Below are 57671 nucleotides of genomic sequence, written 5' to 3' on the forward strand. Positions count from 1 at the left end.
ACTACTTCGTAAGCATCTATAGAAGACGAACTTAAGAAGCAAACGTAAAGCTCGGTCGTCACTACAGTGGAATGTTTGGACTTCCGGTCGCTGTTGTCCCCAGATTTTCTTTTTATACACCGATTCTAGCGGTTAAAATCTGGCGACAAAGGCGAGCGCTTCGCTCCTACAGTTCCAAACTTCCCCCTTCGTTCCTCTTCGCTTTTCGTTACGTCCTTTTGTTCGGCTTACATACTTAAGCTTTGCTTCGCAAAACCACTATAGCGACTGTGAATCCTGCTTCAATTGATAATAGCGTTTTACGTCCTCAATCATTTGATTGATGTGATCCACCATCGCTTGCTCCGCCTTTTCAGGCGAGCCTTCTGCAATCGCGTCGACGATTCTTTGGTGATCTACGACCAGCTTGCTACCGACAGAATTACGAATGAAAGCTGTGGCAGGCAGTTCACGGCTTCGATCCCATACCAGCTGAACCGCATGCATCAAGATGTCATTGCGCGCAATTAATGCGAGTAAGTGATGGAACTCACGATCTCCTTCATAAGGAATTTGATTCTCGGATAACATTTCAAGCTGCTCTTCTATGGAATTCCGCAAAAGTTCAATATGATCGGGTGTGGCCCGCTGCGCAGCGAGGCTGGCAATTTCGCGCTCAAGCGCCCTTCTGGCGACCAGTACATTAATCATGGCCTTCTGCCCGGACACATTGAGCACTTCCAGTAGACGGGAATTGAGGGTCTCCTGATGAATCCTTTTCTCCAGTTGAGAGAGCCGATTTGCCCCCTTCTCTGTGAGAATGCGCCCTTTTCTTCCCTCTAGCTGAACATAACCTTTCATATCTAATTCCATTAGCTTACGGCCGATTGTTGCCTGACTGAGCTCATACTTCTTGCCTACTGTGTGAACCAGTGTGCTTGCGCCCACAGGCTCCCCCACCAATGAAATTGTAGAGAGCAGTTCATGCTCGAGTTGTAAAGATGTCCATTCAAATGATGACATTCATAACATCCTCTCACTTTATAAACAGTTAATCTCTCACGTCGTTACTCACTGATGATTAACTGATTATAAATCTATTTTATTTATATTTCAACTATTCGCACTAATTTAGTGCGGATTTAATTTGAAAGACCTCAAACTCTAATAGAGATTTTTAATCCCACCAGAAATCCCATTCATTATTTCCCATTAAATAATCCGCATAATGCCCCAGTGTATCGAACCGCTCCAGCACGTATTGGCAAAATATAAAATGCTCCTTGGCCAGTCTCAGTGCTGCTTCATACGTCAGCGGCCGTGTGCCGGCTTGTAGAACCCATTTGTCTTGAGTAACAGCCAGGGGGGTAACATGGTATTGCTCCTGCCAATGCTTAAAAACAGCTGACTGGTATACAGGTAGAGGACATTCATTGTATCCCCCCATCGGAACCCATAGAGGCGCTTCATATCCTGAACCCGCAGGCAATGTCAAAATAATAACGTCATCTGCAGCTTCGATTTTCTCTCTTACCCACTCCGTTGTCAGAACAGAAGTTGCTTCTGTTTCTATCTTTATCTCTTCATCTCTCACAGCCATCTTCTCATTCAGCATTTCATGGCCTTCCCATACTAAAGCATAGGCTGCATAAATATCTTCGAAGCTCTTCCCCTCAAGATTTTTCTGCTCAAGCGGAAGATCTGCATCCACAAGAATAGACTCAGCAATGCGCCGAAATGTATCCACGATAGATAGGCTATGTACTTCTTTCAGCTCTCTATCAACAACTTCTGCAAGAGACTTCTCTTCTTCTTCCAAAATCTCTTCCAGCATCTCTGCGATGTTATAGCTGGGCACAACCAGAATTCGGTGCTTCCCTTCCTGTGTCAGAGGCAGTGATAATTCCTCTACCGCTACAACCTCAATGTCACAGGACGCAAAGGAATCTACCAGTTCTACAATCATATTTTTTCTCCTTCTATTCCATAAAATTTGAAATAAAAACGAAACAGTGCATCATTGGTAATTATACTACACTATTACAATTGGCAAACAACATTATCGCTGCAGTCTAAACAGTTGAACGTGAATGATTAGACATAAATTGTGTATCGACTCTTTGGTCCTGAAAATTAACATTTGACCCAATAAAAAACAGCGGCAGCCTTGGACTAGAAGATATTGTCCTGGGCTACCGCTGTTCTATTATGCAAATATTTATCCGTTAGCGTTCACCTTAGTGAACTTTGCTTACTCTATTGCTGTTTGTTGGATTACTGTTTGTTCTATTTCCGTTAGGTTTACTGCCGTTTGGTTTGCTGTAGCTGGCTCTATCACTGCTGGCTCTACCGCCGCTAGCTTTACCGCCACCCGCTTTATCGTGGCTGGCATTGCCACTCTTTTTAAACCACTCGGATTTAGGCTTGCGCGCCGGGTTCGCCTTGGACTTCGCCGGTTTGTTGGCTGATGCCGAGGCTTTGCCAGATTTAAAGGATTGCGGTGGCACGCTCGTCATCGGATAAGGATGATCTTTCACTTCAGGAATCGACTTCTTGATCAATTTCTCAATATCTCTAAGGAACGGAACTTCATCCATCTCACAGAAAGAAATCGCCATTCCGCTATTCCCTGCTCTGCCCGTGCGACCGATACGGTGAACATACGTTTCAGGAATATTAGGAAGATTGAAGTTAATTACGTGCGAGAGCTCCTCAACATCAATACCTCTTGCCGCGATATCCGTTGCCACCAGCACGCGTGTAGCTCCGCTCTTGAAATTGTTCAATGCTTTTTGACGATCTGTCTGAGACTTGTTGCCATGGATGGCCTGTGCAGTAATATTCACTTTGGACAAATCACGTGTAACACGGTCCGCTCCGCGTTTGGTACGGGTGAATACCAATGCTGAAACAATCGATTTATCCTGTAAAATATGGTTCAACAGGTTCTGTTTCTTACCATTCTCCAGCAAATACACCGATTGCTCAATGCGCTCTGCAGTAGAGGATACCGGGGTAATTTCTACTTTTACTGGATCGACCAGTATCGATTTTACCATTTTAGTGATTTCTGGAGGCATCGTTGCAGAGAAGAATAGCGTCTGTTTCTTACTCGGCATTTTGGAGATAATCCGCTTCACATCATGGATAAAGCCCATATCTAGCATCCGGTCGGCTTCATCAAGCACTAATATTTGCACATATTGCAAGTCAATACGCTTTTGATTGATTAAATCTATAAGTCTACCAGGCGTCGCGATAATAATATCTGCACCTTGGTTCAGCGCCCGCTCCTGCACTTTCTGGGAAACACCACCCACGATAGCAGCACAACGAATGTCGGTGTACCGGCTGTACGCCTTGATGTTGTCCGAAATCTGAATAGCCAGTTCTCTTGTCGGCGTTAAAATCAAGGAACGGATACGGCGTACCTGCTTAGGAGCATTCGGCTTTTCGCATAGTAATTGAATGATCGGCACAGAAAATGCTGCCGTCTTACCTGTTCCTGTTTGCGCGCAACCAAGCAGATCTCTGCCAGCCAGCACGGCTGGAATCGCCTGTTCTTGTATAGGTGTTGGGGAAGTGTAGTTCGCTCTGCTCAAACCCTCTAAGATCGGGGCGATAATATTCAAGTCTTTAAATGTCATTTTGTCTCCTTAATTTACGTACATATATAAATCAAACGTAATTTTCATTTTAAAACGTAACACATAAGGATATCATAAAAAGAATCGTCTGTATATGGTTATTTCAAAGTGTCATTGCATGTCCATATCTTGCCAAGTACTCTTCCTTCTCTTTATAATCCGGCATGATACTCCCCACCCGTCGCCAAAAAGACCGGTCATGATTCATATGCAGCAGATGGCATAGTTCATGGATGATCACATAATCTATCACTTCAAGCGGAGCCATAGCCAGACGGTAGTTGAAAGTGAGTTTTTTATCAAAGCTGCAGCTGCCCCACTTCGTTGTGGACTCGACGATATCAATCGTCTTCGGCTTTACTCTTAACTGTGCCTGATAAATTTGGATTCGTTCCCCTACGATCTTCTTGCAGCTTGAAAAATAGAACTTCTTAAGGTTCATTTTAAGCTCCTCTTCACTTCCCTCACTCGTATCTATAAGTTCATGAAGGTCATATTCTTTTCCCAGATGCAGAAACTTACCTTGTTCTTTATACTCTCTTGGTTTAGGGGCCGCCAAAGCTTTGGCAATCTTCTGTTTCTTCTCCAATATCCATGCCCCGTGTTGTGCCACAGCGCTTTTAATCATTTCTTCGCTTGCCGCTCTGGGCGCTTTAACGGTAACGAGACCAATCGTATCTATCTGGATCTTAAGCTTCTTTCTTTTCCCATACTGCACATGAACCTCTATACTATCGTTGCCTAAATCAACTTTCATATTATCCATCTTTCCTTTATGAATAGAATATTCGAGCAAGCTGCTCTGGTATCTCTAAAAATGTATACCTTCTATTATAAGTGCTATAATAAAAGCATACATGATTGCCACAATCCACGAAAGGGAAGGGGAACATTCATGAATACGAATACGAAGCAACTGGATCGAATTCACTCCGGACGGGGATTTATCGCGGCCTTGGACCAAAGCGGCGGAAGTACGCCGAAAGCGTTACTGCAATATGGTATTCAAGAAGACCGCTATTCGAACGAAGAACAAATGTATGAATTAGTCCATGAGATGAGAACGCGTATTATTAAGAGCCCGGCTTTTGATGCACAGTATATTCTGGGCGCGATCTTATTCGAGAACACGATGGACCGTTTCATTGACGGACAATATACTGCCGATTATCTGTGGGAACAGAAAGGCATCGTACCCTTTTTAAAAATCGATAAAGGACTTGCCGAACCGAAAAACGGAGTTCAGCTTATGAAGCCTATTGCCGGCTTGGACGAGCTTCTGAAGCGGGCAGTCGAACGAAATATCTTTGGAACAAAAATGCGTTCTGTGATTAAGGAAGCAAATCTCGCGGGAATCAAACAAGTCGTTGAACAGCAGTTTGCTATCGCCAATCAAATCCTTGATAGTGGACTGATTCCGATTATCGAACCTGAAGTTGATATCTACAGTGCAGATAAAGAAGCTTCAGAGAAATTGTTAAAAGCAGAACTTGCTTCACACTTATCTACCCTTGGCTCAGACGTTAAGGTTATGCTTAAGCTTTCCATTCCGACAGAAGAGAATTTCTACCGGGATCTTATAGATGATCCACACGTGCTGCGGGTAGTGGCTTTGTCAGGCGGCTACAGCCAATCTGAAGCCAACGAGAGGCTGGCCCATCATCACGGATTGATCGCCAGCTTCTCTCGCGGCTTATCCGAAGGATTAGCTGCTGGGCAGACAAACGAGGAATTCAACTCCCTGCTGTCCAAGTCCATTCATGCTATTTATGAGGCTTCCATTAAGTAAGGCAAAATATAAATATTACACTACCTCAATAAAAAAAACAGCGGCAGCCTTGGACGAAACAAAGCCCTAGACTGTCGCTGTTTTATTGATTTATAGTTTTCTGTTAGTCGAATATAGGAGAATATCGAAATAACTATCAGTATTTCGGATTTTTAGACTTATAAATAAGTTAGCCATGCTGGCTCTGCGCCGTACAGGTCGTCGATCACCTCAACGATCCGCTTCTCGACGGAATCATAAGCCGCTGCGATATTGCCGATCTGGTGGTCGACGTCTATTTGCCGGGTAACTTGATACAGACTCATGTGTTTGGCAGTGGCAGGAAGTTCGAATTCATGTCTCCATAGAGGACCTTCTATGCTGCCTACACACGAGACGTTCGCATCGAATTTGCCGCGGCTGAAGGTGAGCTTCACGAGATGGTTATGCTTGGTTACTTTTGTAATTGTAAAGAGGCCACTGCCGCTGTATTTGGTATTGTAGATGAAGCCGCGTTTTTTAAAAAAGTGGTTGATCGCTTTTTTGACCGATAACGGTTCGGAGGGGAAGTCCTCAATCCTAAGTGGCTTCAGTTGATATGGAAATTGGACTCCGACCAAATCCCCTGCTTCGTAGCATGATTGCACGATCCGCTCGCCTGCAATCATGTTCTCAAAAACAGCTGCAGCCTCCTCCTCAGTAGAGGGAGCGCAAAATACTCGCTCGTGGTAAATCTCTCCGATAGTCTCCAAAAAGCGGCGTTCGCTTTCATTCAGCTCCAGCTGTGGAGCACTATCCGTGATATCTCCAAGCTCCACAATCGCATCCAAAAAGTTCCTTCTTCCTGAGATCCACCAATCGCTCTGAAGCCGAATGCACGGCGAAGGGTAGTCACTCCATCCCGTTAGCCTCGGCGCAAACAACCTGGTATAGAGAACATCTCCCTTAGCGACGAATGGAATCGGTGTCTCTTGGGCTGAATCAGGGTTTCGACTGAGCATCGAAAGACGATCGAACACGAAAGTCGCGTTATTTAATCGATAACGGCGTGGAATCCCGCTTACGATATCAAAAACATCTTGCATCTGAAGCGAAGCGTTGCAACCGTCCGGATTGGCCCCGTCCCAACGTGCGGGGAGATTGGTCAGTCTCTTCTCATGGCCCAGCGATGTCTCGGCCGTATGGCAAAAAGGAACGAGCGTTGGGTTATGCTTTAGCAGCCTGTCGATTCCGGACACACCATGCGTAAAGCCGTCAACGAAAAATTTGATGTCCTGGGGATCAAATGCAGCATCATGGAAAACTTGTCCGATCCGTTCGGTCACGACCAACGGTGTATCCTTTTTGCTCAACCGAAAATCAATTTTTTTATAGAGCTTCACAAGCTCACTCCTCATCTGTATGCTCGATCCTCATCTTATACCATGAAACACCATCCAACGCCGAACTTATCAACAAATGAGACTAAACAATCACTGAAGATACTTCTTCATTTTCAAATACGGAGACAATTTCCATAGTGGAATCAACAGATGACTCATTAGTTCCACCAAAATCACTAAGCATTACCCTAGTTCCAAGAATGTGCATTTCCGCATGAATCACAAATTTTTCAGGTTCTTTCTCAGAGTCATACATAATTGAGTCTATCTCAGACTTAAATGCCTTTTTATATAGTTCGACAGCTTCAGAACAAGCACCATTCAAATATAGTTGTGGTACTAACATATGCCCTCTCCCTACGAATCAAATTTTGTTCGAAAACAGATTGACGACCATATATTACCATGAAAATTCATATTTATAATCATTTATTTAAGCACATTTAAGAACTTTAATCGAACTCTACTACTAGTTGGTTCAATGACGCAACGTGAACATAATACTTCATTTATTTAAAGCAAAAGGCTGTTTTCAGACAGGTATTACCTGTCTGAAAACAGCCTTCTGTAGCTATACTTTATTTCTTTAACTGAAGTGCTCTCAGCAGGATTGTTGCCGCTTCTGCGCGGCTTGTGTTCCCTGTCGGTTTCACTGTACCGTCGGTATATCCGTTAATTAGCCCTTGATCAATCGCTGTCTTAAGCGCAGGAAGCGCCCAAGCGGAAATCTTGGAGCTGTCGGAGAAGCTGATGTCCTTGTCAGCCAAAGCCAGTTTAGCAGCTCGAACAACCATTGCTGCAACTTGCTCACGGGTCACCCACTCATCCGGACCGAAGGTGTCTCCGTTATAACCGTCAACAACGCCAAGTGCTGCCGCTGTTGCAATGGTATCGTGCGCCCAATGCGTCTTAGTGTCAGCAAACTCTTTTCCATTCGTAGCTTGAAGGTTAAGGGTCTTCGCGATCATCGTCACGAATTCGGCTCTTGTAATCTTGTTGTCGGGTCTAAAAGTATCATCCGGGTAACCGGTAAGCCCACCGAGGGATACCAATTCCTTGATGCTGACCTCTGCCCAATGTCCGTGGATATCAGCAAAATCTTTTTCTACCTTCGGAATCGAAGGCTCTGTTTTATCAGATACCAGAACAGCAAATTTCGTGAAATGGGTTACTGTTCCGGACACTGTTCCGTTAGCTTGATCCACTTTCAGGTTGTCCAGTTTCACCCATTTCTTACTCTGCTCATTCAGCCAGTACAAGCCTACAACTGAGTTATTGAAGTTCACCTTCGACGGGTCGAAAGTCAGAGTAATGGTCACCGGTTGGCCAAAATCGCCAGCCTTATTCTTCGTAATCTCATAAACATCGCCCAATAGCTTCAATGTGTCATCGGCGGACAAATTCGAGGATTGAGTTACTTTAGAAACAGTAATCTCGATTCCGCTCTCGATTGATCCGGCTGGCACACTGATCGTTGCTCCATTCAAGGTCAGCACGCCACCATTCACGGCAATGCTCCCCGAATGAACTTGACTATTCGTCCCTCCTGACGGAGTCGAAGGGGTTGGAGTCCCTGGTGTTCCAGGATCTGGCGTTCCGGGACCCGGTGTCCCAGGATCCGGTGTTGTCGGGCCCGTAGGATCTGGAATACTCTCTGCAGCACGGGTCACAGTCACAGTGTATACCTTTTTGAAACCGTTCTGAGCTGTCACTTCGACCGGAATAATGTTGCTTCCAACCTTTAGATCAATAACCCCGCTAGCTTGTCCACTGACCGCCGGAGTACCGTTCACAGTGAACGAAGCCGCACTATCATAGACATTTGCTGTTACCGTAATGCCTGATACTTTGTAATCAACTTGAGTCGCATAACTGGTTACGTCAGGTGCAAAGACCGGATTCAGCGTACCGCTCGACAAGGCCAGACTGCTCAAATCAGCGTTGCTCTTTGCTTCCTCCGCAGCTTTTCTGATCACGTCCACAGTATAAGTCTTGCTGGAGCCATCCTTAGCTGTCACTACAATGGTGAGCTCATTGCTGCCGGCATTCAAATTGATCAAGTCACTGGCTTGACCACTCGTTCCTGGAGTGCCGTTCAGAGTGAATGTAGCAGCACTATCATAGATGCTTGCGGTTACGGTAATGCCCGGTACGTCATTGTCCACCTGTGATGTATAGTGAGTTAAAGCACCGTCGAACACAGGATTCAGGATTCCACTGGACAACTTCAGGTCGCTCAAATCAGCGCTGTTGCTATCCTCTTCCGCTGCTTCCCGAATCACGGTCACGGTATAGGTCTTGGTAGAACCATTACGTGCAGTCACAGTGAAAGGAATGTCATTCTTTCCAACAGACAACTTCAAAGTAAGAGCCGTTTCATTGGCATACGGTTTGCTTTGAGCTGTCAGACTCGCTTTTACATCGCTAGCCTTTGCCGTGATACTCAACGATTCAACCGAATGAGGGACAGTCACGCTGTACTCGGTGATTCCGGCATCGAACGATGGAGACAACGTACCTGTATCTACAGTCAAATTGTCCAGCGTAGAAACATCAATTAATTTTCCGGCCAGCATATCGCCTTGAACAAGTGCAAAGTCTGCTACCACCTGATGCGAATAGTCCTCAGCCGCATTAAGAATAAAATTCTCCAGGTCGTTCCAAACCGGCAAAATATTCGTTACAAAACGCTCTTCAAACTTGTAATTCAGTTCATCGGACACCTTGTCCAGACGAGAATCCGCATAAGCATAAGCCTTGGCTGCGTCAATCAGATATTGCTCTAGTTCATCCTTATTTTTGAATGGCTTATCGGTGTAATCTCCCTTAAACGGCGAGACTTCACGGATCAGGAACGAACGATTCGAAGCTTCGAGTACGCCCAGATAAGCATCGGTATCTACTGCGGTCTTGATATATGCATCTTTAGAGATATAAGCATCCCGCGTTTGTTCTTTTACATCAAGCAAAATATCATCCGTGTTGGTATTACTAGGACCTTCTATCAGCACATTGTAACGTTCTACCCCTATGCTACCAATACCCTGGTGAATACGGCGTACAATATCCTTAATTGTAAAATAGGCATTAAACTGGTCATCGCTAAGGTTTGGGAAATTGCTTCTGACTTGCGTTTTATAATTTTCCCAGTCACCTTTTAATGACGCTACTTCAGCCTCAGTGGCCAGTTCAAACTTATCGGGATTACCGTCGATATTTAATTTCCCATTCAGCGACCGCTTACCCAGCAGCTTTTGCAGCGCCTCGGCATAGGACACTTTGGAGACTTTGTCCATAACACTTTGGGTGTATGCAGTAACATTGCTTCTCGTCAGCTTAGTCGCTTTCTTACTGTTATCGTTATTAATCTCAATCAGTGTATCCTTATAAGTATCCAGGAACGTTTTGGAGACGTCACGGAAATCAGCATCTTGCAAATTCGTGAGACCCGAGCTGTCTTTATCGTATTTTACAACATAAGTACTTGTGACAAAACGGATTAAATCATCATAGAAGCTTCCGATTCCGGCGGAGTCCACGTCGTTCAGACTGAACACCATCAGATCTTTGCTATCATTAAAAGTACCGACATTCTGAATATGTGCATCGCCTTGCGTGTAGGTTAAAATATCCTTGTCTTTCCACCCGGCAATGATCGAAGCAGGAGATGGGATCAGCCCAGACGCAAGATCGGATTTGAACAACGAATGCGTACCGCGCAAGAACGTGTACTCGTTCGCTCCCATCGCGTTACTTCCGTACTTATATTCTTTGGTTACGGCATCATTGAAACTGGTGTTGTCATCTACAATGCTTTGTTCTACTTCCTGCTTGCGTGCCTCATCAGAAAGAACTGGCGAACTGTAACGAAGTAGAGTGATACCTATCGGATCAGAAGCTAACCAGTCACTATCTTGCATAGCCTCCGGCTTCACAATCACCTTAAGTTGTGCAGTATCCAGCACAGGAGTGGTAGCAGTCCCCGAAATGGAGAAGGTAATCGTGTTGTCACTGCTTTGCCCCTCAGCCGCGATTTTCCAGTCTCCAGAAGGAAGTCCTGACACACTGTATGCATCGGAGCTCAGTGTCCCATTGGCCGGAATCCCTGCCGTAAGATTCAACTGGAAGCGGGCGTTCAGATCCTTCGCACCACTCATCTTAATAGAAGATGACGCTGGAACCGCTGCAATTTTGTTGGATGGTGTGAATTTAACTAATGTCGCGGTGTTGTTCTTTTGGTATACGCTTACTGGATTAGTTGGTTTGTTGGATTGGTTCCAAGCTCCAGGATTAATCTCAAAAGTAAGATTGGCATCGCCAACAATGTTTGCCGTGCCATCACCGGTAATCGTAATCTCGATCCCCTCACCGCTAGCACTAGCCGTCGCAGATAATCCTGCAGGAAGTCCGGTTACAGTGAAGTCTTCGGAAGCCCATGGGCCCTGTTTTACAATACCGTTAAAAGCAGTGAGAGTGATTTTGTTATGAGCTGGATCAACGTTTGACCCAGATTTCATTTGTACGCTCTGATTATTCTCTAAAATCGCATAAGCAGCTGTACTACTGGAGTTGCGGGGCTTGCTATCTTTTATTTTTTCAAAGTCCTTGCTATTATTGCGAGTATCCCAGTTATTCCCCCGATTTGGAGTCGCAGCTGAATTCGTGCTCTTCTCGGGATCAAGCGGATCGAATACTAGTCGTTGTATCGTCGACTGCTTGCCCGTTTGCGCCGCGGGACTGCCCAAGGAGGCATCCACGACAGGATCGTATCCGACAAAATCAATGACCTTGTCTTTTAACGTGTCCTTCATCGGGTCGTTGGAAGTCAAGATCTGGATAGTATTCAAGAGTGCCAGCTTACCGCTATTATTTCCTATTTTAAAAGAATCCTCCACAGCATCCGGCTGAGGCAATTGGCTTCCAACATTCCCATTACTACCAAGCGCAACAAGATAATAACCGTACGCAGGGATTTGGGCAGTTGGAGATCCTAGATTTGCTGCCTTCCAGCTTTTTTTCTTATCATCAGCATATTGGATGGACCAGCCGTTAAGCGAAATCGGCTCTGCAGTAGGGTTAAACAATTCTACAAAGTCGTTAGTATACAGATCGAGAGCATCATCTTTTTTGCCTCCATAAAACTGGCTGATGACTACATTCTTCGCCAGATTATTGGTATTTATCGGGCCTGTTGCTGCTGCATGGCCTGTCCCTGCGAAAGACCACAATGATTGAACAACCATCGCTGCCACAAGGATGACCGCCATCCAGCGCTGATTCCTTATCTTCAAATTAATTGACCCCTCTCCCAATTAAAAATTCACGTTATTATATCAACTGAATGTAATAGGAGGGTTAAGAGAAAAGCAGTATTAAATTAATTTAATAAAAGTTTAATAAACTCCCTATTTTAAAACACAAAAAAACGGCATCTCTGCCGTTTTTCCGAAGTCTTTCCGATGATGATTCAATTTTAATCCAAGCCATGTTCTTTACGGATATGATACAAGCCTTGAACAAGCAGTTCTGCAGGGTCACGGTTCAGTTGCAAGTGGGTTAGCAATAAATGAAGCGGAATTGCACACACATTGCTGCCTTCCGTGATCTCTGGGAATCCGGTTTCGAACATAGGACCGTGCTCCTGATTCCAGGCCAGGCCTGCATGAACCTGCTGGGGTGCGAATTCTTCCTGAACTGCCGCGATGCAATGCGGAACCAGTACATTATCGATGACTGCTTTTGCTTCCTCTTCGCTCTCTGGCGGTTTAGGAAGCGCCTTGCCCCCGGGAATCTTCATCATTTCATAGTAGAACGAAGCCAGCCACACTTCCGGTTTATTGCCCGACTGGAATCTCGCAACCAATTCCCGCAGGAAAAAGCCGCATGAATATCCATTACCGGACTCATCCTTCACATTGTACACAAAAACTGGACCGTAAGCTTCCATGTTCAATACTTGTCCTTCAACATCCTGGAATTTCATTCGCAATGCAACGAGGCTGTTATGATGGACTGCCTTCAGAAGTTCAGTCCAATCCTCTTCGGACATTTCCGGTTGCTTGTTGTTCTCTTCCTCAATTGGTGTCTCATTAGTCATTATAAATTCACCTCACATCTATCATACCATCAAAATTCATAGGGCAATAGTGACATCCTGATGGTACTTTTGCCAGGGGTTACAACTATGCTATAAGTTATCCCGCCACTTAAGTCTACAAGCGCCCAGCTTTCTCCATGCCCTGCTCTTGTTCCCAGCGAGAAATTTCATCACGCACACGAGGTGCCACTTCGGTTCCGAGCAATCTAATGGCCTCCATCACCTCTGCATGCGGCATTGTACCATGTGGGACATGCAGCAGGAATCTCGTAATGCCCACTTCTTTGCGCAGATAAATGATTTTGTTCGCAACGGTCTCCGGATCGCCTACATATAAGGCCCCGTCAAACTTGCACGCTGCATCATAATCTGCACGATGATAGGGAGGCAGCCCTTTTTCCACTGCTCTAAAATTTGTCCGGGCATGTGTGGAAGGGAAAAACTGCTCAAGCGCCTTCTCATTACTCTCTGCAATAAAACCATGGGAGTGCGTGGCAATCGGCAACCGCGAGACATCGTGGCCCGCTTTGGCAGCCGCTTCTTTATAAAGCTTTACATGCGCTGCATATTGTGAAGGATTCACATTCCCAATAATCGCGAGTGCAAAAGGTAAACCCATGGCTCCGGCGCGAATGGCTGACTCCGGACTACCCGCACTGCCAATCCATACCGGCAAACGATCCTGCACCGGGCGGGGATAAATTCCCAGATTATCTATTGCCGCTCTATGTTTACCGCTCCAAGTAACTTTCTCCGACTGCTGAATTTGCAGCAACAGCTCCAGCTTCTCATCAAAAAGTTCCTCATAATCTTTCACATCGTAGCCGAATAGCGGGAATGATTCCATAAACGATCCACGCCCTACCATAATCTCTGCACGGCCGTTGGATACTGCGTCAAGTGTGGCAAAATCCTGAAATACGCGCACCGGATCAGAAGACGAAAGAATCATTACCGCACTCGTAAGCCGTATTTTTGAAGTCAGGGATGAAGCCGCGGCCATGACCACAGCAGGTGCTGAAGCTGCAAAATCAGGACGATGATGTTCACCAACACCATACACATCCAATCCTACTTGATCTGCCAGCACGATTTCCTCCACCACTTCACGTATGCGTTCAGCATGACTCATTGTCTTACCAGTATGTACATCAGGCGTTGTCTCAACAAAGGTGCTTACACCAATTTCCACTACTTGTTTCCTCCTAGTACGTATTTGTTGTCTACTATTCTAGCTACTATAATAAACGACAACAAATCAAGTTGATCATTCTATTCTATCTCTTTATAGTTAAATATTCAAAATATTAAATATGAACATTTTGTATATATAAACGACCTACGCGCAGTTTCAATCCAAACTGAAGCAGCGCGCACCGATATAATATCAGTGCGCGCTGGCAGCATTGCTTTTTCCACCTGGTTTACATACTTACTTATTAATAATAGATTCCTTGTTATTCCCAAAAAACATTTGTTCCCACAATCCTTCGTGTGTATAGACTTCCTTCACGCCATCTTTGTCATGCGTCAAACGAACTTCACCCAGAATACGAGTGTATGTTGGATTAGCACCTAACAATTTTGCGACGGTGGCTTTAAAGCGTGGCAATTTTCCTAAAAGACTTACCGCGACGATATCTCTTTTTCTTATAAACTCAACGGTGTAGGTCTCCTTCTTGGAAACAGGTTGTTTGTAAACTAAATGATTATCCATGAATTTTTTGTTGATAGGATGCTCAAATGTATCTTCTCTTGTAACCTGGGTAAGAGATTGGTCATCTGTTAGGATCTCACCATCCTTAGCAATCATGAACACCGGAAGCCGCTTATAGCCATAATTTTTCTCTGCAATAATATCACAAGCAATGATGTCAAAGCCTTCGACTTTCGCCCGCCCCCAATACCAGTGATTCATCAGTTTATTCATGCTGATATTTCCCCAGTTATGGTCATGGTACCCGGTTCCTTTTAACTTAGTTGTTGTATTCCCAATAGTTAATGTAGCATCGATCACGGCAGAAGGCTGAGCGACAAACCAGGCAAAGAAATGCTCATCCTGATCACCATAGAACCAATGCCCTGTATCTGGACGCCACATCGGTAGCTTTGAAGTCATAGTAGCATGGTATTTAACGTCTCCTTGTTCAAAATGCAAAATATACTTTCCATCTTCATATTTCAAATAGGAGTTACCAATGTTGACATCACAGATGTCACTTTTGGCGTTGGTCACTGTCCCTCTCGGTTCTTGAAAAGACTGTGTAGTCTTGGTTCCGTCAGGATGTGTGATATCAATATCAACGGTCGGATGTGCCGGACCGGGAACGTCAAAGTAATTTTTAGTAAAAAAAATAGTAACGATCGTTGTACCATCCTCAAACTCGGCATCGGTGTACCACCATTCATAAGACCCTTCGCGTCCATGGGTTCTCATCCCATCTTCTCTAGGCAGCGGCTGCTCAGGCAGAATATTCAACTGTTTGTAATCATCATCCGCATTAGCAAGTCTGGCACGTTTTATTATATTTCCCATTGGAAAAGCCTCCACAAACTTAAATTTATAATCATTACATCCGTTATAAAATTGACATCTGTCATAGTTATGGCTAAAGTATAGTTAAAAACAATGACAAGTGTCAACGTTATCTGATAAGTCTTACATATTGGAGGAAATGTCATGTATTCTGGATCAAACCCGTCCGCCATACGCTCACAAAAATGGATTAGGGACTCGTTACTTCAATTGCTAGAGGAAAAATCATATAAAACCATTTCCATAAAAGAAATTACGGAGAGAAGTGATCTGGCTAGACAAACGTTTTATCAATTATTTGATTCCAAAGAAGAAATTATACAGTATCATCTGGATAATTTATTTCGTGAATATCTCATAGAAATACAAAACTTAGAGGTAGCAACCACGGAAGAGTTAGCCCGATTGTATTTTATTTTCTTCCATAATAATGAAAGCTTTATTCATCACCTGATTCAAAATGACTTAATCCATATTCTGAATCAAAAGTTTTATGATTATTTAAATGAAATTGGTACGGTTCTGCAGCTTAGCCAGACTGACACCGAATACTCATTAGCCTTTATTTCATCTGGCTTGGTTGGTATTCTCGTATATTGGTTTAAACAAAATAAAGCAATGCCCATTGACCAATTGGCACTGCTGGTTAGCGATATTTTGAAACCTAAAATGGTAGGTGAAATGCTCTAGGTCACATGTAAAATCACAGATACACGCTTATGGATTTTACCAAAGTATTACTGTCATGTATTGACCACGTATACAAATTAGCCGCAGGCAATTTGCCTGCGGCTAGGTTCTTTTATCAAGCCAGCTAATCGATCCTCACGACCATATAAACCTCGGCAAACGGGCCAGCATTCCCGGAAGAACACTTACATGGTCCTCATTCTCAAACCGGATTATATCCGTGGTTATTCCCCTGTCACTTAATGCCCTCATCGCTTGCCCCATCCGATCGCTTCCGTCCAGCATATGAGGCAACTCACGAGCACCAGTAGTTAGCTGTAGACGAATAGATGCGCTGTTCTGCCAAGTCTGTGTGAACTGCGCCTGCTCTTCGAAGATCTTATCTTCAGCCCACCAGGTGGATGGACTACCGGCAGCATAATGCGTAAATAAGTGCGGTTTGGCAAACAGGGCATGTAAAACTAGCAGCCCGCCTAGTGAATGACCGACTATGAGTTGTCGATCTGGATCGATCGACCATTCACCAGCAATTACCGGTTTAAGCTCCCGTTCAATAAAATCCAGAAATTGATCGGCCCCACCATGCGGTGGCCACGGTCGGCCCTCCGGCCTGGCCGGGAGTACGCTACCTTCTGCTGGTATCGTAAAATCCAGGCAGCGCCGATCCATATCAAACGGCTCTTTGGACGGATACCCGATTCCGATAACAAGAATAGGCCCTAACCCTTTAGGCTTGCGCGTCTGCAGTCTGACCGTTTCGGCAAGGGTCTGGAACAACGCATCCCCATCCAGAGCATAGATAACCGGATAACCGTTAACCGGAGCTTCTTCTACTGGAGTTCCGATCAGAATTCGATAATGATCACCACGAATAGATGACATCTCATATTCATAACAGCGGTCGGCAATGTAGGGGTTCCTGGTCAGCTTGTTCATGGTGTCATGAAGCTTACAATATCATCTATAACCTTGCTCTGTGCAATAACGCCCCCTGTGAGCCAGTATTCGCTCGCCGTCTCAAATACATTGCCATTTTTCACAGCTGGAGTGCTCTTCCAAATGCTGCTTTCCTTCAGCTCATCTAAAGTGGCATCCCCTGAATTACCGTCCTTAACAAGGAAGATATAATCCACATCCAGTTTAGGCAATACCTCATATGAAACTGCAGCCGTTGAGCCTTGGATAGATTCAGGCTGGCTTAAGCCCAGATCATGTGCCAGTACATATCCGCTGAAATAATCGCTAGTCATAAAAAACATCCCTTTAGAATTAAAGCGAATGACCGCCGCCTTTTTCCCTTCAATGGCCGTCCCCAGCTTCTCCTTGGCAGCTGCCACCTTCTCCGCATAACCTGCCAGAACTTCTGCTGCCTTCTCCTGTTCGCCTAACATTTCCCCGAGCGCTAGCAGTGAATGAGAGAAATCGGTTGTGGCGCTCTGAAATACATAGGTCGGGGCAATCTTCGAGTATTGCTCGTAAATGCCATTCTCGGCAAAATTTTTGTTATGCAGAATAATCAAATCAGGCGTATAGCTCATCACCGCTTCGGAGGCAGGCGGTAAGCCCTTTGTAAAGGTAATAACAGGTACATCGGCTAGTTGATCCTGCAAGTATTCCTGAATTCGAGCCCCATTCGACCATTGAACAACGGGCTTAATCCCCAAGGATGCCAGTGAATCCTCCAGTATAGGAGCAAAAATCCGCGTCGGTTTTGCAGGGATCGTTACCTCATGTCCAAGCTCATCCGTAATCACCAACGGGTAAGTAGCCGTGGCCTGTGCTTCCTCTGCTGAGGTCTGGTCCGCTTCTGCTGCAACCGGCGCTTCCTCTGCCGGGACCGTCGTAGACTCAGGCACAGTGTTATTCTCCCCTGTACCACATCCAGCCATGAGAACAGCCAGTAAGCTTATTCCTGTTAGCATCAACAACAGCCTTTGATACTTCTTGTTCCATACGTTAATCAAAATCGTTCATCCCCCAATACTTGTACTGATAATAATTCTCACAAGAATGGATTATACGCCCACCTTTGCCCATAGGCCATGGACAGAGGCAGGATCGGGATTTGGATTTTTCCCAGTCAGCAGCATGAACGTTTCTTCCAATATACGATAAACAGCCACTGCCGAATATTCGAGCCAAGGATTGGATGGCAGCAAATAGAGTTGTCCCAGCTGGACTGCACGAAGCTTCTGCCACTGCGGATTGTGCTGAAGAGCCAGCCAGTGATGCCGTGTACGGGCATTTAGACAGACCATGAGCAGCAGCCGATCCGGTTTTATCGCTAACACTTCTTCTAAAGTAATCGGCTTGTTGCATACTTCTTGCTGCTGGAATGCTGTGGACAGACCCAGATCCTGAAAGAGCACGTCACGAATACCTCTGTTGGTATAAAGAAAGAGATTTTCGTCCGATAGACGTAGCACGGCAAATTGATCCTGTCCCGCCGCTTGAAGAATTTCCGGTCTGATCTCGGTTAATCTTGCTTCATAGGTATCTATCCAGGCCTGACCTACCTCCTGCTTGTTCAATACATCAGCCATCTCTCTAAGCTGTAATTTCCAGTCTTCGGACTTGACATTAACGGTTCGTATGCCCGCCATCTCCACCGAACGATCCGCATTTTCGTCAAACGGCTTCCGGATGAACACAATGTCCGGCTTTGCTGCCAGCAGCATCTTCATATTCTCTTCATCCTTGCCACTATTCTGGTAATGCAAATGCACTTGAATGGCGGATTGATAATAATAATGGTAATAGGGTGTCCATTTAGGGTCCATTGGAGCGGCAATCGGAATAATCCCTAGAGCAAGCAAATTTCCAGTCAGCTCAGTGCAAGTCGTAGAAATACGGTTAAAGAACTTTTCACTGTACACAGACGGCGCAATCCCGACCTCCTTCTTAAACTTACGACTGAAGTAAAATTCATCGCTATAGCCACAGGCCCGGGCAATATCACGCAGCCCCCACTCTGTATCGCGCAGTAGTTGCTTCGCATGGCCGATCCGCAGGGACGTCAAATAATCCGTCACACTTTGCCCGAAGGTTTTCTTAAATGCTTCACTAAAATACTTTGTGCTCAGCCCTGCTGCCTGAGCTAGAATATCTAGAGTTAACGGTTCTCCAAAATGAGTGGATATATAATCGCGCATTTGCTTCATAGGCACCCGTTCCTGAGCCTCTCCCACTCGACCGGAAGCAATTGCTGCAAGCCGATTCTCCATTGAAACCTTCCTCCTTCACAATCTAGACAGCCTTCATTAATTGATAATAACAATCATTCTCAATGATAGGTGATCTTTTAATTTATAGCAACGTATGTACAAGCTATCCGTCTTCCTGACTATACCGGTTGCTGGATTAGCTTATACAAAAAAAGATCCTCTCCATGAAGAGAGAACCTTTAGAGCGGATTGTCAGTTGACGGCATGACTATCGTCGACGACTGGATAGCCGCGACCTCATCAAAGCCAATCCGTTTCTCAAGTCGCAGCCGGTGAAGCGGATGCATCCGCTCGTTCATGGCCCGCTTGGAAATGGCGGAGACCCGGCCGCTCCAGCCCGAGATGCTCGCGCAGTGTGCTTCCAGTATATTCCTTCCGGAACAACCCCCGCTGCTGGAGAATCGGCACAACATGGTCGACGAATTCATCAAGATTGCCTGGCAGCACCGGCGGCATAATGTTGAAGCCATCGCAAGCATACTCCTGAAACCAATGCTGCAAAAAATCAGCCAACTCACCATAGGTGCCCACAAATTGCATATGCCCCCGGGCACCAATCAGACGCCCGCCTAAATCCTGAATCGAAAGGCGCTCCTTGCGCGCCATGTCCATGATGAGCTGTACGCGGCTTTTCATGCCATTGGTCGCTTCGACAGGATCGGGAATGTCCGGTAGCTCCCCATCTATTGGGTAGCCGGAGAGGTCAAAGTTAAGCATGGTGGACAGGGCACCGACAATTACACTAGACGGAATCAAATCCTGTAACTCCTTGTATTTCTGCTGCGCTTCCGCCTGCGTTGCCCCGATGATTGGTGACAGCCCTGGCATGATCTTGATGCTATCCGGCTGCCTGCCATTGGCCACAAGCTTCCCTTTGACACTGGCATAGAATGCCTGCGCCGCTTCCAGCGATTGTTGCGCGGTAAAGATCACTTCTCCGAACGCAGCCGCAAAATCCTGCCCCGGAACGGAAGAACCCGCCTGGATTAATACAGGATAACCTTGCGGTGGGCGAGGTACATTGAGTGCCCCTTTGGTCGAATACCACTGTCCCTTGTATTCAACTTCCTGTACCTTTGCTCCGTCAGCGAAAACCCCTGCCTTGCGGTCAATGACAAGCGCATCATCCTCCCAAGTATCCCAGAGCCGGGTGACGACCTCGACGAATTCTCGTGCCATCTCGTAGCGAAGACCATGCTCCGGGTGTTTGTCCCTGCCGTAGTTGTAAGCTTCAACATCCAGCTGCGACGTTACAATGTTCCAACCCGCACGCCCTTCGCTTAGATGATCGAGCGACGCAAATTTCCGCGCAACGTTATAAGGCTCGTTGTAGGTTGTTGATACAGTCGCCGTCAACCCAAGCTTCTCCGTCACCGTCGATAAGGCTGCGAGCAGCTGAACCGGCTCCAGCATGCCGGAAGCTGCATCCTCGACACCGCGAACATACAGCAGATCGGCCAGAAACATCATATCGAACTTGCCTCGTTCGGCGGTTTGCGCCAATCTTTTATAAAATTTGAAATCAAACAGCCCTTCCGCTCCGGATTCCGGATGCCGCCAGCCATAATGATGATGGCCGCTATAATAGATGAAGGCCCCCAAATGAAGCTGCTCGTCTCTTGTTCCCATCATAACTCCCTCCTGCCTTGGTGTTAGTCACCCTTTGAACGTGTCACGCCAGCGAAGCCAGCGCTTCTCCAGCAGCCGGACACCTGAATCAGATATCTTACCGATTATGGCAAAAATGATGATGCCAACAAAGACGACATCTGTTCTCATGTACGCTCTTGCGTCCTGAATCATATAGCCGATGCCCGCGCTTGTACCCATCATCTCCGCGACGACAAGCACCAGCCAGGCAATGCCAAGTGACAGCCTGATACCGAGTAAGATATTCGGCAGTGCAGACGGAATAATCAGCTTTGTAATCAACTGCAACCGCGAATACTGAAGGATACGGGCGACTTCAAATAGCTTCAGATCCACATTGCGGATGCCTAGAAACGTATTGACGTACACAGGAAAAAAGGCGCCCAGTGAGATAATTAATACTTTGGAAAATTCACCAATGCCAAACCACAATATAAACAGCGGAATCAGCGACAGCAGCGGAATGGTCCACATCATCTGTAGGGACGGATCGAGCGTCTTTTCGGCGATTTTATTCAGACCAGTCAATAGACCAAACAGCAATCCCGTCCCAGCACCCAGCAAAAAGCCAACCATTGCCCGATAAAGACTAATGCTCATATGCTTATAGAGCTCGCCGCTGGCGATCAGCTCCACAAACTGTTTCACAATGGCACTCGGTGTAGGCAGCATAGATGCAGGTACAAGACCGAACTGTCCGACAGCCTCCCAGACGATTGCGATCGCTACCGGCACAAGCCAGCCGTGAAGCGGCCTCGGAATCGCTCGGAGCCAACCTTCCTCCTCTGGGCGCGATCTTTTCTCATCCAATACTTGCCCACTCATAGCTTTCCGTCTCCCTTGTAGCTGTCCTGCCAGCGCAGTAACCGCCGCTCCAGCAATTTCACCAATGAATCCGTTAGCTTGCCTACAACCGCAAATACAATAATTCCGACGAACACGACAGAGGTCAGCGAGAATGATCTAGCATCATTGATCAGAAATCCAACGCCAGAGCTAGAACCCATCATCTCTGCAACCACTAGTACCAGCCAGGCAACTCCGACTGACAACCTTACTCCCAGCAAAATGTTCGGCATAGCGGCGGGCACGACCAGCTTCGTAATCATGTGCCATTTGCTGAATTGTAGCACTCGACCAACTTCGAACAGCTTGCCGTCTACCGAGCGGATGCCAAGGAATGTATTGACGTAGAGCGGAAAAAACGTCCCTTTGGCGATCAGCAGCACTTTCGACGTCTCACCAAATCCGAACCATAGAATGAACAACGGCGCAATTGCGAGATGAGGCAGCGTACGCAGCATTTGCAGCAGTGGATCGAGCAGCCGCTCTGTTTTGTAGGAAAAGCCTACCCAAATGCCGGCCGCCAGCCCCAATCCCCCGCCAAGCAAGAAGCCAAGCAGTGCTCGCCATGCTGAAATCCCGAGATGACGTATCAACTCTCCAGAAGACGTCAGACTGACGAATTCCTCCACTATTTTACTGGGAGCAGGCAACAAAATCGGATTTAGCTTCCCCATTCCAGCAGCAATTTCCCAGAATACAACCGTTGCTACAGGCAGCAAGATCCCCAGCGCTACATTAGTAATCTGTATGGATCGCCGCCGCTTCGGTCTTTCCGATGTTCCCGTTTTCTCCTGTACGAGCGGCGTTGCTGCCGCATTCTCCATCACTACCACCTCGTTACATTCATTTCATTTATCTATATAAGACGAACTTAAGAGCCTAACGTAAGGCTCGATCGTCACTACGGTGGAATGTTTGGACTTCCGGCCGCTGTTGTCTCCAGATTTCTTTCAATGGTACCGCTGTTTGCGGTTGAAATCCGGAGACAGCCTATGCTTACGGGTGCGAGCTTTCCTGCGGAAAGCTTTCAGGCGGTCGCTACCGCTCCTACAGTTCCAAACTTCCCCCTTCGTTCCTTCTCGCTTTTTGTTATTCTCTTTTGTTCGTCTCATATAACTTTTTTAGTTGTTATCTGTCGTTCACTTCATCTTTACGCCCTTTATTTCAAAGCTTCTTTCACGTACTGATTGTCGAATACCTCGGATACGTTAATCTTTTTGCGGATATTTCCGATTTCATATTGGAAGTCTGCCGTTTTCTGCTGCTCGGCTATGATCTCGTCACTTACAGGGATATTGATTATTTTGGACCGTACCTGTGTTCCTTTGATCACCTCAACCGGAACTTTACGTTCTGTTGCATAACGGTTCAACGCTTCGTCCAGGTTCTGCTCTTCCCATAGCCGGGTTTTCTCGAATACCTTCAGGTAAAGTGTGACGAGCTCCGGATATTTCTCAGCAAACTCTTTACGCACGATCTGGAAAGACGGGGACAATACACCCAACTGCTCGCCGTCCGTCAACACTTTAGCTTTGCCCGTCAACGTATTAAGCGTAATATACGGGTCCCAGGTAGCCCATGCGTCTACGCCGCCTGACTCAAATGCGGGCTGCGCTTCATCCGGCTGAAGCTGAATAATTTCAACATCGGAGTCTTTAATTCCGGCTTCGGCCAAACCGCGATAGAGGAAGTTGTAGGCATTGCTCCCTTTGGCTACAGCTATTTTCTTACCTTTCAAATCTTCAATCGTTTTAAGTGCGCTGCTGGTTGGCGTGATGATCGCCACATTGTTCTTTCCTTCGAGTAATTGCGAAATGACCTTGAACGGAATATCCGCTGCCTGGGCGGCAATGATCGGCATGTTACCAAGACCGGCAAAATCAAGATGATTGGAAGCAATGGCTTCGGTCATCGGAGGTCCGCTCTGGAACTCTGCCCATTCGACCTTCACGCCAAGCTTTCCGAACTCATCCTCAAACCATTTCTCCTCCCGCGCTTTACCCCACAGCCCTCCGCTGCCCTGAACACCCAGCTTCACGGTCAATCCCTCATAGTTATTGGTTTCTTTGGTTTCTTTGGTTTCTTTGGTTTCACTTCCGCTTTTTTCTGTGTTGGCGCAACCCACTGTAAGCACCGCTATCAATAGAATCAAAGCCCATACTTTGAATAATTTCATCTCCCATTCCCCCATCGATTGATTTAAATAAACTTTTCTCACATGATTACTAGGTATTAGACATAAAAAAAGAGATGCCACGGTACATTCTGCTGCATTGCTGCAAGCAGTATTGCCCCGTCAATCTCCGGTTGTCTGGTCGATTGGACACTATTCATTTCCACATTCACAAACTGAATATGTATTCGTTTTGTTACCTGTTATATTAGCAATGACTTAAATCACTTGTCAAACTATTTTTTGTCATTTCTTAGGCACACTAAATAAGGTTACGATATTTGCAGCTTGAATCTTCACCGGAATTTCATAGCCGGGCGCCAATTGCAGTGTCAAGCCTTGAATCAAGCTGACAAAATAGAAGGCAAGCTCCTTCGGATCACCCTCAATAATGACACCTGCGTGCTGTCCCTGCCGCATAATCTCAGCCATAGGTTCCAGATTTTTGGTGAATCTGCGTGTAGCCGCTTCCCGTAGCTGCGGGTTCACCGTTTCGTTCGTCCGGATGCTTTGCAGCATGATCGTAAACGCCCAATTCTCAGGTGTGGCGATCCAGCTCTCACAGATGAGATGAAGCTTTTCCCGGGCATCCATAATTAGCGCAGCTTGATTAGAGATTTGACGGCCATAATCGATCTGCCCCCGCTGCAGCACCGCACTGAATATATCTTCCTTCGACGCAAAATAATTGTAGACGTTGCCGACACTAAGTCCGGCTTCCTTGGCGATATCCTTCACACTGGCGGAATCAATCCCCCGTCTGGCAATCACCTGAAGAGAGCAATCCAGAATATGCTCCCGTCTCACTTCTCTTAATTGTTGATCTTTCTCTACATTTCTTGGGGACACTGGAAACCTCCTACAATTATTCGAAGTATAGGGTGTGGACAAGGTCTACTAGACGAACTTAAGATCCGAACGTAAGACTCGGTCGTTACTATGGTGGGATGTTTGGACTTCTGGCCGCTGTTGTCTCCAGATTTCTTTTCATACTCCATTCAACCCATGCTGTCCCATCTGCATATTCTATCTCTTTATAGTTAAATATTCAAAATCCCTTCTTCTACTGTAGAGACCATTACCCATCCCCCATTACCTGAAAACCCCTCCTATGGTAAAATCAAAGAATAATCTACCATTAGGAGCACATCGATGAATCAGACTAAAACGATACTCATTATTGAAGATGAACAGGATATCTCCCGTATTCTGAAGGATTATATTCAATTGCAGCGCTATGAAGTACATATTGCCGACACTGGCACGACGGGTTTGCAGCTTGTTGAATCGTTAAACCCTGATTTTATCATCCTGGATATTATGCTGCCCGATGTTAACGGAATCGAGCTGTGTCAGCAGATCCGGGACATCACCCGCAGTCCAATTCTCATCTTGAGCGCCCGCGGCAGTGATACAGACAAAGTGCTGGGACTGGGATTTGGCGCAGATGATTATATGACCAAACCCTTCTCCTTAAGCGAGTTGGTAGCAAGAATTCAGGCGCATCTGCGCAGAATGGATGGCATAGAGATCCAACCCCGGCAGGATGAGGTGCTTACTCTGGATTCTCTCACTATGGATAAAAAAGCATATAAAGCCACTCTCGGCGAACAGGAACTCTCTTTGTCGGCCAAAGAATTCGAGCTGTTATATTTTCTGGCCGAGCATAAAAATCAAGTATTCTCCAAAAGTCAGCTGCTGGATCAGGTCTGGGGGTATACCTCCTATGGCGATGAGAGCACCATTACCGTGTACATTCGCCGACTAAGAGAGAAGATTGAGGCAGACCCTTCCAATCCAGTCTATCTCAAAACCGTGTGGGGCGTCGGCTATAAATTTAATCTGATGAAATGAGAGAATGGGGTAAGAGGAGATGTATTGGAGCAACTGGTTCAAAACATGGCTCATCTCGGTGATAACCTGTATTTTAGTTTTTGTGGGTTGTGGCACCTTCATCTATTACAAGTTAGGGGCCCAAGAACATAATGATCTCGCCCGCTATACCGTGAATCAAGCACGGGTAGAGGTAAGCGAGATCATGTTTTTATTGGAGCAGCAGCATTCAGTGTTGCCTAGCCGGCAAGACTTGCAAGATCAATTACTGACTTGGAGCCAGCAGAAAAAACTGAACCTGGTGTACGCTGGACTGGACGGAACAGTCCTCTTTGATTCCTCCCATCAGTTTCAGCCGCTTATAGACAAGCTTGATCTCAAGAACAGTGTGCACTATGATCTGCATGCCTCCAAAACAAGCCCGGGCATTTTTACACTCGCCTTCCCTGTGGTTGATCCTGTATCGAAAAGACAGGCGGGCAATGCCATTTTCACCTTACCTGAAGAGACCCTCGGCTACGAACAACCCTCTTCTGTTCCCATCGTCATCCTGGTGCTGATGTTTACCGCTCTCCTCGTTCTGCTGCTTCTCCTGTTACAGCTAAAAAGAAGAATAAACCTTGGCCTACTGCGACCGATCAGCCGCTTGAAGGATCATTCCGAGGCGATTCTCAGGGGGAACTATGAACAGAAGGCGGAGTATGTGGAACAAGATGAAATCGGTGAAGTCTATGCCGTATTCGACCAGATGAGACAAGAGATTATGGAGCTCAGCCAGCAGCGAGATGCACAGAACAAGGCTCAAAAAGAACTGATTTCGAATATTTCACATGATCTGAAGACGCCATTGACCACTGTGAAAGCTTATATCGACGCCATACAGGAGGGAATTTGCCCCGATCTGCCTGCCATCATGGAATACATGGAGATCATGCAATCGCAAACGAATAAAATGGCTGTGCTGGTTGAAGACCTGCTTGTGCATGCCCTAAGAGATTTAGGACAAATCTCCGTTACCCTTACAGAGTGTTATAGCAAGGAGATATTCGAGAGTATCCTAAGGCCCATGGGTCCGTATATCCGCACCACAGGCGTTAACTTTATTGAACCTGCGGAGATTCCCAATGTGTTGATCCGGATAGACCCGGTGCGACTGGAACAGCTTCTCTCCAACCTGATTGCGAATGCGCTTAAGCACACTTCGGCGGGCGACTCAATATCAATAGAGATTGTACAGCAGCAAGATCAGTTGAAAGTGACCGTATCGGATACAGGTGAAGGGATTCATCCACAGGATATGCCTTTTATCTTTGAACGATATTTTCAGGGTCAAGCCCCTCCATCTTACGAAAATAGATTAAAGGATGGCTCTGGCCTGGGCCTGTCCATTTGCAAGCATATTATTGAAGCGCATCAGGGAACGATCTCTTTTAAAAGTGTCAAAAATCAGGGAAGCGCATTTTATTTCACCCTGCCCTTATGCTAATTGGCGTAATCCTGTCTTGCTGTAATACTTTATTAATATTCTGATAAGATTATTGCAGGATTCCCCTTCTACAATGAATGAAAGAAGCTTACAGGAGGAATCTAATTGTGCTGAATACTGCTATCATCCAAGCGAAAAACCTGTGCAAAACCTATTCCACAGGCAGCGAACAATTCCACGCCATCCGTAATATCGATCTGGATATCTTCCAGGGTGATTTCACAGTAATTATGGGTGACTCCGGTTCGGGAAAATCTACACTGCTCTATATGCTTAGCGGCCTGGATTCCCTAACTGCAGGCGAGGTCTATTTCCGGCAACAGCGTATTGATCGCTTTTCCGAGAAAGAGCTCGCTGCCTTCCGTACGCAAAAAATCGGCTACGTGTATCAGAGCAGCAATCTTGTGCCAGACCTCACCCTGTTTGAGAATATCGCCTTGCCCGGCTATGTTGCACGAACCTCCAAGCGGGAGGTGAAGCAAAAGGCCTTATCCCTGATGGCGTCCATGAATATTGATGCCCAAAGAAATCGGTTGCCTGCCGAGGTATCGGGAGGACAGCAGCAAAGAGCCGCGATCGCACGGGCGTTAATTAATGCACCGGAGATTATTTTTGCGGATGAGCCTACCGGAAGCTTAAATTATGAACAAGGGGTTAAAGTGCTGGATATCCTGACCCAGATGAATAACCAAGGCCAGTCCATCGTAATGGTCACGCATGATATCAAGTCCGCCTGCCGGGGGAATCGAATTATCTTTATCCGGGATGGAAAAGTGGGCGGCATGCTCGAATTAGACCCCTATTCACCGGACGTGCTACAGGATAGAGAATCCCTTATCTTCTCTTATATCACTGGGAGGGGGTAACGTCGATGGCTGCGATCACGTCCATTTGCCTCGGAAATTTGCGCAAACGTAAGGTTCAGAACCTGCTGATTGCACTGCTTATTCTGTTGTCTACGCTTTTAATGAACACTTCCATTACCGTTATTGCCAATTCAGAAGATCTCTATGAAGACCTGCATCAGGAGACACAAGGGTCGCATGAAATCCTGAATCTAACTCAAGGGCTTCACAATCCACAGCAGGTTGCAGGATGGTGGGCTTCCCAAGAAGGCGTTACCGCGTCTGTGCTGATGCCTTACCGGTCTTTAGCTGGCGTGACTTACAAGGGAGAAGAAATACCGAATCAGTATTTATATATGATGAATACCCCGGATCGGCCGTTTGGCACGGATGAGCTGGTTTTTGCCCAAGGAAAGGAAACGCCTCATCCCGCGCCAGGAACGGTGTGGATTCCTACTTCTCTGGCCTATAAGAATGAGATTGCCGTAGGAGACGAGCTTCAGTTCAAGGCTGGTTCTACTCAGCTTACGCTAACGGTTTCAGCGATCGTAATCGATCTTCCGCTGGGAGGACCCTTTTCCACAACTGCGCGCATCTGGTTGAACGACACGGATTATGGTCATTATCTTGCAGGCTTGCCAGGCTCCGATTCCTATTTCATGGGTATTCGTTTCGCTGACTATAGTCAACATGAGGCCTACTGGGAGCGGTTTGAGAATTTCTTCGGTGTCCCTTTTATGGAGGAACGGCTCACCTATGAGGAACTTTCCTCGTTCTATTTTATCATGAATAAAATCATCGGCTTTGTAATGAGCTTCCTCGGTATTGTCATGATCCTGGTCGCCTTGTTTACGATCGGCTTTACCATTTCAGACTCGATTCTGTCCAGCTACACAACCATCGGGATTTTCAAATCCCTAGGGCTATCTTCAAGGAAGATTATTTTCACCTACATTCTCCAATATAGCCTGCTGTCGCTGGTCGCCGTTCTTCCGGGGGTCATATTCAGCCGCCTGTTATCCCGCATCATTATTGAACAATCCTTATCCTTTTTAAAAACAGCACAGACCTCCATCCCCATTCAAAATATAGGGACGAGTGTATCCGTAGGGGCCGGGATGCTCCTTGTAATTCTGCTATGTGTATGGCTGTATGCGAGCAAAACAAGACCCATCCAGCCAATGCAAGCCATTCGTTACGGAATGTCAGAAGCCGCCTATAGCGGCATCAACAAACGAGGGAACCGAAATAAACGACGTGGCAGTGATTTTGAGCGCTGGCCAGTGTCTGTAGTAATTGGGCTGAGAAATGTAACTCGCAATGTCAAAGGTTCTCTGTTGATGCTGCTGCTGACCACAGTGACCACAGCGGTACTTGTCTTTGGTCTGGTCCTGGTTAACAGCATCTCACAAATGCAGAAAACAGCTCCGCTTTGGGGCTATGATTCCGCTAACGTTGTCATAAGGATTGTGAATGCATCGGAGATGGACCGTGCAGCCTTGGAAAAGGACATCCGTGCCGATTCCAGAATCTTGAACCTGAACTGGGCAGGCCATGCTATTGGAGTCGTTCCTGGTAACCGGATGCAGCATTCTACAAGTACGAGTGGCCAGTCACAAACTGTTAGCATCCCGCTTACCGTCATAGAAGGAAGTATGGATGAGCTGGGCCTTGCCAATATCACGGGGCGTAATCCGCAGAATCCAAATGAAATCTCGATCGGTATTAATATTTCACGGCAAATTGGCAAAGAGCTTGGAGATATTATCGAGCTTTATATTGAAGGGAAACGGCACTCTTTTACAGTGACCGGCATCTACCAATCCATTGCCAATATGTCCTTTCAAGCCAGAGTCACAGCGGATGTCGTGACCAAATTAAATCCGGATGACGGATATATGAATCTGTCGGACGTTCAGGATTCCGATGATATCGTGCAGCAGCTAAATGACAAATACAGCTCCAGCATTCAGGCCGTTAAGCAGCAGACACTGCTGGATTCAGTCTTCAAGGAGGCCAGTGCCGTCCTGATCATTCCTATGAGCATTTTGGGATTACTATTTCTCATGGTCAGCTGGCTTATCATCTATAGCACTTGCCGGATTCATATCCGGAAGGAGACAAAACCCTATGGTATCTATAAATCCATTGGACTGACTTCAAATACAATACGCGGAGCTGTAACCTGGGGGATTGTGGGGCTATCTGTTATAGGTGCTGGAATAGGGATTTTATGTGGTATCTATCTCCTGCCTCATCTCTTGCGCGGACTTCTATCCGCATACGGCATCGTCAAATTGCCGCTCTTTATGAACTGGACAGGGATTTCTCTACTTGCTCTGCTAAGCATCACCGTGGCAGGCTTCGGCTGCTGGATTGCATCCGGAGTGATTCTAAAGACTACCCCGCGTATTCTAGTTTCGGAATAGCAGGTGTAGGGACTGATAGTATCCAGGTTGGAAAATGAAATCTTTCGGGGAAAATTTAAGCCTCTTCTTATGTTTTCGGACTTAGGGCGGGAGTGTGAGAAGAGGCTTTTAAATGTAGGGCTCCCTACGCGTTCTTTCACCGACAACCTTCTATTCAAGAAGTGTTGAAGGAGTAACCTTTTTGAAAACAATCATTCCATCAAATGTATCAATAGGGACAATCGTTGTTGTATAAAAATACTTCAGACTCTTTTGCCAACTTGAAATTCCAACGTTTAAGGTTGTAATGGTTTGCTTACCCTCTAAAATTCTGTTCAAATTTTATCTCCTACATCATTACTTAAATGTTCGCCTAAAGAAGTATAGCTAGTAACTGATTTTTTACCGATATGACCATTATGACCATTAATAAACAGTACACTACCGTCTCCGTGCCGTAAAAACCAACTTACTTTCTCTGACATATACTTATCCCGCAAAGAATTGTAATCAGAATTACTGCTTAATAGCAAATCACTATACGCATAGATTGTATTCGCACTTTCTCTTGCAAAATCAAAACCAGTCTGTCCAGCAATGGCAACAATATCTTTTTCGTAAGTGTCCATTTCTTTCAACAACTCTAAAGCATCTTCTTTGGACTTTTTCAAAACATCTACACTTATAGCCAGTCTATCCTCATCAGTCAATTGTAAAAAAGCAGTTTTATATTTTTCACTCAATTCAGGTGCAGCTAGATCTAAAATGGAAAATAGCTTTTCCTTGTTATTATCGTAACGTTGTATGTCCATTCCATAAAAGTGTAAGTCTTTTCCCGCGGGGGCGTTTTTATTATAGGAACGCATCCAATCAACTAAATCAGCCATTTCTTGCGTATTATAAATCTTGAAGCCTATTTCCTTAACAACATCTTCGGCGGATCCCTCAGCCCCATGAATATAAGCATCTGCCTTTAATGCTCCTCCAAAATCCCCCTCAATAATAAATGTTCGACTCCCATTCTTTTCTACCAAAGCTTTGAACACTTCTGCTTTCATCTGTTGATATTCTTTTGTGCCATGACTTGCTTCTCCAAGCCCTACAACCTGCACATTTTCTGAAACAGTAAGAGTACTGATATCTGTCTGTAAAATAGATAAGTCCGTTGGCAGTTTTGCTGCTCCATTTCCACAGCCTGCAAGCAGAGAAATACTCAAGGTTGCTATAGCTGCAATAGTTAACATTTTTCTTCTCATTCTTAACCTCCTTCCATCTCTATTGTAGATTTCAATCGTCTTCTTCTATTTCATTGAGTTTCTTTTCAATTCTTCTTTGTCCTAGCAAGTTGGACCAATATAGAAGAGCAAATATAACTGAAATAAAAACAAGCGCAGAAATGAACGTTACTACTAATACTGAAATAAATAACCCATCGAAAATCCCAGAGTACTTATCACTGTAAAGAGAATAGTTTCTTACTCCGTTTATAATACTTATTGCAAGGCTTATCGCTAAAATAGACGTTATTGTTAATACTTTTCCACCTTTGGAATTAAGAACATATCCAATTAACATGCTCCTTATTGCGATATAAGCTGTGGACAAAATAATAATCCCAAGTTCAACTGCGAACTGTGAAAAGTCCAAATCCAGCACATTGGATTTAATAAAGCAAGAAATAGCTGCCAAGAATATTACTACCCAATAGGCTTCGCTCTGAACTTTGTTCTTTAACTGCATAATTCGTTCATCTTTGATTTTCGTATTTTTCATTTAATCCTCCCAGAATAAGTCATTAAGTGTTTTGTTAAGAGCTTTACAGATTTCAATACAAAGTTTCAATGTCGGATTATAATTTCCGGATTCTATCAAGCCAATCGTTTGCCGTGTTACACCCACAATGACAGCTAAATCCTCTTGACTCATATCGTTTTCAATTCGAGCCATTTTCATTTTTTTATTTTTCAAGAAATCCATCCTTCCTTATTATGGATTTTATTATATGTTATACATTCCAAAATGTAAACTATATATTGCATAAAGTAATTTATATTATTCTTTTAGATATATATAAATTTCAATGGCTTAAGAATAAAGTAAGATCCATATGTGACAAGAGATGTCGTGATTACAATCTATAATTAAGTTGTATTCAACAAAGGAGGTATGAACGAAATGACTTGTTTACAAGGAAAAATTGCTTTAGTGGCTGGGGCTACACGGGGAGCTGGACGAGGTATCGCTGTAGAGTTAGGGGCATCAGGCGCGACGGTTTATGTGACAGGAAGATCAACTATAGCTCATCGTTCCGAATACGATCGTCCTGAAACTATAGAAGAAACGGCTGAACTAGTTACCATGGCTGGCGGTCACGGAATCCCGGTTCAAGTCGATCATTTATATCCTGATCAGGTCAAGAAATTAGTGGATCGCATTGAGCAAGAGCAAGGCCGGCTTGATATTCTCGTGAATGATATATGGGGAGCTGAAAAGATGATTGACTGGGATGCCCCTGTGTGGAAACATTCACTTGATAATGGTCTGCGTATGTTGCGGCTCGCTATAGACACGCATCTCATTACAAACCATTTTGCACTCACCCTCCTGCTTAAAAATAAGAATGGTTTAATTGTAGAAATGACCGACGGAACAGCTGATTATAATCATAAAAATTACAGAGTATCTATGTTTTATGATCAGGCTAAAACCTCCGTTATTCGTATGGCATGGGCTCTTGCTCAAGAAATTGGGCCTTATGGATGTACAGCAGTGGCGCTCACGCCAGGCTGGATTCGTTCGGAAATGATGCTCGAACATTATGGAGTACATGAAGAAAATTGGAAAGATGCTGCAGTCAAGGAACCTCATTTTATCATTTCGGAATCCCCCCGTTTTGTTGGCCGGGCTGTTGCTGCTCTTGCTCAAGATCCTGAATTAGCAAGATGGAATGGACGATCCCTTTCAAGCGGAGAGCTTGCGCAGGTTTATGGGTTTACGGATCTCGACAGCTCACAACCGGATTGTTGGCGTTACATAACCGAGGTCATAGATGCTGGTAAACCAGCGAATGTTGAGGGTTATAGATAAATAAAATACAAAAAAACATCCCTTCCCAACATTGAAACTCTTGCCGGGAAGGGATGTTAAATTATACCTACGGGATATCTCTACTTAGATCAGACCTGATTTTTGTAAAAGTCTTTGAATAATGGTTGCAACCTCAGCTCTGCTAATGAATGACTTCGGTGCAAGCTCAGTAGCGCTTCGTCCAGATATGAGGCCAGCCTGTACACTGTCAGCAACGCTGCTTTGCGCCCATCCAGATACGTTTGCTGCATCCCCAAATGAAAGAAGTGCTGCATCTTCCGCTTGGATGGACAGCGTTGCCTTCAGTCCAGTAATCGTCATTGCTCTGGAGAGAATCGTCATGGCCTGTTCTCGAGTAATTTTGTCGTTCGGCCGGAATGTACCGTCCTCAAACCCGCTAATCAACTGATACGCATATGCCGTGTTGATCGCGCTGCTAGACCAATCTGATATCTTCACATCAGAGAACACCGTTGAGCTATCTTCCAGCTTCAATCCCAGTCCGCGCACAAGGATAGCTGCGAACTCGGCTCGGGTGATATCTCGATCTGGACTAAATAGACCGCTGCCCGTACCATCAATGACCATCCGTGATCCCATGTCGTTAATCGCATCTTTCGCCCAATGGTTCACGACATCAAGGAATTCGACCGGATGCCAGACGACAGAGTAAGTACTATTAGTTAAGCTGTTGATCTGAGCGTAATACTTGCCATCGATTTGAACGATCTTAGTCGGTACGTGGCGAACACTTCCATCCGGACCAACAACAACGCCTGTCGTGATCTTGTTCGGGTCAACCCCGGCCGGAATGGCGATCGTTCTTTCCACATAAGCATTGAACTTCGATACTTCAACACTAGTATTTTCGTAAACAGCTTTGATCGTAAAATCCAGCGGTGGAACTACAAGCGTGAACGTGCCTTTCACTGCCGCGTCCTCTACAACCTTCACTGCATCCGCTGTTGGCTTGGCGATTTCGATTTGTATCTTAATGTCTTGCAAAACAATCGACTTGCCCAGTTTTTCCGATATAGCATCGATTTGAATTTGTTGTGCCGGGATCGTATACGTCGCTTGATCCGTCTTGATCGCTACAAGAGCTTGCTTGCTTTCCATGCTTTTGATCATCTGACCATTAAGCTCACCAATTACGACATCAGAATTAGAACCGACCGGAATCGTAACAATGGCCCCTTGACCTTCAGTCTCCAGTTTATCCTCCAGCTTCTTCTGGTCGACGATAATCGTTGTAACGCTCTGGTCATTTCGCTTGCTTGTTGAAGCCGTTCCCGCATTCTCCACTTTCCCGTTAACAAGGATGTCAACACTTGTATTCGTATTGACAGGTACCGTCGGTGAGGAAGGCTGGGATGAGCCCGAATTGCCATTGTTGCTAGATTCTGCTCTCGGTATGATTGTATTCGATTCGGCGGATGCTGTGCTTCTTTTTCCTGCAGCATTGATCGCTACTACCGTAAAGCTATAACTCGTTCCATTGGTCAACCCTGTTACAGTAATCGGACTTGTCGCTCCGGTAACGACCACATTACCTGGTGAAACAATCACTTCATATCCCGTAATTGGGATACCTCCGTTTTCAATAGGAGCCGTAAACGTAACGATCGCTGTTCCATCACCGGCGACCACCGTCACATTGGTAGGCTCTCCCGGGATCGTTGACGGAGTCACGCTTACTTCATTCGATGCTGCGCTCAAACCGCCCTCATTTCCGGCCTTCACCACAAAGTAATAGGTCGTACCGTTTGTCAGATTTTTAACGATATGAGAAGAAGAAGTCACAGTTGTCGCTTCAACCTCAGTAAATTGACCTGAAGTCGTCGCCATATAAATGTTGTAATAAGTGGCTCCCGTTACCGTATTCCAATTAAGAGTAACCTGATGATCGCCGTCAACAGCCACCAGGCTTTGCGGATTAGCAGGAACTCTCGCCAAGTTTACGGATTGCGTGACGGTAAATGTCTCAGGCGTCATATGATCCGCAGCTATCGTAACCGTTGCCGTATAGGTGCCCGAAGGCAAATTGTCCTTGGCATGGATATCAAAGCTTGTTGCTGTGCCGCTAGTTAAGTTTGATGATGGATTCGTCGTTACAAAATCATTGGCGTTCTTGCCGCTAAGCGTTACCGACAAGTTTACCAGGTCGCCTGTACCTGTATTCGTGATGGTGATTGGTCTAGTTTCTTGGGTACCTGAATGGTATCCCTGAGTAAGAGCCGCTAACGATTGATCCGTAATTTCATCAATCGAATAAGAAAGTGCAACTGTGACCATAATCGTTGCGGTACCTTTCTTCGTTGCGTCTGCCGTCGAAGTTGCCGTGACCGTATAAACGCCCGGTGCTGCATTCGCTGCTACGCTTACTTTTCCTGTGTTGTCCACCGACACTTTGTTGCTCGCGTCACTGCTACTCCACGTAACCGTGGTCGCTGCTCCGCCAACGGCATCAACTGCCGCTGCGAGCTGCTTGCTATTGCCTGGCAAGATGCTTGCCGTGCTTGGGCTGACCGCTACGCTATTAACTGCTGGCGCTACCGTCACTGTGATTGTCGCAGACGCTTTCTTCGTTGCGTCTGCTGTCGACGTAGCTGTAATTGTATAACTGCCCGGTACCGCATTCGCTGCTACAGTAACTTTACCGGTGTTGTCCACTGCCACTTTATTACTGGCGTCACTGCTACTCCACGTAACCGTGGTTGCTGCTCCGCCAACGGCATCAACTGCCGCTGTGAGTTGCTTGCTTCCGCCTGGCAAGATGCTTGCCGTGCTTGGGCTGACCGTTACCCCATTGATGGCTGGCGCGCTCGTCACCGTGATCGTCGCGGCGGCTTTCTTCGTTGCGTCTGCCGTCGATGTTGCTGTAATTGTATAACTACCTTGTGCCGCATTCGCTGCTACGGTGATCTTACCTGTGTTGTCCACCGCCACTTTGTTGCTAGAATCACTGCTACTCCACGTAACTGTGGTCGCTGCTCCGCCAACGACATCAACTGCCGCTGTGAGTTGCTTGCTTCCGCCTGGCAAGATGCTTGCCGTGCTTGGGCTGACAGCTACGCTATTGACAGCTGGTGCTACCGTCACCGTGATCGCCGCAGATGTTTTCTTCGTTGCGTCTGCCGTCGACGTTGCCGTGATTGTATAGCTACCCGGTGCTGCATTCGCTGCTACGGTTACTTTCCCTGTATTGTCCACTGCCACTTTATTGCTGGCATCACTGCTACTCCACGTAACCGTGGTCGCTGCTCCGCCAACGGCATCGACTGTTGCCGTAAGTTGCTGGCTTCCTCCTTGCACCACACTTGCACTACCCGGAGTGACATTCACGCTATTGACTGCTGATGCCACCGTCACCGTGATCGCTGCAGATGCTTTCTTCGTTGCGTCTGCCGTCGACGTTGCCGTGATCATATAGCTACCCTGTGCCGCATTCGCGGCTACGGTTACTTTCCCTGTGTTGTCCACTGCCACTTTGTTGCTGGCATCACTGCTACTCCACGTAACCGTGGTCGCTGCTCCGCCAACGGTATCGACTGCCGCTGTGAGTTGCTTGCTTCCGCCTGGCAAGATGCTTGCCGTGCTTGGGCTGACCGTTACGCTATTGACGGCTGGTGCTATCGTCACCGTGATCGCCGCAGAGGCTTTCTTCGTTGCGTCTGCCGTCGACGTTGCCGTGATCGTATAATTACCCGGTGCCGCATTCGCTGCTACGGTTACTTTACCCGTATTGTCCACGGCCACTTTGTTGCTGGCATCACTGCTACTCCACGCAACCATGGTCGCTGCTCCGCCAACGGCATCGACTGTGGCTGCGAGTTGCTTACTTCCTCCTTGTACCACACTTGCACTGCCAGGAGTGACACTCACACTATTGACTACTGGAGCTAAAGTAACCGTAATCGTCGCGGCCCCTTTTTTGTCGCTGTCCACTGTTGACGTTGCCGTGATTGTATAATCGCCCGGCACAGCATCCGCAGCAACAATCACATTCCCTGTACTGTCCACAACGACTTTATTGCTGACGTCACTGCTCTTCCACGTGACGGTTGTCGCGATGCCTGCAAGAGCGTCTACTGTAGCCGTAAGCTGCTTACTCCCTCCTTGCACTACGCTTGCGCTAGCTGGGCTAACCGTCACACTGTTGACTGCCGGAAGCAGGGTTCCTGACTGCAGAATCGTTCCAGTTACCCCCGCCGCCATATATGTGCCTTTTCCGTACGTGACGCCCATTAGGCTTTTCTGAATGCCGCTCGCTCGGATCGTCCAATTCACTCCATTACTAGAGGATACTATCGTGCCTTGATTCCCCACCGCCACATACATGCCATTTCCGTAAATGACGTCCCACAGAGTATTAGAAGCTCCGCTCGTTCGCTGCATCCAGTTCGCTCCATCACTGGAGGTCAGAATCGCTCCATTTATTCCACTTGTACCCACTGCCACATACGTGCCATTTCCGTAGATAACATTATATAAATAACTCGTATTGCCACTCGTTTGGATCGTCCAGTTCTCTCCATCACTGGAAGTCAGAACCGCTCCACTATCTCCCACCGCCACATACATGCCATTTCCGTACGTGACGCCATTTAGAGAATACGTAGTGCCGACTGTTTGACTTGTCCAGTTCACTCCGTCACTGGAGGTCACAATCACCCCATTGTATCCCACTGCCACAAACATTCCGTTTCCGTAAGTGACACCTCTTAGATAATACATAGCACCGACTGTTTGACTTGTCCAGTTCACTGCGTCACTGGAAGTCACAATCACTCCATTGTCCCCCACTGCCACATATGTGCCGTTTCCATAGGCGACATCGTTTAGATCCACTCTGCTGCTGTTAGTTTGGCTCGTCCAGCTCGTTCCGTTACTGGAGGTCATAATGAATCCCCTGACCCCTATCGCCACATATATGTTGTTTCCGTAAGCGACTCTCTTTAGATCACTCGTAAGAGGGTTCGTTCGGATCGTCCAGTTGGTTCCGTTGTCGGTAGTCAGAATCGCTCCGCCTGTACCTATCACCACAAACGTTCCGTTTCCGTAGGCGGCGCTAATTAGGCCAGTTGTAACGCCGCTCGTTCGACTTGTCCAGCTTGTTCCGTTGCTGGAGACCAAAATATTTCCAGTATAAGAATCAAAAGCCATAAATGTGCCGTTTCCGAAAGCAACGTTATATAGAATGCTCGTAGTTCCACTCGCACGGCTATTCCAGGTTGTTAAGTTAGCAGAGGTTAGAATGGTCCCACTAGCACCTACTACCACATACAGGCTATTTCCATATGTGATACCATTTAGAGCATCCGTAGAGCCACTTGCTTTGCTCGTCCAACTCGTTGCATTGGTAGAGGTCAAAATCGTTCCCCTAGTTCCTACCAACACATATGTTCCGTTTGCATAAATGCCTTTATTAAGATTATTCGTAGTATTACTCGTTCGGTTCGTCCAGCTGACACCGTTATTGCTGGAGGTCACTATCGTTCCACCTGCACCCATCACCACAAACGTTCCGTTTCCGAAGGTGACGCCACTTAGCGCACTCGAAGTAATAGTCGCTCTGTTCGTTCGGTCCGTCCAGTTCACTCCATCGGTGGAGGTCACAATGATTCCAGTGGCCCCCACTGCCACAAACGTGCCATTTCCAAAGGCGACGCTAGTTAAATAATTTGTAATGACACTGCTTCGTTTCGTCCAGTTCACTCCGTCACTGGAGGTCACTATCGCTCCGCCTTCCCCCACCGCTACAAACATGTTGTTTCCGTAGACAACTGCATTTAAACGCTCACCCGTAGGCAACGGATTACGGATATTCCACTCGTCAAGAGAATCTGCAAAAGCATACTGAGGAATATTGCCCGCAATTAATAAAAATACGATGAAGATCGACATCCAACGTTTGATCATTTTCTCTATTCCACTCACCTTCATGCTGATTTACTCTACGGTGACATTATATCTGGGGTAATGTTGCAAAATTGTGACAAAGCAAAAAAGGAACCCGCTTCTGATGCCAGGTTCCTTCGTTCAATATATATCAATCCGTTAAGTCTCGAAGCAAACTTGTAAGCGTATCTCCCGACACAGCTCCCAGCTCTGCATGGATCAACTCGGTGTATTCTTCGTAGTAGGCGGTAGCACGTCCAGAACCGCCGATGCGATAGTGTAGCTTCAGCGCCTCTTCCCGCAGCGATTCGTCATAAGGCTCGTGTTCGACCAGCAGCTCGGCCAGTCGCAGCGCCTTGAGCGGCTCCGTCACGGCTTCCTCATAATACAAGAGCAGCTTTTTCCCCAGACTGAGAAAGTACTGGCGGTATTCTTTGCGGTAAGGCTCGCACCAGACGCTGTCGAACCCTTGAAGAAACGGCAGGCTACAGCGGTGAACCAGTTGCTCAACATACACCAGATTGTCAGGATCTATTCTGACAGCGTCCAATACGAAAAGCTCCAATTCGTTCGCATCCAAAGCCAGCGCTTCATCGGATAAGACCAACTTGTATCCATTCCGGACTGATGCCAGCGACATCCCGGATCGACAATCCCGTAGTGTCTTATTAATTCTGCTAACCGTACTTCGAAGGTTGATGCCTGCCTTCTCCACATCCAGGGCCGGCCAGAGCGCCTCGAACAGTTCCCACTTGCTAACCTCTTTATCCCGGGGCTGTAACAGCATATAAGCGAGCAGCTCCGCGCACTTGGAGGTTACCCAGCGAACCGGCTCAAAGTCAACATCCATATGTAGAGCAAACTTGCCGAACAGATAGGCGACAGCACTTCGTTGTCCACCGTTGCCAACATCATCCTTGTGGCGCTGCCGTCTTTTTCCTACGCGTTCGAGCGAACGCTGCAAATCCTCTTCCATAAGCGGCTTCAGCAAATAATCGAGAGCATTCACCCGGAACGCATCGATCGCGTATTGATTGTAGGCAGTAATGAACACGACCTCCATGTCGAGCTTGTCCGCATATACCTGCTCCGCAATCTCAAGCCCGCTCAGCTCCGGCATTTCAATATCCAGAAATAGTACATCGGGCTTTAGCTCTTTCGCCATTCCCAGCGCCTCATGAGGATTCACGCAGCAGCCCAGCACCTTCACTCCTGCACTCGCAAGCATTCTGTCAATTTGCTCCGTAACCAATAACTCATCATCTACAACGATAGCTTTCATCAACGTGTTTCATGCTCCTCTCCGTTAGCTCTAGTTGCTGCTGTGCGGGTAGGGATCAGGAAGGTGACGGTTGTACCCTTGTCCTGAACGCTCTCGATCCGCAAGCCTTGAGCGAATTCATTGATGAGTCGTTTGTGGACATTGATCAGGCCAATGCTTCCATCCAGCCGCTCCCGCTTAAAAATTCGATCCAGTTGCTCTGGGGTCATGCCAACACCGTCATCCTGAACAGTGATCTGCAAGCCTTGCGGCGAAAGCTTCGCCCGAATAACCACCGTGCCTCCCGACAGTCGCTTCATGATGCCATGGCGAATCGCATTTTCGACCAGAGGCTGCAAAATCAATGCCGGAAGCATCGTCTGCGTCCGAACATCAACATCCCATTCCACATTCAGGCGTGTGCCGAAACGGGCCTGCTCCAGCTCGACGTAGGATTTGGTGAGAGACAGCTCACGCTTTAGACTGACCTTCGCATGACGGGGGTCAAGATCAAAGCTGAGCCGCAAATAGTTGCTGAATTCGCTCAGCAGCTTGCCTGCCCGCTCGCCATCGCTATAGCATAACGAGATAATGCCACTCAAGGCGTTATAGATAAAATGCGGCTTGATCTGCGATTGCAGAAACAATGTCTCCATCCGAATGGCCTGCTCGACTGCTTCCTTCAATTCCAGCAGTGTCTGTACCCGGGCCAGCAGCTCCTTGCCGCTGAACGGTTTCACTAGAAAATCATTTGCTCCCACTTCGAATCCCATCGCAATATCTGCCGGCGAATTGCGTACAGTCAGCAGCAGAACGGGCAGCTTGTAGAGCGGGTTCTCCTCCCGAATAAGCCTGCACACTTCATAGCCTGAGAGCTCAGGCATCATCACATCGAGCAGGACAAGCGACAGATCATCGCGATGCTGCTGAATCAGCTTGAGCGCGTCCGCCCCATTGTACGCCGTAAGAACATGATAGCGACTGGAGGCAAATAACTCCTGCAGCACCTTGATGTTGGAGGAATCATCATCCACCAGCAAAATCTTCACCTCGCCGGTTCGCTCCGCTGCATGCGGCGAGGTCTCTTTCTTCACCGGCGAGCTTGCCCTGGGCAAAGGTTGCGGCTCCAGACCGGCAGCGGCTTCTGCCCGGATGGCCCCAAGTTCTCTCTGTGTTGCCGTCGCCTCTGGCAGCTGCAGCTCAAACACGGAGCCTCTTCCCGGCTCCGACCACTTCAGTTCCAGATCGCCGTCCATTTGCTTCGCAAGCGCCTTGGATATTTTCAGACCGAGACCAGAAGATTGATACGCCGAAACCTCTGGCTCCCCGTCATTATATAGATCCAATTGGAAAAGCATTTGGCGCCGTTCTTCACTCATTCCAGCGCCAGTGTCCGAAAACGTCAGGAACAGCCGGCCTTCCCGCGACTCTGCGGCCACCGTCACACTTCCCCGTTCTGTAAACTTCAACGCATTGCCGACCAGATTCACAAGAATCTGCTTCATGCGGTTTTCATCGGTAAATAGATAAAAGGTTCCCGGGGGTACCTGATTGACCAGCCACACCTGATCATTTCTACGAATGAATTTCAGGGCTTCGAGCGTAGCCTGCACCGTGCCGCTGACATCGAAAAACCGGTGGTGGAACGTCAGGCTTCCGCGCTGCAAGCTCTGGAAATCGATAATATCGTTCACCAGTGTAGACAAGCGGGTCGCCTGGGCAATGATGAAGTCCAGATTCTCACGATGCCGCTGCGCTATCCCTTCGCCGCTCTGGTCGATAACCACCTGCGCCAGATTGATAATGCCGTGCAGCGGTGTTTTGAACTCGTGTGACGTATGGATGAGAAATTCGTCTTTTTGGCGGTCATACGCAATGAGCTGCTCAGTGAGCCGCTCGTTCCGCAAGAACGCCTCGCGAACCCGGTCCGACATGAGGAAGGATTGCGATAGAACGAGAAGCAGAGGCGTTACGATCATATAATACGGGTTGTCTAGCGCGAGCTGATAACGCGTCTGGGCATACACCCAACTAATAATAAGGAAAAATAAGCCGAGCAAAATATAGTAAACTTGAACCCCGCTATTCCGATAACGGAACAGCCAGCGAATCATGAAAGCGAACGCCGTGATTTGCAGGACGATCCCGAGCCAAAGAATATCAATTAAATATTCGTTTGGTATGCCAACCAATAAGACAAGACATCCATAATAAACCCTTTTCAACCACTTATACTCCGGGCTTCCCTTATGGTCCAGGCCCAGGTACAGATAGACATAGAGGGTAAAGGACATAACAGAAACGTAGGGCAGGATAAAGAGCATCTTCTGCAATAAAAGAAAAGAGATCCCGGGGAACAGAGTCGCCATGACGATTTCATTGTCAATGCTGAAAAATAACCCTAATGACAAGCAGAACAAACTAAAAAAGGCGAGATAGGGCTCCTTCCGCCATTGCTTGAATGTTCCTGCGAAATAAATCCCGAATACCAGCATGGTGGTGATAACAATCATGTCCGCTAAACGGGCATTATCGCGCCTGGCCCATACATCTGCTGTTAAACCGAATTCTGGCGCTTGCACCAAGCCGCCTTCCAAATAACGGTAGCTTGCGATCTGAATAATGATATCAATGGTGCCGCTATCCGCTTTCATCATACCGTAAAACGGAAGGTTGCTAGGTACAAATTGATCCGGCGACAAATGCGGTTTTCCAGTACCGCCGAGGTCTGAACCGTTCATGAAGATATGGCTGGACAACCGAAGCTTTTTAGCTCTAAGGCTATAAAAGTCAGGATCTTTAACCTCTACGCGCAGACGGTACGTACCTGCACCATGCCCCCTGTCAGATGAAACTACACCTTTCCAGCCTCCAGCAACACTAAGAAGCCGGCGCTCCGCTTCCAGTGCCTTGCCACCGGTTTGGAAATCCTGCGGAGTTAACAGCTTGTTCTCATAGAACTCCCACTCTCCCCGCAACGGTACAATCCCTTGCTTCGCAAAATCCCATTGTCTGGCGTCCAACACTCCTCCACGCGCTTCGGGGTACCGAAACGTAGGATGAAGCCATTCATAGACGAATATTGATATAACGACGGTAAAGACAAGCATCATGCCGATGAGCACCGTCAATTGTTTTCTCATTGTCCCTGGTCCCAGTCCCATTTTCATATTCGCACCCAATCCATTATGTTTATGACTATATTCGTCAGAATACGACACATTTCCTTCAAATAGGGAACTTGGGGAATCAAGGACACATTATCTGGTTTATTCCTTTTCTATTTGCGCCAAAACAAACGAATCTTTATTAATTTCAACGGCAATAGCAGTTTGAGTAGATAGGTCTTTTATCTTATAAAGTTTTGTTCCAACAGGATAATGATTAGAAAAATCATCCTTACCAGACTCCGATTCCTCATCTGAGTAAGTTTTAACTTCTCCTATACTTTCCTGAATATCGGTAGGAGCTACTTTTATTTCAGTTCCCACATAGATTGTTTTATTAAACGTAATGATTTTATCGAAAGACCAGCTCTGGGATGATATCTGGCCTGTCTCAGGTGCGTTGGTCTTGTCAACTTGAGCTAATGAAGGATGAGCACATCCCGATAACAGTAGTAATGCAAACAAAGTTCCAATTAGCCGCTTCACTGTCATTCCCCCTTAATAATCAAGACGTTGGAAAATGAAGAAAAGTTACCTGAACTTAGTCCTGGGCAACGCAAAAAAGCGGCTCACCTTACACTCCGCTACTCTTACTCTTTATGCAGTTCAATAAAATATTTACCCCAATCCGCCAAGCTTGCACGAAATACGAGACGCCGCTTCCTTCACATGCCCAATGAACAGCGGAATTTCGTCTTCGCCAAGCCGATGAATCGGTCCTGCAGCCGACAGGCTGGCAACAATTCGCTGTTGCGGGTCAAGCACAGGCGCTGCAATAGCGAACGCATCCGTATCTACCTCGCCTAAGGTAAAACAATAGCCTGCGTCCTTTATGTTATGCAGTTCTTGCAACAGCGTAGACTTCGTGGAATTTGCTTCAAAAAGCTTGCACATGTCTTCGATAATCTTATCGTTCTCATACGCAAGCAGTGTTTTGCCCGAAGCGCCTGAATTCAGCGGCAGCACCCGGCCATTTTCAATAGACATTCTGATTAATCTTGGACTGGTTACATGCTCAAGACAAATGGCTTTGGAGCCGGAGCGGACGAATAAGACCGAGGTTTCATTAGTCAGAGCGGTGAGCTCCTCCATAATCGGCCTGGCGATAACCAGAAGCTCCTTCTCGATCTGCTGAGACAAGCCTCTGGCTAAATCAAAGATTCGAAGCCCCAGGCCAATCTTGCTCCTCCCCTTGCGCTCCACAAAGCCACTCTTAATCAGCGATTGAATAAAACGATATGCCGTGCTCTCCGGAATGCCCACCTTCTCCGCAATTTCGCTTACTGTAAGCGTAGTACCGGAGTCAGCAAGAACAAACAGGATATCGATAGCACGTTCCAACGTCTGAGTACCATTCATTATTACACCTCAAAATAAAACGATCGTAGTTATAAAACTCTGAACCAGTATATCATACTCTCTGTTCCCCGCGTGACCTGCGCAAAGTGATTTTCTCAAGTCGTAGCAGGACCATATTCGTCGATAACGCCAGCAAGGAGACTAGCAGCGTACCCCACACCATCTTGGGAATGGAGTTTTGATACAACCCTTCAAACAGTACCCCGCCCAGCCCTCCGGCATTAATCCAGGCTGCGATGGTTGTAATGCCTATTACGGATACCGACGCAATTCTCACCCCGCCCAGAATAACCGGCAATGCCAGCGGCAGTTCAATCCGGACAAATTGTCTCCACGCGCTGTACCCCATACCTTTAGCTACCTCAATAATAGAAGGCTCAATGCCTTGAAATCCTGAGATAACATTGCGGACCAGAATTAGCTGACTGTACACAACCAGTGCAATAATGGCCGGCTTAGCACCAAGTCCCACGAACGGGATCAGCAAGGCGAACATGCCCAAGCTGGGAATCGCATAAATAATACTTAGTACAGACAACACAGGTACCGCAATTCTCCGTCTTCTGGCTAACCAGTAGCCAAGCGGCAGCGCGATAAGCATCGCAATCAGCAAAGAAACAAACGTAAGTACGATATGCTCCCATAAAGAGATCAATAAATCATCATAATGGCGGGAAAAATAGTCCAGCATTCCAATCACCTGCCATTCTGCAGATTCAACTGCTCTAGCGTAATCTGACCTAGCCGCTCGCCCTTATCATTTTCAACAACGACATAAGGGGCATTATGCTGCAAAAGAGACTGAAGCGCCGTCTTTAGACTTTCACTACCCTGAATGGTCGGAACACCATCCGTTACAGTCTCATTCGTCAAAGCGATCATTCGATCCTCAGCCCGGATCAGGTGGAGCTGCTGGAATAAGTCATCTGCTTGAATCAAACTCGACACGAAGGAATTGCTAGGGTTCGACATAATGGCCAGCGGGGTGTCGTACTGCTGAATGGAGCCCTCATTCATGACGATCATTTGATCTCCCAGCTTCATCGCCTCTTCCACATCATGCGTAACAAACAGCACGGTCTTGCCAAGCTCCTGTTGAATCTGCTTAAAATCATCCTGCAGCTTCTTACGTGTAATGGCATCAATAGCACCAAACGGCTCATCCATCAGCAAAATGGCAGGGTCTCCGGCCATCGCTCTGGCAATACCCACCCGCTGCTGCTGTCCACCTGACAATTGGCGGGGGTAGAGCTTTTTATAATTTTCCGGAAGATGGACAAGCTTCATTAAATAATCAATTCGCTCCGCGGTCTTCTGCCGCTCCCAGCCCAGAATATCCGGCACAGTGGCAATGTTCTGCTCGATGGTCAGATGCGGGAACAGCCCCACCTGCTGTATCACATAACCAATACTCCGGCGCAGCTCTGTTACAGGCAAGCTCCGAATATCTTTGCCAAACACAGAGATGGTACCTGCGGTCGGCTCAATAATGCGGTTCACCATCTTCAGTAAGGTTGTCTTCCCGCTGCCCGATGCGCCCAGAATCGTAACAAAGGAACCTTGGGGAATACTTAGACTCGTTTCATTTACAGAAGGCTTCGGGGCCTTCGGAAATGTTTTGGATACCTGTTCGAAAACGATTGCCTCTTTCATCACTAATCAACTCCTGTAGGAAGGGGGCTTCTCCCTCTGGAGAAACCCCACTGCTTCAATTATTAATTACTTCTTGATTAGACCTTGTTCTTCCAGGAAGGACTTGGCCACATCTGCATATTCTTTTTTCTCAATATCGACTTGAGCGTTCAGCTTTTGCACAGTTTCGTTATCCAGCTTCGCCGAGATTTTATTCAACACTTTCGCGATTTCCGGGTCCTTGTCGTTAAGCTCACCACGGATTACAGGAGCAACGAAGTATGGAGGCCAGAATTTCTTGTCATCCTCCAGCAGCACAAGATCCTTGTTGGTCAAATCACCATCCGTTGTGAAGCCTACAGTGACATCGGCCTCGCCGTCCAGCACGACACGGTATTTGATACCATAGTCAAACAGCTTCATGCTCTTGAAATTCAGTTTACCGTAAGTAGCATTCAGACCTTTCAGTCCATCCTCACGCTCTTCGAATTCCGGCACAGCTGCCATGTTAAGCTCCGGTGCATACTTCACGAGATCAGAGATTTTGTAGAGATTATATTTTTCAGCAATTTTCTTAGAGGTCACCAGACCTTGGGAATCATTCGCGTTGGTCGGTTCCAGCCAGATCAGATTGAATTTGTCTTTGTAGCCTTTGGCTACTTCATCGTACACCGTTTTGGCATCCGAGTTCGGCGGCAATTCCAGAACGTTGATCAATCCGGTTCCTGTGTATTCAGGATAAAAGTCAATATCGCCTTTTTTAAGCGCTTCGTGAGCAACCAATGTACCGCCGAGGTTAAGCTTGCGATCCACCTTGTAGCCAGCATCCTCAAGAGCCAGTGCATACATTTCACCTAGAATCAGGGACTCGGTAAAATTTTTGGAGCCTACTTTCACTACAGTCTTACCGGAATTGGAGGAGCATGCGCTAATTACCAGAATTACACTTACCAGCAAACCGGCCAAAGCTAATAGTTTTCTTTTCAATGGAATACTCCTCTCACATTATCGCTGATACTTGGTGACTAATCTTTCGATTCCTGAAAAACCGATTTCCGATAGAATGGCTAATAGGGCTACTGGAAGCGCACCGACAAGCAACAAGGAAAATTTGTACATTCCCAGACCATTGATGATAAACGTACCAAATCCGCCGCCGCCGATGAATGCAGCGAGTGTGGCACTGGCAATGACCTCTACCGCCGAAGTCTTAATTCCGGACAACAGCAATGGAGCTGCGAGCGGCAGCTCGATCTTACGCATAATCATCCTCTCACCCATTCCGAGGCCCGAAGCTGCTTCAATGATTGCCGGCTCAATCCCCCGAAAACCCATATATGTATTAATAAGAATTGGAGGGCAAGCAAGTATCGTCAAGGCGACGAGTGCGGGTGCAAAGCCTGTTCCCATGATCGGTAAAATAATAACTAATACCGCCAAGCTTGGGATGACTCGCAGGGAATTGAAGAGGCCCATGATCGGATCGGTTAGCCATTGCTTCTTGGCGCACAGAATACCGAGAGGTACGCAGATGACGATCGCTATAAGAAGTGCGTAAACGCTTATGCTTAAATGCACCTTAGCCGCTTCCAGAAACCGGTCACTATTGGTTATCACATACTCGTAAGCTTCACGGAAAACATTCACCCGTAATTCCATCTCCTTCCGCCTAATTTATCATATATCAATAATTAATTACCATTATTATTAAGTCATATATACCATTATGTCAATCGGATTTATTTATTTGTTTCTTTATATAAGACGAACTTAAGTTCCAAACGTAAAGCTCAGTCGTCACTACGGTGGAATGTTTGGACTTCCGGCCGCTGTTGTCTGCAGATTTCTTGGTTTATTACCGCTGTTCGCGGTAGAAATCCGCAGACAAAGGCGGGCGCTGTCGCTCCTACAGTTCCAAACTTCCCCCTTCGTTCCTCCTCGCTTTTTGTTACTTTCTTTTGTTCGACTTATATAGAAAGTTTTATCAGAGCATGCAGCAGCACATTGGCGCCGGCCTCACAATCCTCGGGACTGCTCCATTCCAGCGGATGATGACTGATACCATCGCGTGAGCGGACCAGAATCAAACCGATTTCCGTAAGCTCATTCATTGCAACCGCATCATGGCCTGCACCGCAGACCATATAATGCTCCGGGAACTCATTAATTCTACAGCTCTCTGCCAAGGTATCAATAATCATCTGAGAGGATCGAACGGGCGGAGCACTGTCTGTAGCTATAATCGAGAGACTCAAGCTTTTCTCTTCTGCTATACCAGTTAACGCTTCTCTAATCGCTATCTCCATCTGAAGTAGCTTCTCAGCTTCTTCATGCCGCAGATCCACGCTGTATACGACCTCTCCAGGGATAACGTTAATTGCTCCTGGCGCAAGCTTTAATGTGCCTATCGTTGCCACTCCACCGTGTTCAACAGCTATCTGTTCAATGGCGAGCAGTTGCGCAGCAGTAGCCGTCAGCGGATCTTGCCGCAGCTTCATCGGGGTTGTTCCAGCATGATCCGCACGCCCACGAACCGTGACTTCAAGCCAGCAATGTCCATAAATCGCAGTAGCTATTCCAACAGATGTGCCCAGCGCCTCCAGTACACGGCCTTGCTCAATGTGCAGTTCGACATAAGCCTGGATTGATTGACGGCTGCGACTAGCGAGTGCCACAGTGCCGGGACTCACCCCCGCATTTTCCATGACTTCCTTTAAAGAGAAGCCGTTAGCGTCCTTCAGTTCCAACCATTGGTCATCCCATCCCCCGCTCATCGCCCGGCTTCCCAGATATCCTGCGCCAAAGCGCACGCCTTCTTCATCAGTAAAACAAATAACCTCCAGGGAACGAGCGTGCCGGATGCCCTGCTCTTTAATGGTACGCAGCACTTCTATTCCAGCCAGTACGCCAAGCGCCCCGTCAAATCTCCCGCCCTGGATAACTGTATCAATATGCGAGCCTGTAGCGATGACTGCTGCATCCGGGTCTTCACCTGCCAGCACCCCGATCAGATTGCCTGCTTCATCCTGCCGGACTTCAAGCCCGGCATCCGCCATCAGAGACATCACAAATTGTCTTCCAGTCATTTCTTCATCGGTGAGCGAAAGACGGGTAATGCCTCCTTGTTCATCCGCGCCAATCTGACCTAAGGCCTCAAGGGATGTCCATAGACGCTCGCTATTAATTTGTACAGATAGGGGATTAAGCATCCTCCCACCGGCTGAAATCTTCTTCATCAAATAGCAGCAACGCTTGCCCCAACGCCTGTGTTCCAGCAGCGACATCCTGAAATTCTGTCCACTCCTCCGGACAATGGCTTCTGCCATCCTTGCTCGGAACAAAAATCATCCCGATCGGCGCAATACTTGCCAATTGATTAGCATCATGACCCGCTCCACTAGGCAGACAGATGGCAGGAGCCACAGAATTACAGGCTGAGAGCACCTTCTCCAATACCTTTTCCTTGACGATAACGGCATCCGATTTCGATAAGGACTCGAGGGATATCTGCAGTCCGCGTCTTGCCGCAATCTCGCCAGCCTCAGCAGCAAATGCTGAATATACCGCCTCAGAGATTTTGTGATCCAGCGAGCGAATCTCCAGATCAAATCTAACCAAGCCCGGTACTACATTGGATGCATTAGGCTCATTGTTCATTTTGCCAATCGTGCCTACCGCATCCTTCGCATAGTGCAGACATTGACGTTCAAAGGCCAACCCGATCTCGCAAAAACCAGCCAACGCATCGTTACGTAGCGTCATCGGGGTCGTTCCCGCATGATTGGGTGCTCCCGTAATCTGGACCCGATAGCGATGAATCCCTACGATGCCCAGCACCGCGCCGAGACGATGCCCTGATTGCTCCAGCACCGGGCCTTGCTCAATATGCAGCTCCAGATACAGCGCTACCTCTCCCGATTTTCTCGCCTCAGCGTACAGACGGCTGACATCACCGCCCTGCCGGTTGATGGCATCGGCAAGCTGTAGACCTGTATCATCCCGCAGCTCCAGCATCGCCTCTGTCAAATTTCCCACCATACCGCGGCTGCCAATGGTTGAAAGCCCGAACTCGCTAGGTTCTTCCGCCGTAAAATCAACGATTTGCAGCGTATGCCGCAGCTTCAGCCCCGATTCTTGCAGCACACGGGCAATTTCGATACCGGCAAGCACGCCGATAATGCCATCAAAACGCCCGCCGCCAGTCACAGTATCCGTATGGGAACCGATCATAATCGGCGCTAAGCTGGGATCACTGCCGGGCAGAATTCCAATCAAATTAGAAGCAGCATCAATCTCCACAGTCAGTCCCGCATCCTGCATTTGTCCGGTCAGCCAGCGTCTTCCACTGTCATACTCTTCTGTGAACGGACGGCGGGTCCAGCCGGGCTTGGACGGGTTGATCAGCGTGGATAGCTGCTCAATATTATTTTGCAACCTGGATGTGTTAGGTACCATCCCTGCATGAATCTCCATGTTCCATTCCTTCTCCCTAGAATGAATTTATGCCCGGTGCTCAGCACTTACGAATTGACCATACCCTGGCTGGCCTACCACGGCTCCAGCTTCATACACCACAGCACCTCTGACCAAAGTATGGGTTAGCTTGCCTTGCATTTGCATGCCTTCATAAGCACTCCAGCCCGCACTGGAATGTAGCTCCCGTTCATCCAATGTCCAGGCAACAGAAGGATCAATAATCGCCAGATCGGCATCATAGCCAACTGCCAGCCTTCCTTTACGATGCCCCAGTCCAAATACATCTGCAGGTCTTTGACTAAGCAATCTCACCATCTCTGTAAGTGAAATCCGCCCTTTCGCCACACCTTCACTATAAATGACAGGTAGCAAATGCTCGACACCCGGAGCCCCCGATGAATTATTGAAAATGTCAGCATCCGATTTGCGCTCAAGCAGCCATGGCGCATGATCGGAAGTAATCATATCAATGGCGCCTTTAGCAGCCAAGTCCCACAGACCTTCTACATCTGATTTGGAACGCAGCGGAGGGTTGATTTTCCCCTTTGCCCCAAGACGCGGCATGTCCTCTTCGCTAAGTGTCAAATAATGCGTACAGGTCTCCGCTGTGATCTTGGCCCCAAGCGAACGGAAATACTCTGCAAGCTGGAAAATACGCGGATACGTACAATGATACAAATGCAGCTTGACTCCGGTCTCGTAAGCTAGCTCCATTACCGTCAGTGCGGCGACGGATTCGCTGACCTTCGGTCGGCTCAAACCATGCGAACGAGGATCGCTGCCGTCATCGCGGTATTTATTAATGTAGCGTCTTACGATTTCATCGTTCTCGGCATGAACGCCTACCGGGCAGCCCGTCTCTGCAATGACAGCAAAAGAATCCAGCAGTTGTCCGTCATCTATCCGCGGAAACCGGAAAGAGTCCGTGTTAAACATAGACACCTTGAATCCACAGGCTCCTGCCGCTGCCAGCTCCCGAATATGTTCGTAGCCATCCTCCTTATGGATGGTCACCAGCATAGCCATATCTACAAGGGATTCCTGCTCAAGACGCAGTCTTTTTTCCTCGAACATCTCAAGCGTACAAACCATACCCGTCGCATCGTAAGGCATCTCAATAATCGTCGTTACCCCACCTGCTGCTGCGGATGTACTCGCTGTGGTAAAACCTTCATCTAAAGAGCTATAACAATGAACGTGCGCATCCACAGCCCCGGGGAGTACAAAACTACCCTCTGCATGAATAACTTTGTCTGCCGTGATGCCATCTGGATTCTGTTGGCTTATGCTGACAATCTTGCCGTCCTTTACCCCAATCGCTGAATCATATAGCACTCCATCAGGAAGTACGAGGTTACCGTAAACTAGAAGATCATATTGTGAGCTCATGAATCACTTCTCCCTTCCAATCGAATTCCCTTGCGCATTAATTCATATGCAGCACTAATATCAGGGGTTAGTGGCCGATCCTCCGTCAAAGGCGATACCACGTTTCGAATCTGTGTATAGACCGCAGCTGATCCTTGACCTAATGTAGCTTGTGAATCACGTAAATCAACCGCTTGAGCGGCGTGAATGGCTTCCATGCCAAGAATATAATATAAATGATCAATAATATCAGATGTCTTACGAATCACCAGCGGGGTATTATTGGCGTGATCCTCCATGTCTCCAGCAATCGAGAAGTAGTCCGCAGAGACCGGATTAGAGAGCAAACGGATTTCCGCATCCAATGAAGTAAACGTCTTCTGCATCGTGCCGAAAGCAATCGTTCCTTCGTCAGGAGCTAGAAAACGCCCTAAGCCCGTGAAACGCGACGTACCTAGCTTAAGCGAGCGGTAGCAGGATATTTTGGATACATGACTGAGTGCAATGGCCAGCATCTCAAAAGCAACGGTCCACGTAGTCACGTCAAAATTAGACGAAGGAACCACCCTTCTTTCCTTTAAAAGAACACAAGGATTGTCGTCTGAGCTATTCAATTGTACTCGCAGAAGCTTGGAAGCATACGCGAGCGCGTCCCGAGCCGCGCCATGGACATGACTGGCGCTGCGAAAGCTTAATGGATCTTGTATTTTCTCCCGCTGATCCATCTGCAGCAGCTTGCCACCGCGTAAATGACTTCGGACATTCGCTGCACTTTCCGCTGCTCCGTCAAGTGGCCTAGCTTCGAACAATGCTTCCTCAAACGGGCTAACGCAACCTTGCAGCGCCTCAAGCGACAAAGCGAACACGGCATCCGCCGTGTCCAGCAATCGTAGTGCCGCCGCTGCTGTTAACGCCGCGTTGCCTGACGACAAGGCGTTAGAGCTAACAATCGCCAGCGCATCTTTCGGTCCAAGCTTTAAAGGCAGAATCCCATTGGCTTCCAAAGCGACTTGGGCAGAGAGCGTGTTCCCTTGATAGCTTACTTGCCCTTCGCCGATCATAGCCAAACCAATATGGGATAAAATCGATATATCTCCAGCGCCCACCGAGCCGCGCACCGGGAGAATCGGGTGGATACCGGCATTAAGCATATCCCGGTACATCAGGACAATCCCCGGCTGCACCCCTGTACAACCTAGCAGCAATGTATTTAGACGGGCAACAAGTACCGCTCTTACCTGCTGCTCTGTAGCCGCAGGACCCACCCCAGATGAATGAGAGTAAATCAGATTCCGATTGAATGCCTCATACATATCGGCGGTGATCTGACGGTCTTTATTCTTGCCAACACCACGATTCAGTCCATAAATCGGAATGCCTTCCGCAGCCAGCTCATGAATCAGAGCATGCGCTTCCTCAACCCGTTCCAGTGCCTCCGGAGACAATTCCACCCGGCATCCGCTGTTGGCAATCTTCTCAAGCTCCTCAATAGAGAGATTGTGCCCGTCAAGCGTAATTATAGAATCGGACAGTTGCTCTTCTGTGTCCGTAACGTTCATTTCTATTTTTCCGTCCATAGTCTAGCACCTTCTCAGTTGTAATAAAGGATCAATTATTAGATACCCTTCAGACCGTATTCGGCAAGCGGAATGCCAAGCGCCTTCTCTACCTCCGGATAAACCGTAGGGTCCTTCACGCTGGAGCTGAGCGGAACATGCTGCTTGTCGATAGCCAGCAATGAAATTTCCATACCTTCCTTCACACCACCTACGCTAATAGGCAAACCTGTAGCTACCTCAAAGGTTGTGATCACATCCGGGTAAGTTGTTAAGCGGTTCCCGTTCGCATCATCCACTGCCATATATTCATTCATGACATGCAGCGTCAACTCACTGCCAGCTCCGTCAGCCATAGTGATGGTACCAATATCAAATGCGCCGGAATAATGAACGTCCTTCTTCAGCACGACGCCTCTGCCGATCATTTTACCGTTTGTTTTCTGAACAACGGTCTCCATGATGTCTTCCGGCCCTTTCGCCTCCGCCTCGATCATGGCATAGCCCAGATCCAGCGCAATCGAAATCCCGCCAATCGCCGCATGCTCTTTCACATAAGAAGCCGGGATCGGATGGCGTGCAGATGCAATGAAGCCTCCAGACATATCAGAAGCCGTGCGCAGGATGTTGGACGTCTTCGCAGGCGTTCCTTTTACAACCAGCTCCAAGTAAGAACCGGTGTCTCTGCGGCCACCAACTACTACCTGAATGGTCTGATAGTCAAGGCGTGAAGCCAGACCCATGGAGCCCATTTTGCCTGTAGGATGCGCGCGAATATCACCAGTTGCATCCACAACCACCAAGCCGAGCGCTGCAGCAGGCAACCAGCCGTTTATCGTACTGGACATGCCGTTCTGAGGCGTCATCACTCCGACCACCTTGCCGTCAAAGTTCTCCATCAGGAGCTGAACAGCTTTGATATAGTCAACACCCCACATCTCCCATTCATTTCCGGCAGGCGCGCCAATCGCTGTACAGGTAATAATAATCGCATCATCGGGAAGCTCATCAACCGATACCAGCTTAGGTTTCGCAATGCCTACCGCCGCACCGCCAATTTCCAATCCATGATCAACCCAGCCCCCGCCTCCAGCTGCAAATACTGCTCCGCCTCTAACTGCTGCACGTACATCCGCTATCGTTAATTCCCGCATTATGCATTCTCCTTCAAAGTAGTATCAATTCTACGTATTCCTTTTTTGCTTACTTCATCTAATGCTTCCTCATACCCTGCATCTGCATATCGCATAACGCCGAGTCCCGTATCGTTATCTAGTGTTGTCTTCAAACGAAGATCCGCATCAGCCGTTCCATCCGCTACGAGTGTTACGCCAGCACTTGTCATATAACCGCTATAACCGCCACCGCCGGAATGGATCGCTACGAGATCCGCCATCGAAGAACAGTTAATCATGGCATTCAGGAGCGGCCAATCCGAGATAGCATCACTGCCGTCCTTCATATTCTCAGTCATAATGTTCGGATGGGTCATCGATCCGGCGTCCAGGTGGTCACGTGAAAAAGCAATCGGACCGCTAAGCTCGCCCGTCTTAACCATTTCGTTCACCGCCAGAGCCAGCTTCGTCCGGTCACCGTGACCGAACCAGCCAATACGCGCTGGCAAACCTTCCACCGGCACGTACTTGTTCGCCAGCGCAATCCAGTTCACCACCACATCGTTATCACTAAAATTCTTCAATATATATTGATCAATCTTCTGAATATCGCCGGCGTCCCCGCTCAGAGCTACCCAGCGGAAAGGACCAATAGCGCGCGAGAACAACGGTCTAAGGAAGGCTTCGGTAAATACCGGGATATCAAAAGCATTTTCCACGCCGTTCTGCACCGCTTGTGAGCGGATATTATTTCCGTTATCAAAAACAATCGCCCCTCTGCGCTGGAACTCCAGCATCGCTGTAACTTCAACAGCAATCGAAGCCCTTGCATCCGCCTGGAGCTGATCGGGTGCAGATTTGCGCAGCTCGGCAGCTTTTTCCAAACTATAACCGGATGGTATGTAGCCATACATCAGATCATGCGCTGAGGTCTGGTCTGTGACCACATCAGGCTGTACGCCTCTGCGAATCAGTTCCGGATAAATTTCAGCAGCATTGCCTAGCAAACCTACAGACAGACTCTCCTTCTTCTCAGAAGCTTCCTTAACCCACTGCAGCGCTTCGTCCAGATTGTCTGTCTTCTTCTGTAAATATCCGACTTCAATGCGTTTATCAATTCTGGCTTCAGATACCTCAACACATAAAATAACGGCACCCGCCATCGTGCCCGCCAGCGGTTGTGCGCCGCCCATTCCGCCCAAGCCAGCCGTTAGAATGAACTTACCGGCCAGGCTGCCGCCGAAATGCATTCTGGCGATGGATTGGAAAATCTCATACGTCCCTTGAATGACGCCTTGCGAACCGATATATTGCCAAGCTGCGGCGGTTAGGCCGCCCCAGACGATCAAGCCCTGCTCTTGATATTTATAGAAGTTATCACTCGTAGCCCATCGGCCAACGATGTTACAGTTCGCCATGACCACAATCGGAGCATACTTATGTGTACGCATAATGCCGATAGGCTTGCCGGATTGAATAACAAGCGTCTCATCCTCTTCCAAGGATTTAAGAGTATTGACAATGGCATGATAGGAATCCCAATTCCGTGCTGCCTTCGCAAGTGCAGCATATACCGTAAGTTCCTTCTGATTTTCTCCATTTTCAAGTACATTCTCGAGCATTCTCAGCAGCGCTTCCTGCCTCCAGCCCTTACACCGCAACTCTCCACCTCTAGCAGCTGTAATTCTATCCATGCCTATTCCTCCTTTTTTATCATCATTCAATAATTACTTTCTATTAATCAATAAATTAACAAACACACACCTTATAGTCAATACAATTCGCAAGATTTGCGTCAGTTTAAGTAACGCGCTAGGAAATAACCGCTTTATTGCGGTGCTGAAATAACTTTATTGTAAGTTAACATCGGCTTAGAAAGCTAATTTAATGACAATTTTCTACAGATTGATATGCTTTCTACAGCGAGAAAAAAGGAACCCGGCTCCGCTGTGGAGGCAGATTCCTTCTTTTATAATGGGATTCCTATACAAAACACAATCAATTCACTGACTCACCATCTACCAGAAGCTCGACACGTTCATTGTAGAACGCGATACGGCCAGCGATCACTGACAGCTCGGGACGAGGATCGGAGTAAGACCAGGCGATCAAATCCTCCCCTTCATTCGAACGCCAGTAACGATCAGAGTAACCTTTATACGGGCACTCGCTCCAATCTTCGGTT

At 47.3% G+C, this 57671-nt stretch carries 45 protein-coding genes (1 of these 45 only partly in view); 7 read left to right on the forward strand and 38 right to left on the reverse strand.

Translation table 11 applies throughout. From position 1 onward, the window contains the following. Window positions 1-258 precede the first annotated feature (258 nt). The 4 genes from ACFRAM_RS05120 to ACFRAM_RS05135 form a co-directional block, all read right to left on the reverse strand. Complete coding sequence (locus ACFRAM_RS05120; protein WP_175371238.1) at window positions 259-1002, reverse strand: FCD domain-containing protein; 744 nt, start codon at window positions 1000-1002, stop codon at window positions 259-261. A gap of 154 nt (window positions 1003-1156) precedes the next feature. After that, window positions 1157-1945, reverse strand: a complete 789-nt coding sequence (locus ACFRAM_RS05125) for a DUF4253 domain-containing protein (RefSeq protein ID WP_379464848.1) — start codon at window positions 1943-1945, stop codon at window positions 1157-1159. A 271-nt stretch (window positions 1946-2216) separates the two neighbouring features. Further along, window positions 2217-3626: a DEAD/DEAH box helicase gene (locus ACFRAM_RS05130; RefSeq protein ID WP_379464849.1), complete on the reverse strand. Its 1410-nt coding sequence runs from the start codon at window positions 3624-3626 to the stop codon at window positions 2217-2219. Window positions 3627-3729: 103 nt separating this feature from the next. Then, entirely contained in the window at window positions 3730-4383 is a 654-nt protein-coding gene (locus ACFRAM_RS05135; protein WP_379464850.1) for a M48 family metallopeptidase, read from the reverse strand. Window positions 4384-4521: 138 nt separating this feature from the next. On the opposite strand from ACFRAM_RS05135, the gene ACFRAM_RS05140 reads away from it, so the two are divergent. Further along, window positions 4522-5415: a fructose bisphosphate aldolase gene (locus ACFRAM_RS05140; RefSeq protein ID WP_379464851.1), complete on the forward strand. Its 894-nt coding sequence runs from the start codon at window positions 4522-4524 to the stop codon at window positions 5413-5415. Between the two features lie 158 nt (window positions 5416-5573). On the opposite strand, the gene ACFRAM_RS05145 is transcribed toward ACFRAM_RS05140, so the two are convergent. From ACFRAM_RS05145 to ACFRAM_RS05170, 6 genes are all read right to left on the reverse strand, one after another. Beyond that, window positions 5574-6776, reverse strand: coding sequence for a hypothetical protein (locus ACFRAM_RS05145; protein WP_379464852.1), 1203 nt, complete (start codon window positions 6774-6776; stop codon window positions 5574-5576). An 82-nt stretch (window positions 6777-6858) separates the two neighbouring features. Beyond that, window positions 6859-7122, reverse strand: coding sequence for a VOC family protein (locus tag ACFRAM_RS05150; RefSeq protein WP_379464853.1), 264 nt, complete (start codon window positions 7120-7122; stop codon window positions 6859-6861). A 232-nt stretch (window positions 7123-7354) separates the two neighbouring features. Next, window positions 7355-12067 (reverse strand): cadherin-like beta sandwich domain-containing protein, encoded by a 4713-nt coding sequence (locus tag ACFRAM_RS05155; RefSeq protein WP_379464854.1) that lies wholly within the window; start codon window positions 12065-12067, stop codon window positions 7355-7357. Window positions 12068-12249: 182 nt separating this feature from the next. Next, window positions 12250-12873 carry a hypothetical protein gene (locus tag ACFRAM_RS05160; RefSeq protein ID WP_066372548.1) on the reverse strand — a complete coding sequence of 208 codons (624 nt, stop codon included), beginning with the start codon at window positions 12871-12873 and terminating at the stop codon, window positions 12250-12252. 115 nt (window positions 12874-12988) lie between these two features. After that, a complete protein-coding gene (locus ACFRAM_RS05165; RefSeq protein WP_379464855.1) occupies window positions 12989-14065 on the reverse strand; it encodes an LLM class flavin-dependent oxidoreductase in 1077 nt (358 codons plus the stop codon). A gap of 240 nt (window positions 14066-14305) precedes the next feature. Beyond that, window positions 14306-15409, reverse strand: coding sequence for a hypothetical protein (locus tag ACFRAM_RS05170; protein ID WP_379464856.1), 1104 nt, complete (start codon window positions 15407-15409; stop codon window positions 14306-14308). 144 nt (window positions 15410-15553) lie between these two features. Between ACFRAM_RS05170 and ACFRAM_RS05175 the strand changes: the two genes are divergently transcribed. After that, entirely contained in the window at window positions 15554-16099 is a 546-nt protein-coding gene (locus ACFRAM_RS05175) for a TetR/AcrR family transcriptional regulator (RefSeq protein ID WP_379464857.1), read from the forward strand. A 135-nt stretch (window positions 16100-16234) separates the two neighbouring features. Here ACFRAM_RS05175 and ACFRAM_RS05180 read toward each other — a convergent pair whose 3' ends face one another. The 8 genes from ACFRAM_RS05180 to ACFRAM_RS05215 form a co-directional block, all read right to left on the reverse strand. Continuing rightward, window positions 16235-17035 (reverse strand): alpha/beta hydrolase, encoded by an 801-nt coding sequence (locus ACFRAM_RS05180; RefSeq protein WP_379464858.1) that lies wholly within the window; start codon window positions 17033-17035, stop codon window positions 16235-16237. After that, window positions 17032-18063, reverse strand: a complete 1032-nt coding sequence (locus ACFRAM_RS05185) for an ABC transporter substrate-binding protein (RefSeq protein WP_379464859.1) — start codon at window positions 18061-18063, stop codon at window positions 17032-17034. Before ACFRAM_RS05185 ends, ACFRAM_RS05180 begins: the two co-directional genes overlap by 4 nt. A 51-nt stretch (window positions 18064-18114) precedes the next feature. Further along, window positions 18115-19323: a helix-turn-helix domain-containing protein gene (locus ACFRAM_RS05190; protein ID WP_379464860.1), complete on the reverse strand. Its 1209-nt coding sequence runs from the start codon at window positions 19321-19323 to the stop codon at window positions 18115-18117. Window positions 19324-19581: 258 nt separating this feature from the next. After that, window positions 19582-20952: an LLM class flavin-dependent oxidoreductase gene (locus tag ACFRAM_RS05195; protein WP_379465518.1), complete on the reverse strand. Its 1371-nt coding sequence runs from the start codon at window positions 20950-20952 to the stop codon at window positions 19582-19584. 27 nt (window positions 20953-20979) lie between these two features. Further along, complete coding sequence (locus ACFRAM_RS05200) at window positions 20980-21798, reverse strand: ABC transporter permease (RefSeq protein WP_483875006.1); 819 nt, start codon at window positions 21796-21798, stop codon at window positions 20980-20982. Continuing rightward, window positions 21795-22643: an ABC transporter permease gene (locus ACFRAM_RS05205; RefSeq protein ID WP_379464861.1), complete on the reverse strand. Its 849-nt coding sequence runs from the start codon at window positions 22641-22643 to the stop codon at window positions 21795-21797. Before ACFRAM_RS05205 ends, ACFRAM_RS05200 begins: the two co-directional genes overlap by 4 nt. 335 nt (window positions 22644-22978) lie before the next feature. After that, entirely contained in the window at window positions 22979-23995 is a 1017-nt protein-coding gene (locus tag ACFRAM_RS05210; protein ID WP_379464862.1) for an aliphatic sulfonate ABC transporter substrate-binding protein, read from the reverse strand. A 243-nt stretch (window positions 23996-24238) separates the two neighbouring features. Continuing rightward, on the reverse strand, window positions 24239-24841 hold the full coding sequence (locus tag ACFRAM_RS05215; RefSeq protein ID WP_379464863.1) for a TetR/AcrR family transcriptional regulator: 603 nt from the start codon (window positions 24839-24841) through the stop codon (window positions 24239-24241). Between the two features lie 303 nt (window positions 24842-25144). Between ACFRAM_RS05215 and ACFRAM_RS05220 the strand changes: the two genes are divergently transcribed. From ACFRAM_RS05220 to ACFRAM_RS05235, 4 genes are all read left to right on the forward strand, one after another. Beyond that, window positions 25145-25846, forward strand: coding sequence for a response regulator transcription factor (locus ACFRAM_RS05220; protein WP_379464864.1), 702 nt, complete (start codon window positions 25145-25147; stop codon window positions 25844-25846). A 19-nt stretch (window positions 25847-25865) separates the two neighbouring features. Further along, a complete protein-coding gene (locus ACFRAM_RS05225) occupies window positions 25866-27311 on the forward strand; it encodes a sensor histidine kinase (RefSeq protein WP_379464865.1) in 1446 nt (481 codons plus the stop codon). A 77-nt stretch (window positions 27312-27388) separates the two neighbouring features. Continuing rightward, complete coding sequence (locus ACFRAM_RS05230) at window positions 27389-28177, forward strand: ABC transporter ATP-binding protein (protein ID WP_379464866.1); 789 nt, start codon at window positions 27389-27391, stop codon at window positions 28175-28177. 5 nt (window positions 28178-28182) lie between these two features. Next, entirely contained in the window at window positions 28183-30585 is a 2403-nt protein-coding gene (locus ACFRAM_RS05235) for an ABC transporter permease (protein ID WP_379464867.1), read from the forward strand. Between the two features lie 150 nt (window positions 30586-30735). Here the strand turns inward: ACFRAM_RS05235 and ACFRAM_RS05240 are convergent, their stop codons facing one another. Genes ACFRAM_RS05240 through ACFRAM_RS05255 form a run of 4 tightly spaced genes read right to left on the reverse strand, consistent with a single transcriptional unit; the run spans window position 30736 to window position 32532 of the window. Next, window positions 30736-30903, reverse strand: a complete 168-nt coding sequence (locus tag ACFRAM_RS05240; RefSeq protein WP_379464868.1) for a hypothetical protein — start codon at window positions 30901-30903, stop codon at window positions 30736-30738. Next, window positions 30900-31820, reverse strand: a complete 921-nt coding sequence (locus ACFRAM_RS05245) for an erythromycin esterase family protein (protein ID WP_379464869.1) — start codon at window positions 31818-31820, stop codon at window positions 30900-30902. Before ACFRAM_RS05245 ends, ACFRAM_RS05240 begins: the two co-directional genes overlap by 4 nt. Window positions 31821-31851: 31 nt before the next feature. Next, window positions 31852-32337: a DUF6773 family protein gene (locus ACFRAM_RS05250; RefSeq protein WP_379464870.1), complete on the reverse strand. Its 486-nt coding sequence runs from the start codon at window positions 32335-32337 to the stop codon at window positions 31852-31854. Beyond that, complete coding sequence (locus ACFRAM_RS05255; protein ID WP_175371218.1) at window positions 32338-32532, reverse strand: helix-turn-helix transcriptional regulator; 195 nt, start codon at window positions 32530-32532, stop codon at window positions 32338-32340. Window positions 32533-32739: 207 nt separating this feature from the next. On the opposite strand from ACFRAM_RS05255, the gene ACFRAM_RS05260 reads away from it, so the two are divergent. Next, window positions 32740-33651 carry an SDR family oxidoreductase gene (locus ACFRAM_RS05260; protein ID WP_379465520.1) on the forward strand — a complete coding sequence of 304 codons (912 nt, stop codon included), beginning with the start codon at window positions 32740-32742 and terminating at the stop codon, window positions 33649-33651. An 84-nt stretch (window positions 33652-33735) separates the two neighbouring features. Here the strand turns inward: ACFRAM_RS05260 and ACFRAM_RS05265 are convergent, their stop codons facing one another. From ACFRAM_RS05265 to ACFRAM_RS05340, 16 genes are all read right to left on the reverse strand, one after another. Next, window positions 33736-39573, reverse strand: coding sequence for an Ig-like domain-containing protein (locus ACFRAM_RS05265; RefSeq protein WP_379464871.1), 5838 nt, complete (start codon window positions 39571-39573; stop codon window positions 33736-33738). Window positions 39574-39703: 130 nt separating this feature from the next. Further along, window positions 39704-40834: a response regulator gene (locus ACFRAM_RS05270; protein ID WP_379465521.1), complete on the reverse strand. Its 1131-nt coding sequence runs from the start codon at window positions 40832-40834 to the stop codon at window positions 39704-39706. Then, a complete protein-coding gene (locus ACFRAM_RS05275) occupies window positions 40834-43956 on the reverse strand; it encodes a hybrid sensor histidine kinase/response regulator (protein ID WP_379464872.1) in 3123 nt (1040 codons plus the stop codon). Before ACFRAM_RS05275 ends, ACFRAM_RS05270 begins: the two co-directional genes overlap by 1 nt. A gap of 126 nt (window positions 43957-44082) precedes the next feature. Then, the gene (locus ACFRAM_RS05280) at window positions 44083-44466 is read right to left on the reverse strand and encodes a hypothetical protein (RefSeq protein ID WP_379464873.1); all 384 of its coding nucleotides are present in this window, start codon (window positions 44464-44466) and stop codon (window positions 44083-44085) included. Between the two features lie 132 nt (window positions 44467-44598). After that, complete coding sequence (locus tag ACFRAM_RS05285) at window positions 44599-45339, reverse strand: IclR family transcriptional regulator (protein ID WP_379464874.1); 741 nt, start codon at window positions 45337-45339, stop codon at window positions 44599-44601. A gap of 52 nt (window positions 45340-45391) precedes the next feature. Beyond that, window positions 45392-46030, reverse strand: a complete 639-nt coding sequence (locus tag ACFRAM_RS05290) for an ABC transporter permease (RefSeq protein WP_379464875.1) — start codon at window positions 46028-46030, stop codon at window positions 45392-45394. 5 nt (window positions 46031-46035) lie between these two features. After that, the gene (locus ACFRAM_RS05295) at window positions 46036-46992 is read right to left on the reverse strand and encodes an ABC transporter ATP-binding protein (protein ID WP_217622213.1); all 957 of its coding nucleotides are present in this window, start codon (window positions 46990-46992) and stop codon (window positions 46036-46038) included. A gap of 66 nt (window positions 46993-47058) precedes the next feature. Further along, window positions 47059-47958, reverse strand: a complete 900-nt coding sequence (locus ACFRAM_RS05300) for a glycine betaine ABC transporter substrate-binding protein (protein ID WP_379464876.1) — start codon at window positions 47956-47958, stop codon at window positions 47059-47061. A gap of 18 nt (window positions 47959-47976) precedes the next feature. Then, window positions 47977-48630 (reverse strand): ABC transporter permease, encoded by a 654-nt coding sequence (locus tag ACFRAM_RS05305; RefSeq protein WP_066372638.1) that lies wholly within the window; start codon window positions 48628-48630, stop codon window positions 47977-47979. Window positions 48631-48938: 308 nt separating this feature from the next. Further along, window positions 48939-50180 carry a Zn-dependent hydrolase gene (locus ACFRAM_RS05310; protein WP_379464877.1) on the reverse strand — a complete coding sequence of 414 codons (1242 nt, stop codon included), beginning with the start codon at window positions 50178-50180 and terminating at the stop codon, window positions 48939-48941. Next, window positions 50173-51444: a Zn-dependent hydrolase gene (locus ACFRAM_RS05315; RefSeq protein WP_379464878.1), complete on the reverse strand. Its 1272-nt coding sequence runs from the start codon at window positions 51442-51444 to the stop codon at window positions 50173-50175. Before ACFRAM_RS05315 ends, ACFRAM_RS05310 begins: the two co-directional genes overlap by 8 nt. Window positions 51445-51471: 27 nt before the next feature. Next, window positions 51472-52836 carry a dihydroorotase gene (locus ACFRAM_RS05320; RefSeq protein WP_379464879.1) on the reverse strand — a complete coding sequence of 455 codons (1365 nt, stop codon included), beginning with the start codon at window positions 52834-52836 and terminating at the stop codon, window positions 51472-51474. Further along, complete coding sequence (locus ACFRAM_RS05325) at window positions 52833-54392, reverse strand: HAL/PAL/TAL family ammonia-lyase (RefSeq protein WP_379464880.1); 1560 nt, start codon at window positions 54390-54392, stop codon at window positions 52833-52835. Before ACFRAM_RS05325 ends, ACFRAM_RS05320 begins: the two co-directional genes overlap by 4 nt. A 38-nt stretch (window positions 54393-54430) precedes the next feature. Beyond that, on the reverse strand, window positions 54431-55525 hold the full coding sequence (locus ACFRAM_RS05330; RefSeq protein WP_379464881.1) for a thiohydantoin desulfurase: 1095 nt from the start codon (window positions 55523-55525) through the stop codon (window positions 54431-54433). Continuing rightward, window positions 55525-57180, reverse strand: coding sequence for a thiourocanate hydratase (locus tag ACFRAM_RS05335; RefSeq protein ID WP_379464882.1), 1656 nt, complete (start codon window positions 57178-57180; stop codon window positions 55525-55527). Before ACFRAM_RS05335 ends, ACFRAM_RS05330 begins: the two co-directional genes overlap by 1 nt. A 304-nt stretch (window positions 57181-57484) precedes the next feature. Next, window positions 57485-57671: the 3' end of a DUF427 domain-containing protein gene (locus ACFRAM_RS05340; RefSeq protein ID WP_379464883.1), read on the reverse strand. It continues 701 nt past the right edge of the window; the window shows 187 of its 888 coding nt (coding positions 702-888); its start codon lies off the right edge, out of view; its stop codon occupies window positions 57485-57487.

It is taken from the genome of Paenibacillus sp. NPDC056722 (genome assembly GCF_042790635.1).
Taxonomy (GTDB): domain Bacteria; phylum Bacillota; class Bacilli; order Paenibacillales; family Paenibacillaceae; genus Paenibacillus_AQ; species Paenibacillus_AQ agri.

What these genes read in the sequence shown, in the direction of transcription:
- ACFRAM_RS05120 (WP_175371238.1), bottom strand. Translation starts at nt 1,002, where the DNA reads ATGTCATCATTTGAATGGACATCTTTACAACTCGAGCATGAACTGCTC.
- ACFRAM_RS05125 (WP_379464848.1), bottom strand. Translation starts at nt 1,945, where the DNA reads ATGATTGTAGAACTGGTAGATTCCTTTGCGTCCTGTGACATTGAGGTT.
- ACFRAM_RS05130 (WP_379464849.1), bottom strand. Translation starts at nt 3,626, where the DNA reads ATGACATTTAAAGACTTGAATATTATCGCCCCGATCTTAGAGGGTTTG.
- ACFRAM_RS05135 (WP_379464850.1), bottom strand. Translation starts at nt 4,383, where the DNA reads ATGAAAGTTGATTTAGGCAACGATAGTATAGAGGTTCATGTGCAGTAT.
- ACFRAM_RS05140 (WP_379464851.1), top strand. Translation starts at nt 4,522, where the DNA reads ATGAATACGAATACGAAGCAACTGGATCGAATTCACTCCGGACGGGGA.
- ACFRAM_RS05150 (WP_379464853.1), bottom strand. Translation starts at nt 7,122, where the DNA reads ATGTTAGTACCACAACTATATTTGAATGGTGCTTGTTCTGAAGCTGTC.
- ACFRAM_RS05160 (WP_066372548.1), bottom strand. Translation starts at nt 12,873, where the DNA reads ATGACTAATGAGACACCAATTGAGGAAGAGAACAACAAGCAACCGGAA.
- ACFRAM_RS05170 (WP_379464856.1), bottom strand. Translation starts at nt 15,409, where the DNA reads ATGGGAAATATAATAAAACGTGCCAGACTTGCTAATGCGGATGATGAT.
- ACFRAM_RS05175 (WP_379464857.1), top strand. Translation starts at nt 15,554, where the DNA reads ATGTATTCTGGATCAAACCCGTCCGCCATACGCTCACAAAAATGGATT.
- ACFRAM_RS05180 (WP_379464858.1), bottom strand. Translation starts at nt 17,035, where the DNA reads ATGAACAAGCTGACCAGGAACCCCTACATTGCCGACCGCTGTTATGAA.
- ACFRAM_RS05190 (WP_379464860.1), bottom strand. Translation starts at nt 19,323, where the DNA reads ATGGAGAATCGGCTTGCAGCAATTGCTTCCGGTCGAGTGGGAGAGGCT.
- ACFRAM_RS05195 (WP_379465518.1), bottom strand. Translation starts at nt 20,952, where the DNA reads ATGGGAACAAGAGACGAGCAGCTTCATTTGGGGGCCTTCATCTATTAT.
- ACFRAM_RS05200 (WP_483875006.1), bottom strand. Translation starts at nt 21,798, where the DNA reads ATGAGTGGGCAAGTATTGGATGAGAAAAGATCGCGCCCAGAGGAGGAA.
- ACFRAM_RS05205 (WP_379464861.1), bottom strand. Translation starts at nt 22,643, where the DNA reads ATGGAGAATGCGGCAGCAACGCCGCTCGTACAGGAGAAAACGGGAACA.
- ACFRAM_RS05210 (WP_379464862.1), bottom strand. Translation starts at nt 23,995, where the DNA reads ATGAAATTATTCAAAGTATGGGCTTTGATTCTATTGATAGCGGTGCTT.
- ACFRAM_RS05220 (WP_379464864.1), top strand. Translation starts at nt 25,145, where the DNA reads ATGAATCAGACTAAAACGATACTCATTATTGAAGATGAACAGGATATC.
- ACFRAM_RS05225 (WP_379464865.1), top strand. Translation starts at nt 25,866, where the DNA reads ATGTATTGGAGCAACTGGTTCAAAACATGGCTCATCTCGGTGATAACC.
- ACFRAM_RS05230 (WP_379464866.1), top strand. Translation starts at nt 27,389, where the DNA reads ATGAAAGAAGCTTACAGGAGGAATCTAATTGTGCTGAATACTGCTATC.
- ACFRAM_RS05235 (WP_379464867.1), top strand. Translation starts at nt 28,183, where the DNA reads ATGGCTGCGATCACGTCCATTTGCCTCGGAAATTTGCGCAAACGTAAG.
- ACFRAM_RS05245 (WP_379464869.1), bottom strand. Translation starts at nt 31,820, where the DNA reads ATGAGAAGAAAAATGTTAACTATTGCAGCTATAGCAACCTTGAGTATT.
- ACFRAM_RS05250 (WP_379464870.1), bottom strand. Translation starts at nt 32,337, where the DNA reads ATGAAAAATACGAAAATCAAAGATGAACGAATTATGCAGTTAAAGAAC.
- ACFRAM_RS05260 (WP_379465520.1), top strand. Translation starts at nt 32,740, where the DNA reads ATGACTTGTTTACAAGGAAAAATTGCTTTAGTGGCTGGGGCTACACGG.
- ACFRAM_RS05265 (WP_379464871.1), bottom strand. Translation starts at nt 39,573, where the DNA reads ATGATCAAACGTTGGATGTCGATCTTCATCGTATTTTTATTAATTGCG.
- ACFRAM_RS05270 (WP_379465521.1), bottom strand. Translation starts at nt 40,834, where the DNA reads ATGAAAGCTATCGTTGTAGATGATGAGTTATTGGTTACGGAGCAAATT.
- ACFRAM_RS05275 (WP_379464872.1), bottom strand. Translation starts at nt 43,956, where the DNA reads ATGAGAAAACAATTGACGGTGCTCATCGGCATGATGCTTGTCTTTACC.
- ACFRAM_RS05285 (WP_379464874.1), bottom strand. Translation starts at nt 45,339, where the DNA reads ATGAATGGTACTCAGACGTTGGAACGTGCTATCGATATCCTGTTTGTT.
- ACFRAM_RS05290 (WP_379464875.1), bottom strand. Translation starts at nt 46,030, where the DNA reads ATGCTGGACTATTTTTCCCGCCATTATGATGATTTATTGATCTCTTTA.
- ACFRAM_RS05295 (WP_217622213.1), bottom strand. Translation starts at nt 46,992, where the DNA reads ATGAAAGAGGCAATCGTTTTCGAACAGGTATCCAAAACATTTCCGAAG.
- ACFRAM_RS05305 (WP_066372638.1), bottom strand. Translation starts at nt 48,630, where the DNA reads ATGGAATTACGGGTGAATGTTTTCCGTGAAGCTTACGAGTATGTGATA.
- ACFRAM_RS05310 (WP_379464877.1), bottom strand. Translation starts at nt 50,180, where the DNA reads ATGCTTAATCCCCTATCTGTACAAATTAATAGCGAGCGTCTATGGACA.
- ACFRAM_RS05315 (WP_379464878.1), bottom strand. Translation starts at nt 51,444, where the DNA reads ATGGAGATTCATGCAGGGATGGTACCTAACACATCCAGGTTGCAAAAT.
- ACFRAM_RS05320 (WP_379464879.1), bottom strand. Translation starts at nt 52,836, where the DNA reads ATGAGCTCACAATATGATCTTCTAGTTTACGGTAACCTCGTACTTCCT.
- ACFRAM_RS05325 (WP_379464880.1), bottom strand. Translation starts at nt 54,392, where the DNA reads ATGGACGGAAAAATAGAAATGAACGTTACGGACACAGAAGAGCAACTG.
- ACFRAM_RS05330 (WP_379464881.1), bottom strand. Translation starts at nt 55,525, where the DNA reads ATGCGGGAATTAACGATAGCGGATGTACGTGCAGCAGTTAGAGGCGGA.
- ACFRAM_RS05335 (WP_379464882.1), bottom strand. Translation starts at nt 57,180, where the DNA reads ATGGATAGAATTACAGCTGCTAGAGGTGGAGAGTTGCGGTGTAAGGGC.